Source organism: Novosphingobium sp. BL-A-41-Hi4B-X5A (genome assembly GCF_055521705.1).
Genome location: NZ_CM145500.1, coordinates 2201660 through 2256990 on the forward strand (window position 1 = coordinate 2201660; position 55331 = coordinate 2256990).

The following is a 55331-nucleotide window of genomic DNA, read 5'->3' on the forward strand; positions in this document are numbered from 1 at the left end:
TTCATGCCCTGGAATCTAGGCCTGACCGTGTCTCAGGGCAATGGCACACCTGTGCGAAGTTGCGCGGCGCGACTTTTCGGTCCGGTTGCGCTAGATGCCCTGCCATGTTCACATTCGCACCCACCGACGGCCAGAGCCGCGCCGAACTCCACGCCGATCTCCTCGAGGCCGCCAAGGCCCTCACCCATGGCGAGCCCGACGGCATCGCCAACATGGCCAACCTTGCCGCGCTGATCTGGCAATATCTGCCGGATCTGAACTGGGCAGGCTTCTATCGCATGGTCGGCGGGGAGCTCGTGCTCGGCCCCTTCGTCGGCAAGCCAGCCTGCATCCGTATCGCGCTCGGCTCGGGCGTATGCGGCACGGCGGCGGCGACCGCCACGACCCAGCTCGTGCCCGATGTGCACGCCTTTCCGGGCCATATCGCGTGCGACGCGGCAAGCCGTTCCGAACTGGTCGTGCCGGTGATTCGCGATGGCGCGGTAATCGCGGTGATCGATCTCGACAGCCCCTCGCCCGACCGTTTCGACGAGGACGATGCGCGCGGGATCGAGGCGCTGGCGGCAGCAATCGCGACCCGTATCTGATTCCTGCCCCGATTCGGGACAGACGGGACTCTCGCCCGCCTGAAACCTTGGTTTTATGCGGGTCATGATGGTAAGTTTGCGGTTAACGAACCTTTTCAGGGGCAAACCGCATGCTTCGTCGTCTCTTGATCGCAGCCGTTGCGCTGGGTGCCGTGTCATCTCCGGCCTTGGCTGGTGAACACCGTCGTCCCGGTCCCGTCAGCGGTGGGTGGCAGGGCAGCTACACCGGTGGTTATTATGGCGGTGCGACTGGTCCCATCTATTACCCGCCCATGATCGGCGCGCCCTATCCCACGGTGGTGATGACCCAGCCCTTGGTGGATGCGCCGCCGCCACCTCCGCCGCCGCAGGGCTACTATCCCCAGGCCTATCCGCAGCCAGATCCGCGCTGGGCCGAGATGAACGAGCGTTGCGCCAAGGTCTATGGTGACAAGGGCGTCGGTGGCGCGCTGCTCGGCGGCGTCGTTGGAGGCGTGGCGGGCAACCGCATCGCCGGCAAGGGCAACCGCGTGCTCGGCACGGTCGCCGGTGCTGCCGTCGGTGCAGTGGCTGGCAATGTGATCGACAAGGCCGAGGACAAGGGCATGCGCCGCGAATGCGACGATTATTTCGCCTCGCTCCCGCCGCAGCCCTATCCCGGTGGGCCCTTCCCCGGAGCCTATCCGGGCTATTATCCCGGCTACGCGCCCTATGGCTATGTGATGGTCCCGGTCATGCTGCCCCCGCAGAAGCCCTGCGTTGAAAAGACCGTCGTCACCGAAACCTGGGTCGAGACAAAGCGCGCACGCGTGATCCCGCGGCGTCCGGTCCGCGACAAGCGGGTCAAGGAAAAGCGCGTCTACACCGGCTGAACCGGCAGAATGTCAGAGAAAGGGCCCGCCCTCCGACCTGGAGAGCGGGCCCTTTCGTTTGCATCAGCTTTTTTGATCAGAGCTTGCGCCCGATCAGCTCCTTCATGATCTCGTTGGTGCCGCCGAAGATGCGCGTCACGCGCGCACCGCGCCATGCACGGGCAATCGCATACTCGTTCATGTAGCCTGCGCCGCCATGGAGCTGGAGGCACTTGTCCATCACTTCCCACTGCAGTTCGGTGTGCCACAGCTTGGCCGCGGCGCCTTCCTCGGCGGTCAGTTCCTTCTTCAGGTGCCGAGCCAGCGCCCAGTCGAGGTGCGCCCAGCCCACCTGCAGCTTCGCCTTGATGTCGGCCAGCGTGAAGCGGGTGTTCTGGAAATCGAGGATCGGCTTGCCGAACGCCTTGCGCTCGCGCGTGAATTCGACCGTATCGTCAAACGCCTTCTGCGCCGAAGCCTGCGCGCTGACGGCAATCGACAGGCGCTCCTGCGGCAGCTCGCTCATCAGGTAGATGAAGCCCTTGCCTTCTTCGCCCAAGCAGTTGGTGATCGGCACGCGCACATCTTCGAAGAACAGCTCGGACGTATCGGCTTCGTCCTGGCCGATCTTGTCGAGATTGCGCCCGCGTTTGAAACCTTCGCGGTCGGCTTCGACCAGCACGATCGAGACACCCTTCCAGGCCGGCTGCACTTCGGTGTCGGTCTTGCAGCACACCAGGATCAGGTCGGCGTTCTGGCCATTGGTGATGTAGGTCTTCGACCCGTTGATCACGTAATGGTTGCCGTCCTTCTTGGCCGTGGTCTTCATGCCTTGAAGGTCCGAGCCGGTGCCGGGTTCGGTCATGGCGATGGCGGTGATCACCTCGCCCGAAACCATCTTGGGCAGCCACTTCTTCTTCTGCTCTTCCGAGCCGTAGGAGACGATGTAGTTGACCACGATGTCCGACTGCAGCGAGAAGCCGGTGGCCACGCGCCCGTAATAGGCGCTCTCTTCGTCGACGATGGCGTTGTAGCCGAAGTCGAGGCCGAGCCCGCCGTATTCCTCGGGCACTGTCGGGCACAGCAGGCCGAGCTCGCCAGCCTTTGGCCAGATGCTCTTGGGCACGATGCCCGCCTCGGCCCATTCGTTCGAATGCGGCGCTACCTCGTCCTGCAGGAAGCGGCGGACGGTCTGGCGGAAGGCTTCGTGGTCTTCATTATAGGCTGTGCGCGGGATCAGGTCGAGCGACATGGCCATTCTCTCCGGTTCTGGTTGTTTGCACGCAGCCTATGCGCACAAGCCCGTCCCGGTCAACGAGAATTAATCGACCAATTAATGTCCGATGGTGCAGGCAATGCTGACGCTGTGACGTCAGCATGCATCAGCAATTTCAATTACTTAGAATTCTCCGCCGGTCAGCCGCTGGCAGATCAGGTCCAGCTGGTCGAGGTTCTTGTAGCGAATCGTCACGGCTCCGGTCGTCGGATCGGAGTCAGGCTGGATCACGACCTTGAGCCCGAGGAAGTCCTCGAGGTGCTGCTGGATCGCGGCAAGATCGGCCGCGCCCACCGGATCCTTGCCCGCCCGCGCCTGCCTGCGCTGGCCTTCGGGCCGCGAAGCCTTGCGCGCGAGCTTCTCGACATCGCGCACCGAAAGGTCCTTGGCCACCACTTCGCGCGCCAGACCGACCGGATCGGGCGCGTTGATCAGCGCGCGGGCATGGCCCATCGACAGTTCGCTGCGCACCACCATGTCGAGCACTTCATCGGGCAGCCCGAGCAGGCGCATCATGTTGGCGACATGGCTGCGCGACTTGTCGACGAACTTGGCGATGTCGTTCTGCGTCAGTCCCTCGCTGTCGGCCAGGCGCTGATACGCCCGCGCCTCTTCCACCGGGTTGAGGTCTTCGCGCTGAAGGTTTTCGATCAGCGCCAGCGCGGCAACATCGCGATCGTCCAGCTTGCGGACGATGGCCGGGATTTCGTGAACCTGCGCCTTCTGCGCCGCACGCCAGCGGCGCTCACCGGCCACGAGCTGATAGCGTCCGCCCGACAGCGGCCGCACGACCACCGGCTGGATCACGCCGCGCGCTGCGATCGACTGCGCCAGTTCCTCCAGCGCATCCTCATCGAAGTGACGGCGCGGCTGCTCCGGGTGCGGTTCGATCGAGGCGACGGTCAGCAGCGCCAGCCCGCCGTCGCGGCTCTCGGCAACGTCAGCCGGCGAAACCGAGATGCGCGCGATCGGCTCCTCGCGTCGCACTTCGCCCATCAGTGCGCCAAGGCCACGGCCAAGACCGGTCCTGCGCACTGGTGCCTTGACTGCGTCTTCGCCGCTCATGCCGCTTGTCTCCTCTCGGGCAGGCGACCGATCAGCTCGCGCGCCAGTTTCATGTAGGCCTGCGAACCGGGGCAGGCATGGTCATAGATCAGCGCCGGCAACCCGTGGCTCGGCGCTTCGGACAGGCGTACGTTGCGCGGGATCACGCTCTCGAACACCAGATCGCGCAGGCATGAGCGCACGTCGTCGGCGACCTGATCGGTCAGGCGATTGCGCCGGTCATACATGGTCAGCACGATGCCAAGGATGCCGAGGTCCGGGTTGAACCGCTCCTGCACCCGCTCCACCGTCTGCAACAACTGGCTCAGGCCTTCGAGCGCGAAGAACTCGCACTGCAAGGGCACCAGGATCGTGTCCGCCGCAGTCAGGGCATTCAGCGTCAGCAGGCCGAGCGACGGCGGGCAATCGATCAGGCAGATGTCATGCCCGGTGTCGCCATTGAGCACCTTGCGCAGGCGATGGGTGCGATCTTCGACGCTGACCAGTTCCACTTCCGCACCGGAGAGGTCGACCGTCGCGGGCACGATGTCCAACCCCGGAATGCGGGTCTCCATCAGGCACTCGGCGACCGACGCCTGATCGATCAGCAGGTCATAGGAAGAACGCTCACGCTCACCCGCAGAGATGCCGATTCCGGTCGAGCAGTTGCCCTGTGGATCGAGATCGATCAGCAGCGTCTTCCACCCCGTTGCCGCGAGCGCGGTGGCGATGTTGATCGCCGTGGTGGTCTTGCCTACCCCGCCCTTCTGGTTTGCGACCGCGATCGTGATCATTTGCGTTTGCCCTTGGCGTTCGAGGGTCGCGGTGGACTGCCGCCGAGAAGTCGGCCGCAAATCACACCAGCGTTCGCATCCGTCAGGGATTGTTCCACGTGGAACATGTGATTCCATGATTCGGGGAGCATCTGCAATTCTTGCGCTGCCCCTGCCCCTTTCGGCAACAGCCAGACCGTGTCCGGTGTGGAAAAGCGTGCGGAAAGAGTAACCAGCTTGTCCAAAGGCGCGAAAGCACGAGCAGAGATGACTGCACGCGGACCTGACGGCAGATCCTCCACCCGCGACAGGACCACGCGAACATTGCCAAGCCCCAACGCATCCGCAGCGCGCTGAAGCCATTCAGTGCGAAGACGCCGGGAATCCACCAAGGTGACCGGGCGATCCGGCTGCAGGGTAGCAATCGCGAGACCGGGAAAGCCGGCACCCGTGCCGAGATCGAGCCACTCACCATCGGGAAGTGTTTCACGTGAAACATGCAGCAGCTGTGCGGAGTCGACGATGTGGCGCACCCACACGTGCGGCAGCGTTCCTCGCGCGACGAGGTTCTGCCGCTCGTTCTCCTCAAGCAGCAGCGCCACAAGTTGCTCCAGACGCTCCATGCCCGGCGCGTCAACGCCAAGCACGTCGGGCAGCCACGCCTGCGCCTCGGCCTCGGTAACGATCGTCATGCGGCGATCCTCCGCCGGGCGTGAACCAGGAGGCTGGCAAGAGCCGCTGGCGTGATTCCGGCAATGCGACCGGCCGCGGCAAGCGTATCTGGCTGGGCCTTCTCCAGACGCTCGACCATTTCGCGTGACAGACCCGGCACCTCGGCAAAGGGGAAGCCCTCCCCCAACGGCACATGGTCGGACGCGCGCAAGTCGCGCAGTTCGGCATCCTGCCGCGCAAGGTATGGCGCGTAGGCCGCGTCCTCCTCAACCTCCTCGGCAAGAAGTGGATCGAAGATCGCATCGCCGATCCAGGGTCGCAAAGTTTCGAGCGTCACTTCCGGAAAGCGCAGCCACTCGGCCAGTGAGCGCCGGGCGCCATCCGCGCCTACCGCCATGCCGGCACGGCTGAGTTCTGTCGAAGTTGCTGCCAGCGCCAGCGCCTCTTCCAATCGTCCCCGCTGCGCCTGCCGCGCCTCGAACCACCTGGCCCGCTCATCGCCAATGCACCCGACCGCAAGGCCAATCGGCGTCAGCCGCGAGCTGGCATTGTTGGCGCGCAGGCGGAGGCGATACTCGGCCCGCGCCGTCAGCATCCGGTAGGGCTCGCTCACGCCGTGCAAGGTCAGGTCATCGACCATCACCGCCATGTAGCTGTTGGCACGATCAAGTTCAGGAGCCTCACGCCCCAGCACGGCCGCCGCGGCATGCATTCCAGCGACCAATCCCTGCGCCGCCGCTTCCTCATACCCGGTCGTGCCGTTGATCTGTCCGGCGCAATAAAGTCCCGGGATGGCCTTGACCTCGAGGCTCCGGCGCAGCGCGCGCGGGTCGATGTGGTCATATTCGACGGCGTAGCCCGGCACGGTGATCTCGGCCTGCTCCAGCCCTTCCATTGAACGGATCATCGCCACCTGCACATCGGTCGGCAACGAGGTGGAGACTCCGTTGGGGTAGACGGTGGGGTCATCCAGGCCTTCCGGTTCAAGGAACACCTGGTGCCCATCGCGGTCGCCGAAGCGGTGGATCTTGTCTTCGATCGACGGGCAATAGCGCGGGCCCTGTGCGCCGATGGCACCGGTGAACAGGGGAGAGCGATCCAGCCCTGCCCGGATGATCTCATGCGTCCGTTCATTGGTCCGCGCGATCGCGCAGAACACTTGCGGCAGCGGACGAGTCTTTGTCAGCGGTGACATCGTCCACGGGTCGGCGTCGCTCGGCTGCTCTGGCAGGCGTGCCCAGTCGATCGTCCGACCATCGATGCGCGGCGGCGTCCCCGTCTTCAGTCGCGCCATTGGCAAGTCCGCTGCCCGCAACTGTTGGGCCAGGCGATGCGCCGAACTCTCGCCGATCCGCCCGCCGTCCATGCGCTCCTCGCCGCGGAACAAGCGCCCGCCGAGGAAAGTGCCCGTGCACAGAACCACCGCCCTGCCCTCAAGCCGTGTACCGTCGGCAAGGTCGATCCCGGCAACGCGGCCCTGTTCAAGATGGAGGGCCGCCGCCTCTCCACCAACCAGCGTCAGGTTCGGCTGTGCGGCGATCATCAGCTGGATCGCCGCCTTGAAGCGTTTGCGGTCCGCCTGCACGCGTGGCCCCTGCACTGCGCTACCCTTCGACCGGTTGAGCATGCGGTAGTGAATCGCTCCGGCGTCTGCTGCGCGCGCGATCAGGCCGTCAAAGGCATCGACCTCGCGCACGAGGTGGCCCTTGCCGAGGCCGCCGATCGCCGGGTTGCAGCTCATCGCGCCAACCGTTGCGGGATCGAACGAGACCAGAGCGGTGCGCGCACCCATCCGCGCCGCAACGGCGGCCGCCTCGACGCCGGCGTGTCCGCCGCCGACCACGATGATGTCGAATTGCTGCATGACTGGCGCGATACGCGACTTGTGGATTCGCGTCAAAGTTTCAGGTGCGGTGTTTCACGTGAAACACTACTTGCCGATGCAGAAGCGTCCGAACAGCGCGTCGAGCATGTCCTCGGTCCCGGTCCTGCCGACCAGAGCATCCAGTGCGCGCCGGGCAAGGCGAAGGTTCTCCGCCGCCAGCAATCCGTCACGCTCCACCGCCGCAAAGCGCAGGGCTTCCGCGACCTCGCTCAGCCGGTCGTGCTGCCGCTGATTCAGTGCCGCCTGACCCGGCGCTGGTAGGGAGCGCCGCGCATGGTCGACGAGTGCGGAGCGCAAGGCTGCAAGACCCTCCCCTGTCCGGGCCGACAACGCCAGCGCCTTGTCCGATTTACGTGGCGCGGTCGGATCGTCCGCTCGTGCTGCGATTTCCCACAGCGTCCGCCCCTCCGGCCCCTCTCCTTCAGGTCCAAGCCACAGGATCAGGTCTGCCTTCTCTGCGGCCGCCCTCGCCCGTGCAATGCCGATCCGCTCGATCTCTCCCGCGCCTTCATCACGCAGTCCTGCCGTGTCGGCGAAGGTGAACGGCACGCCATCGAGCGAGGCGGCGAAAGTCAGAACATCGCGGGTCGTGCCGGGCTCCGCCGCCGTGATTGCCGCTTCCTGTTCGACAAGCGCATTGAACAGCGTCGATTTTCCCGCGTTGGGAGGCCCGGCAAGTACGACGCGGAAGCCCTCCTTGAGCGGTTCTGCGCGCGGGCGGGAAAGCCATGCTTCGATCCGCTCGGCCAGCGCAATGCACTCACCGGCAAAGCCTGCGGGAAGCGCGGCTTCCCCCTCACCCACATCGTCCTCGTCCGAAAAGTCGAGCGCGGCCTCGAGCCTCGCCGAGATGCGCAGGAGCTCCGCGCGCCATTCTTCGACGTCGCGCGAAAGCGCACCCTCGGCCATGGCCAGCGCAACGCGCCGCTGCAGTTCAGTCTCCGCCGACAGCAGGTCGGCCAGGCCCTCCGCTTCGGCCAGATCGATGCGGCCATTGGCAAAAGCCCGGCGGGTGAACTCGCCCGCCTGTGCCCGGCGCAATCCCGGCAGCCGCTCAAGTGCTGCTTCGACAGCGGCCACCACAGCGCGGCCACCATGGAGATGCAGTTCGGCACTGTCCTCACCGGTCGCCGTACCTGGACCGGGCAGCCAGAGCACCATCGTCCGGTCAAGATGCGTACCGTCCGCGGGGTCAGCGAGTGTCGCCAAGCTCGCGCGGCGTGGCGCAGGCAGCTTGCCGCAGAGTGCACGCAACGCTGGGCTTGCCTGTGGGCCACTGATGCGGATGACGGCGATGCCCGCAGGTGGCGAGCCGGAGGAAAGGGCGAAGATGGTATCGGTCACCGCCTCGCCCTACACTGTTCCACGTGAAACGTCAGTCCTTCGACTTCTTGGAACTAGCCCCTGTCATTGCGCCAAGACCGCCCTGCTCCATGAAGTTCTGGAACAGCTTCAGTCCGATCTCGCCCATTGGCGCGACTTGCTTGGCAAAGCTCTGCAACTGGTCGAGGCTGCCCGCCCCCTGCATCGCCTTGGCGACGCTTTCGATGTAGACGTCGTTCGCTTTCGAAACATCGGGCAGGCCGAGGAAACGGCGGGCTTCTTCGGGCGTGCAATCGACTTCGACGGTGACTTTCATGTGCGCCCTTTCCGGCATCCGCTGGTCGGCGGAGATTGTCATGCACGCTTGGCAAAGTCCACCGCCGGGGCCAACATGTCTTTCGACCAACTCCTTTGAATCGCAGGATGAACAACCATGGGCGAGAAGATCACGTTTGCAGCACTTGATGGCGAAGGCGATATCCCCGGCTATCTGGCCACGCCCGATGGCCCGATCCGTGCCGCCATCATCGTCATCCCCGAGATCTTCGGCGTGAACCCCGGCATTCGTCACAAGTGCGAAGCCTGGGCAGATCAGGGCTACATGGCGCTGGCGCCTGACATCTTCTGGCGCTTCGCGGCAGGCGTCGAACTCGATGCCGATGTGCCAGAGCAGTTCCAGGAAGCCCTGGGCTATTTCGGCCAGTACGATGCCGACAAGGGCGTGAAGGACATCGAGGCGGCGATTCGCTTCCTGCGCGGCTACGAAGGCATCGACAAGGTTGGCCTCGTCGGGTTCTGCCTGGGCGGTCGCATGGCCTACATGGCCGCGGCGCGCACCGATATCGACGCCTCGGTTGGCTACTACGGCGTGATGATCGACCAGATGCTGAACGAATCGCACGCCATCGCCAATCCGCTGATGCTGCACATCCCCACCGCCGACCACTTCGTCGGCCCGGAAGCGCAGAAGGCGATTCACGATGGCCTTGATCCGCATCCGAAGGTCACGCTGCACGACTATGAGGGCCTCGACCACGGCTTTGCCGCCGAGATGGGCAGCCGCCGTGACGAGGAAGGTGCCGCCCTCGCCGATCGCCGTACCCGCGATTTCTTTGCGCAGCATCTCGGCTAAATTTCTTGCGTTGCGCCGGATCAATGCCGGCGCAGCGCCCCTGCCCTAACCAGAACCAGAACAACGGGAGAAGCACATGAAACTCGGCCTTGCAGCCTGGCACCGGTACATGGTCAGCGGCGATACCGCGCTGCTCGACGAGCTCGTCGCGGACGATGCCGTGTTCCACTCCCCCGTCGTCCACACCCCGCAAGAGGGCCGCGAGAAGGTGCTGATGTATCTCACCGCCGCGGGCCAGGTCTTCGGCAACGGCACCTTCCGCTATGTGCGCGAACTGGTGGACGGACCCGAGGCCTGCCTCGAGTTCGAATGCGAGATGGACGGCATCAAGGTCAACGGCATCGATCTGATCCGCTTCGACCTTGAAGGCCGCATCGTCGATTTCAAGGTCATGGTCCGCCCGCTGAAGGCGATCAACAAGGTCTGGCAGCTCATGGCCGAGCGGCTTGAGAACACCTGATAGGCGTTAACACATGAAAAAAGCCCGCAGCGCGAACTGCGAGCTCTAATCTAAGCCATTGATTTCAAACTGAAATCAACCGTCGTAATCGGCACCCAGCGAGGTGTTGCGCACCGGCGCCGCAGCCGTGATGCGCAGCGCTTCGGCCGACTGCGACAGCGAGCCGATTTCATCGACTTCATCATCGTCGTCAGGCAGCACGCGCTGCAGCGACTGGATCACGTTTTCCTTGAGCACGGCGGGACGCACGGTCTCTTCAGCGATCTCGCGCAGGGCGACGACCGGGTTCTTGTCACGGTCACGATCGACGGTGAGTTCGGCGCCGCCCGAGATGGCGCGTGCGCGCTCGGCAGCCAGAAGGACGAGATCGAAACGGTTGGGGACCTTGTCGACGCAATCTTCGACGGTAACGCGCGCCATCAGGCACTCCAATCAATCAAAGGATACGGAAAGGACGCCAGCTAGGCTGCAGGTGTGGAAAAGTCAAGAAAACTACTCGTCATCGCTCGCATAAGCGGCGCGCAGGTCATCAGGCGCCAGATCGCTGAAGCGGGTGATGCGCGATTCGAAGCGCAGGCGGACCTTGCCAGTCGAACCGTGGCGCTGCTTGGCGACGATCAGTTCGGCCAGGCCATAGACCCGCTCCATTTCCGCCTGCCACGCGGCGTGGGCTTCCTGCACCTTGGCGTCGTCATTGCCCTGCGGCTGCTTCGGCTCCTTGGCAGCGACGTAGTAGTCCTCGCGGAACACGAACCAGACCATGTCGGCGTCCTGCTCGATCGAGCCCGATTCGCGCAGGTCCGAAAGCATCGGGCGCTTGTCGTCGCGCTGTTCCACCGCACGGCTGAGCTGCGAAAGCGCGATCACCGGAACCGAGAGTTCCTTGGCCAGCGTCTTCAAACCTCGCGAAATTTCCGAGATTTCGTTGACGCGGTTGTCGCTGCGGCCCGATCCCTGCAGCAGCTGCAGGTAGTCGACGATGATCAGGCCGATGTCGTGGCGACGCTTCAATCGGCGCGCCCGGGCGCGAAGCGAGCCGATCGTCAGCGCCGGCGTATCGTCGATATAGAGCGGCAGTTCAGCGAGACGCTGGCTGGCGAAGGACAGTTGCTGGAAATCCTCGCGGCTGATGCGGCCCATGCGCAGCGCTTCGGAACTGATGCCCGACTGTTCGGCAAGGATACGCGTGGCCAGCTGATCCGCGCTCATTTCCAGGCTGAAGAAGGCGACCCCTGCCCCCACCGAATCCTTGAGCGAAATGCCGTCAGCCATGTCGCGGCGCAGCCGGTCGGCGGCGTTGAACGCGATGTTGGTGACGAGCGAGGTCTTGCCCATGCCGGGGCGTCCGGCAAGGATGATAAGGTCGGAATCGTGCAGGCCACCGATCTTCTCGTTGACCGAAGTCAGGCCCGTGGTCTTGCCCGAGATATGGCCGCCCGAAAGCAGCGCCTTCTCGATCATTTCCAGCGATGCGCGCGTAGCCTGGGCAAAGCTCTGCGCCTCGCTGCCGGTCTGCGCGCCTTCGGCCACGGCATAGAGCGCGGCTTCGGCCTTCTCCACTTGCTCCAGCGGGGCGACCGAATCGCTGGTGTCCAATGCGCCTTCGACGAGATTGCGCCCGACCGAGATCAGCTCGCGCAACAGGGCGAGGTCATAGATCTGCTCGGCCAGCTCGCGAGGGTTGAGCAGGCCCTGGCCGTCAGACGTCAGCCGTGCCAGATAGGCGACGCCGCCCAGTTCCTTCAGCCCCTCGTCGCTTTCGAAATAGGGCTTGAGCGTCACCGGGGTGACCACTGCCTTGCGATCGATCAGCGCCTGGATGCGCTCGAACACGCGGCCATGGACGGCCGCAAAGAAATGCTCGGATTTCAGCGGGGTCTGCAGTTCTTCCAGAATGCGATTGTCGATCAGCACCGCCCCCAGAAAGGCCGCTTCCGCCTCGACGTTGGAGGGGAGCGCGCGGATTTCCGAAGGTTCGCGGGTGAGGATGGCTTCGCTGGCGGACATCGGCGCATAGTGCCCGAACCGGCCCGATCCGGCAATGGACAGACCCTGTGGATAGCGGGGAGCACGCGGTCAAAACCCTTGCCCGCGGCCTAAGCGTCTGCAACACATGAAGCCCTGATGGCAGACCCGCGCATCTCGCATATCGAGCTGGACGAAGCGACGATCATCTGGCGCAACGCCGATATCGAGCAGGAGCGGCGCATCGCGATCTTCGATCTGATCGAGGAAAACACCTTCAAGCCGCTGCGCGCGTTCGAGGCGGGGCACACCGGGCCCTACCGGCTCAAGCTTTCGGTCGACGACGGGCGGCTGGTGCTTGCCATTGCCGACGATGCCGGCACCCCGCTCGAGACGATCATTCTCGGCCTCGGCCGTTTTCGCCGCCCGATCCGCGAATATTTCGCGATCTGCGACAGTTACTATCAGGCGATTCGCAAGGCCACCGCGTCCGAGATCGAGACGATCGACATGGCCCGGCGCGGCATTCACAACGATGCTGCCGATACCCTGCTCGAACGCCTCGAAGGCAAGATCGATACGGATTTTCCCACGGCCCGTCGGCTCTTTACCCTGATCTGCGTGCTGCATATCAGGGGCTGATCTGAGACTCGGGGCGCGCAACTCTCGATATGCCGAAAAAACGGAAAACTGGCCGCCCTGGTGCGGCACGAAGACGCATTCTTGGCGTCCTGCTGCTGGTGGCCATGATCGCCGGTGGCTTTGCCTGGTGGAAGGCCCGCAACTGGATGCCGGACCGCCGCGACTATGCCGTGCAAGGCGTCTGGCTGAGCGACGATGACGGCCCGATCGACTGGCGCCTGCTGCGCGCTGCAGGTGCGGATTTCGCCTACCTCACCGCAAGCGAGGGAACCTCGACCCGAGACACTGCCTTTGCCGATGGCGTGATCGCCGCGCGCCAGCGGGGCATGCAGGTCGGCGCGCTCCACGTCTATGACCTGTGCGCTCCGGCCGATGCGCAGGCCGCCAATTTCGTCACCATCGTCCCGCGCGACAAGGACCTGCTGCCGCCCGCCATCCGGCTCGACATCGATTCGCGCACCTGCCCGCAGGTCCCCGGCGAAGCGCAGATGCAAAGCGAGCTGACCACGTTCCTCAACCAGGTGGAAAAGCACGCCGAAAAGCCGGTGATCCTGATGGTTTCGCGCAGTCTCGAGAAGGAGTACCACCTCGCCGCGCGGATCGATCGCAATATCTGGGTGGCGCAGGATTTCCTCGCACCGACTTATGCGGGCCGGCCATGGGTGATGTGGACGGCAAGCGATCGCCTGCGTCTGGATGCCAGCACAAAGCCCGTGCATTGGGTGGTGGTGCAACCGTGAGGACCTTTGCGTGACTGACCTTTTGACCGCTTCCCGCGAGGACCTGATCGCCGCCGCCCGGCGCGCGATGGACACAGCTTACGCCCCCTACTCCGGCTTTCACGTCGGCGCGGCGCTGCTGTTCGATGACGGCGCGATCGTCACCGGCGCGAACTTCGAGAATGCCAGCTACGGCCTCTCGCTCTGCGCAGAAACGGTGGCCGCCTCCGTCGCTTCGCACGCCGGACGCCGCGGCGGCCTGCTGGCCGTGGCAGTGCTTGGCGGCATGGGTGGCGCGGTCGAGGCGGCCATCAGCCCGTGTGGCCGCTGCCGCCAGATTCTCAACGAGCTGGCGGCACTGGGCGGCACCGATCCGCTGGTGATCTGCGTCGGCGCGCAGGAAACCGTGGAAATGCGCCTGTCGGTGCTCTTGCCCAACGCCTTCGGCCCCGCCAATCTCGCCTAGACATTCTGGGGCCTTTCCCCCCTCCCGCAAGCGGGAGGGGTCGGGGGTGGGCATTCCCGCACAAGCTTCACATGGGAGAGCCAATTGGCCATTCTTTCCGACAAGTGGATCCGCGACAAGGCGCTGAACGAGGGCATGATCGAGCCTTTCGTCGAGAACCAGCGCCGTGATGGCTGCATCAGCTATGGCCTCTCGTCCTACGGCTATGACGCCCGCGTCGCGCCCGAGTTCAAGATCTTCACCAATGTCGATTCCGCTGTGGTGGACCCCAAGAACTTCGACGGCGCCAGCCTTGTCGACCGCGAGACCGATGTCTGCGTGATCCCGCCCAACTCCTTCGCCTTGGCGCGTACCGTCGAATACTTCCGCGTGCCGCGCGACGTGCTGGTGATCTGCCTCGGCAAGAGCACGTATGCACGCTGCGGCATCATCGTGAACGTCACGCCGCTGGAGCCGGGCTGGGAGGGGCACGTCACGCTCGAATTTTCGAACACTACGCCGCTGCCGGCCAAGATCTACGCCAACGAAGGCGCCTGCCAGTTCCTGTTCCTGCAGGGCAACGAACCGTGCGAAGTCAGCTACGCCGACCGCGCGGGCAAATACATGGGCCAGCGCGGCGTAACGCTGCCACGCCTGTAGCAGCGCCTTAACCTTCCGCTTAAATCCGGTTGCAATCGTCACCGAACTCGCCAAGCTGCCGTGCATAAGCACAACAGGCGGAGAGGCTGATGGAGAAGTCGGAAAGGCCCTATGACATCGTCGTCTACGGGGCGACGGGGTTCACCGGGCGATTGGTCGCGGAATATCTGGCGCGCCATTACGGGCAGGAAGGCCCGCGCTGGGCCATGGCCGGGCGCTCGGCGGCAAAGCTCGCCGAAGTGCGCGCGCTGATCGAGGCGCCCAAGAACACCCCGCTGATCGTCGCCGATGCCGCCGATCCCGCAAGTCTCAAGGCCATGGTCGAGCAGGCCAAGGTCGTCGTAACCACGGTCGGCCCCTACCAGCTCTATGGCGAACCGCTGCTTGCCGCCTGCATCGCCGCCGGCACCGACTATGCCGACTTGTGCGGCGAACCGGTTTGGATGCGCCAGATGATCGACAAGTACGGCGAAGCGGCCCAGCGCACCGGCGCGCGCATCTGTTTTTCGAGCGGCTTCGATTCGATCCCGTTCGATCTGGGCGTGCTGATGCTGCAGAAGGAAGCGGTGGCGCGGTTTGGCCGCCCCGCCCCCCGCGTCAAAGGGCGCGTGCGCGGCATGAAGGGTGGCGCCTCGGGCGGGACCGCCGCCAGTCTCAAGGCCACGCTCGCCGCCTTGGGCAAGGACCCCTCGCTGATCCCGCTGATGCAAAGCAGCTTCTGCCTTACCCCCGGTTTCGAAGGCCCAGCCCAGCCTGCGGGCGACAAGGTGCAGCACGACGATGCGCTGGATTCATGGGAAACGCCGTTCATCATGGCGGCGATCAACACCAAGAACGTCCACCGCACCAACGCGCTGCTCGGCCACGCCTGGGGCACGGACTTCGTCTACGACGAGATGGTCCTCACTGGCCCCGGCGATCAGGGCAAGGCCATAGCCGAGCACATGGCGAAGACGCCGATGATCGGCCGCCCCGACGATCCGCAACCGGGCGAAGGCCCCTCGAAGGAAGAGCGGGAGACCGGTTTCTACGATGTCCTGTTCCTCGGTGAAATGCCCGATGGCCAGACCATCCGCTATGGCGTGAAGGGGCGGTATGATCCCGGTTATGGCTCGACCAGCCGGATGATCGCGGAAACCGGCATCGCACTGCTCTCGGCCAAGGCCCCCGGCATGGTGGCCACCCCCGGCGCAATCCTCGGCGAATCCTTGGTCGAGCGCCTGCGCGCCCACGCCGAAATCAGCTTCGCCGCGGAGTAGCCCACACACAACAAAGCCCGCCTGCCGCTTCTGAGGGGATCCACGGCAGGCGGGCGCGTTGCAGCAACGGCCCTCGATCTGGGGGGTCAGGCTGCTGCGGCGTAAGCGTCGGCTTCGGCGGCAATCAAGATGTCGGCGAGCATCCAGTAAGCCTCGCCCCAAGCCGCCAGCACTTCGTCGGTGGCAACTTCGGCACCCAGCACGTCGCGAATCGCCGACAGCAGCGCCTCGGCAACATAGGGGTAGTGCTCGGCTTTCACGCCGGTTTCGACGTGGCGCTGCACCATCCGCGTCACCGCCGGGCCGAGGTTCTCCAGCTTGTCGATGTTCTTCGAATAGGCAAGGATCGCTGCGGCAAGACGACGCGGCTGCTCGCCACTTTCCTGCGCGGCTGCATCGAACATGTTCTTCACATCTTCGTTCTGGAACAGGCGCTTGTACATGGCGGTGGTGATGTCCACTCCGTGCTTTTCGATCACCGGAGCGGTGGCCTTGACGATGGTCTTTGCATGTTCGGAAGCGGTGCGCATCAGGGATCTCCAATCAGGTATTGGAAATACCGGTATTTAATTTGCTTGATTCACGCAAGCGGAAAAATCATCTCTGCGCCATGCAACTTACCCAGCACACCGACTTTGGCCTGCGCCTGCTGATCGTGCTCGCGCGCAAGGGCTCGGCGGTCAGCCTGCCCGCCTTCTCGGCCGAGCAGGGCCTCAGCTACCACCACGTTGCCAAGGTGGCGCAAGGGCTGGTGCAGGCGGGCCTCGCGCAATCGCAGCGCGGCCGCAGCGGCGGCATCACGCTGGCCCGCCCGGCAGCGGAAATCACCGTCGGCGAAGCGGTGCGCCAGCTCGAAAAGGGCATGCGCCTGGCCGACTGCGCCGCTTGCGCCCTGCGCAACAACTGCGCGCTCAGCAGTGTCCTGGCCGAAGCGCTGGAAGCCTTCCTCGCCGTGCTCGATCGCTACACGCTGGCCGATGTCTCCCGCGAAGGCGTCTCAGCCTTTGCGCCTTGGGCGACGCTTCCCGCAGCCCCGTCCTGCGCGGTTACGGCGCCTTCCTGAGCGCGGCCACACAAGCTGCGCGGTCAACGTCACGACCGTCCCCGCGTCGCGCATCGACGTAAGTCGCAGCAGGCTTGCCGCCGTTCGCAGGTGGATAGAGATAGACGTCGAGAATGCAGGCCGTGCCCGACCACTGCATCTTGCGGGCATCGTCCTCGATGACATCAAGCCGCGGCGTGCCGAACACGCGACCCAATTGCACTGCGTCCGCTCCGATCACGCCTTCAAGGCCCGGGATCATCTGCACTTGCGCGACGGGCTTGCCCACCGGAGCCGGACGCGGCACCGTGGTCCGCACCGGAGCTGACGAAGCGGACCGCACAACCGGAGTCTTTCCACCCGAAGGCACCGCTCCCCCACCGCAGGATGCGAGCAGAAGAGCCAGAGCGGGCACGGCAAGGATCTTGGGATGCGTCACAGGTGCGGGATGCCGCGCTGTCGGCGCATCGTCAACCGTTGCTCTGGGCTGACTGGCGCGCGAGCCGTCCCGCCCGGCGCGTTCGCGCGCTTGCTGCCCCCCGCTATTGCTGCCCCCTCGCCCTTGCTGCAATCCAGCCTTGCCGCTAGGCCAGCGCCATTCCCGAAATCACGGAGCCTGCCTGAATGTCCGAACCGCTTTACGACGTCATCGCCATCGGCAACGCCATCGTCGATGTCATGGCCCCTTGCGAGGATGCGGACATCGAACGGCTGGGCCTCGCCAAGGGCGGCATGACGCTGGTCGACACCGCCCGCGCCCAGGAGCTCTATGACGCGATGGGCCCGGCGCGCGAAATCTCCGGCGGTTCTGCTGCCAACACGCTCGCCGGTCTTGCCGCGCTCGGTGCCAAGTGCGCCTTCATCGGGCAGGTTGCCAATGACCAGCTGGGCGAGGTCTTTGCCCACGATATTCGCGCCGGCGGCATCGATTTCCAGACCCCCGCCCGCGCTGAAGAGCCGCCGACGGCGCGCTGCCTGATCTTCGTCTCGCCCTGCGGCCAGCGCACGATGAACACCTTCCTCGGTGCCTCGCAGTTCCTGCCCGCCGAAGCGCTGGACGACGCCCAGATCGCCTCGGCCAGCGTGCTCTACCTCGAAGGCTACCTGTGGGACCCGGAAGAGCCGCGCAAGGCCATGCGCCGCGCCATCGCCGCCGCGCGCAATGCCGGTCGCAAGGTCGCCTTTACCCTCTCCGATGCCTTCGTTATCTCGCGCCACGGCGACGATTTCCGCGCCCTGATCGCTGACGGCCAGATCGACATCCTGTTTGCCAACGAACACGAACTCGCCGCACTCACCGGTATCGAGGACTTCCACGCCGGTATCGAACAGCTCGCCGCCAAGGTGCCGACCGTCGTCGTCACCCGCAGCGAAAACGGCGCCCACGCCATCAGCAACGGCGAACACGCCCACGTGCCCGCAGAGCCGATCGCCAAGGTCATCGACACCACCGGCGCCGGCGACCTCTTCGCCGCCGGCTTCCTCTATGGCTACGTCCGGAACAAGCCGCTTGCCGAAAGCCTTACGCTGGGCGCCGTCTGCGCCGCCGAAGTGATCTCGCATTACGGCGCAAGGCCCGAAGCCAACCTGCAGGACTTGGTCGCCAAGCGGCTCGGTTGATCCTAAAGATCCTCCCCGTTTTCACGAAGTGCAAATGGGCCGACACCATCCAGCTCCTCCCCGTTTTCACGAAGTGCAAATGGGCCGACACCATCCAGCTCCTCCCCATTTTCACGAAGTGCAAATGGGGAGGTGGCAGTCCGCAGGACTGACGGAGGGGCAATCAGTATCACCCCTCCACCCCCAGCAGCGCTGGCGGTCCCACTCCCCGATTGTCCTTCGGAAAATCAGGGAGGATTCTCAAATCTCCGGTTCCTCGCTGGCCCCAGCCGCTGGCGCTTCGGCGATCACCGGCGCGGCCTTGACCAGCCCCTCCAGCGAACCGCCATCAAGCCCGAGTTCCTTCATCAAGCCATCGATGATCGGTGCCTGCGCGCGATAGCTGAGTGCAGCCGTCAGTGCATCGCTGGCAAGGTTGCCATTGGCCGGAGCCACCCCGCCCCCTTCCCCACTGGAACCCGCCCCGCCCGATGACCGCGTCAGCCCATCGACCTGCACGATCTTGATCGAATCGATCGCTTCCAGCGGCTTGGCGGATTCGCGCACCAGTTCGGGCAGGACTTTCAGCAGCGCCAGCTTGGTCTGCAGCGAAATCTGGTCGGACGAGAGCAGGTTCGCCGCCTCGTTGATCGCGCGCTGGCCTGCCGCTTCCACTTCGAAGCGCACCCGTGCTGCCTCGGCGCGCAGCTTCTCGGCTTCGGCCTCGCCCTCGGCTTCAAGCCGGGCGGCTTCGGCGCGGTTGGCGGCTGCGGCCTTCTCGGCCTCGGCTTCCACCTTCACGCGGATGGCGTCGCGCTCGGCCGCCTTGGCCGCTTCGATCAGCTCGATGCGCTTGCCGCGCTCGGCTACTTCGGTCTCGCGCGAGGTGACGACCTGTTCCTCGGCGGCAACCGCCTTGGCGCGGGCCTCGTCGGCCTCGGCCTTGGCCTGGCTTTCCTGGCGGCTCTTGTTCTGGATCGCGATCTGTTGCTCCTGGCGGGCGATCTCGATCGCCTGCTGCTGCGCAATCCGCGCCTGCTGCACCGCGCGGTCAGCCTCGATCTGCTGGCTGTCGACCAGCTTCTTGGCCTCGATCCGCGCGGCTTCCGCTTCCTGATTGCGCAAGGACTGTTCGCGCGCCACTTCGGCGGCCTGTTCGGCGCGGCGCATCTCGATCTCGCGCTCCTGCTCCAGCCGGGCAAATTCGTTGTCGCGCTTGATCTTCAGCGACTGCTGCTCGGCCTCGAGGTTCTTCATCTCGATCTGCACGCGCGTGTCCTGCTCGATGTCGTTGCGCGCCTTCTTGCGCAGTTCGATCTGCTCGGTCAGCTTGGTCAGACCCTCGGCGTCGAAGGCATTGTTGGCATTGAAGTGCTCGATGCTGGTCTGGTCGAGCCCGGTCAGCGAGACCGATTCCAGCTCCAGCCCGTTCATGGCCAGGTCGTTCGAGGACACCTGCTGCACCTTCTGCACGAAGTCGGCGCGCTGTTCGTGCAACTGGTTCATCGTCATGCCCGCCGCGACCGAGCGCAGCGCGTCGACGAACTTGCCTTCGACCAGATCCTTCAGCGCTTCGGGCTGCATCGTGCGCATGCCCAGCGTCTGCGCGGCCATGGCGATGGCACCGGCATCGGGGCGCACGCGCACGTAGAACTCGGCCTTCACGTCGATCCGCAACCGGTCGAGCGTGATCAGCGCATCGGTGTTCTTGCGCTCCACGGCAAGGCGCACGGTGTTCATGTTCACCGGCATCGTCTCGTGCAGCACCGGCAGCACCAGCGCGCCGCCGTTGATCACCACCTTTTCCCCGCCAAAGCCGGTTCGCACGAAGCCCACTTCCTTGGTCGCGCGGCGGTAAAGCCGGGTCAAGGTGAAGGCGATCACCAGCAGAAGCGCAAGGCCGGTGCCTGCATAGATGCCGATGGGAACAAGCTGGTTCATGTCAGTCTCCGAAGAGGAAGAAACTTTGGAAGGGATCAGTCGGCAAGGCGCAGCGGGCCGTCGACCGGCACGGCGTAGAACGTCTCGCCTTCGCGGTGGACGAGCAGCACCTCGCAGCCCTCGCCCAGAACGGCGCTGTCCTCGTGTGGTTCGACCATCACGAGGTGGACCTGCCCGTGCATGTCGCGCACTTGCGCGCGCGCCGCGCTGCCACGCGTGGCGCGCCCGATCTGGATCGTGCCCTTGCGTCCAACCAGGGCTTCGACGGGCACGGCCGTCGTCTCGTCATGCGGCCAGATTCGCCCGACCAGGCGGGTGATTGCGGTGTTGACCGGCCACGCCGCGATCAGCCCCATTGCCGTTGCCGCGCCAGGGCCGAACGGCGCGCCGAAGAACGAGGTCACCAGTTCCTGCATCGACAGGCCGACAAGGCCGAACGTTGCAAGGAAGAACGAGAGCCATACGACGAAAGGGAGCGCGCCAAGGCCAGTCACGCTGGCCAGCGCCGACCCAGCGTCAAGGTCCGCGTCATGCCCGTCGGCATCGCCCAGAAAATCCGATATTCCCGTAACTTGCACGATCACCAGCAGCGCCAGCAACGCCAGCGCAACGGCGAACGGCAGATTCTCGGGGGCCAGCAGCCCACCCATCCCAGGAACTCCCCTATTGGTTGCAGATCATGGCAAGCGGGGCAGGGGGCGCAAGCGGAATCGGACACGGGAGTGTCCAATTTCTTGCGCCGGGTCGGTGGCATTACCGCGCCATGAAGGCCTCGATCTCGGCCACGGTGCGCGGAATGCCGGTGCTCAGGCGTTCGCAGCCGGTGGGGGTAACGAGGTAAAGGTCCTCGATGCGGATGCCTTGGTTCATCTGCTGGTTATAGAGCCCCGGTTCGATGGTGATGACTGCGCCCGCCGGGATCGGCTTGGCATAATCGCCGGCGTCGTGGACATCGAGGCCGACGAAATGGCCGAGGCCATGGGTGAACTCGTCGATGCGTCCGGCCTTGCGGAACAGGGCATAGACCGCCTCGGTCATGTCCTCGTGAATCACCCCCGGTTTCAGCAACTTCGCTGCAGCATCCTGCGCCGCCATGACTAGTTCGTAGTCCGCGCGCTGCTGCGCGGTGAACCTGCCCGAGGCGGGGAAGGTGCGCGTGATGTCGCAGGCATATGTGCCGACTGAGGCAGCGGCATCGATCAGCACCAGATCCTGCGCCCCGATCACCGCACTGCCGTGGGCATAATGCAGCGAGGCGGCATTGCGGCCGGTCGCCACGATCGAATCGTACGATAGCCCCTCACCCCCGCCCTGCCGGAAGCCGTCTTCTAGCACGGCAGTCAGCTGGCGCTCGGTCATGCCGGGGCGCACTGCCTTCATCGCCGCCAAGTGCCCCGCTTGCGTCGCGGCGAGCGCCTTGCGCATCAGCTCCAGCTCGCGCGGTTCCTTGACCGTCCGCAGGGCCGGTAGCAGCGCGCTCTGGTCCTTCATCGTGCAGCCGGGCACATGGCTCATTACCCGGCCATAAAGCTCCATCGCCGGTGGCACCGGGGCCGAAGCGCTGGTGATCGGCCCCATGAAATGCAGCGTCCGGCTGCGTGCCGCGAGCTGCGTCACGAGGCCGTCCAGCCCCGAAGTGCGCCTTACCCGCTGAATTCCCGTGCGCTGTTCGATCAGCGAACCCAGCGGCAGGCGCTCGACATCCCAGCGCTCGGTCTCGACATCGCGCGACGGGAGCAGCAGGAATTCGCGGTAGGTCCGCTCGGCAGGCGCGAGCACCAGCACCGCGCCGGGTTCGTCGACGATCCCGGTCAGCCAGGCGAAATCGCCGGACTGATGGAACGGCGGGCTCACCGGCCCGCTGGTCCGGTCCCGCTCGGCCCCATGGATCACCGCCACGCCGTCCTTGAGCGTCGCCATCAGCCTCGCCCGGCGCTCGCGATAGACCTCCGGACCGAAGGGGAACGTGCCCGAGGGGGTGGCGAAGCCTTGCGGTGGCAGGACTTGCGCCCGGATCGAGATCGACAGCGAGGCAGTCGCGGCGGCGGCTCCGGCGAGGAGCGAACGGCGGGTCAGGTGCATGATGGATTTCCTCAAGTGTGAGGGAAGCCTAGAGTGTTTCACGTGAAATACGAGATCGCCGTTTGCAGCGCGAAAGTGCCCGGGGGATGCGGGGAGTTGGGGGAGAGTTCGGGGGGAGTTGCCCTTCTGCCCCCGAGAGTTGGAAACGCTGAATCGTGGCTTCAGGCCTGCTGGATATAGACCCGCATCGCGTCCGCTTCGGCCTCGATCTTGTCGAGCCGGTGCTTCACCAGGTCTCCGATCGAGACGAAGGCGACCATGCGATTTCCTTCCACTACAGGGAGATGGCGGAAGCGGCGCTGGGTCATCAGGGCCAGCGCCTCCATCACCGAAGTCTTGGGCGAAACGGTGACGACCGGCGCCGTCATCATGTCTCGCACCTTCATGTGCAGCGCCGCCTCGCCATGCTTGTGCAGGCAGCGGATCATGTCGCGTTCGGAGAAAATCCCGGCCACGCCGCTGTCCCCATCGCTGACCGGCAGGGCGCCGATGCGGTGGTGGGCGAGCATGTCGATCGCGTCGGATACCTGCGCGTCGGCCGACACGCTCCAGACTTCCCCTCTTCCCTGAATGACTTGCGCAATCGTCATGGCATCCTCCTGCGTGATGCGGCCGACTTGCGCCTTCGGGCGTCTTTTCGGGCCGCCTGATCTCCCATAGGGATCATGACATCTTGGTGGCCATTGTCAAAGCCGTTGCGCGCACCATCTTCGATCGCCAAAGGACTTTGCCATGGCCGGACATTCCCCGCTCGATGATCCTGAAAACGCACGATTTGCCTGGGCGCGATACCGGCAGATCATGAACTGGATGGCGCTGTTCAGCACTGCGGTCGTCGGCGTGGTGCTTACCGTGCTCTACATGCAGATCGGCTTCGTCTCGATCCACCTCTACATCGCCTCGGCGCTGGGCGTTTGGCTGACGATCATGCTGATGGCGGCGCTGATGGGGCTGGTGTTCCTTTCCAGCGGAACCGGCCACGATGAATCGATCGAGGACCGGCTTGAGGACGAGCGGAATCGCTAGCTTCGGGCGTTGAGGTTTCGCTGCCGCGCTCCTATCTTGCATCGCATGAGCGATACCCAGGTCACCCTCGCCCCCAGCGCTGCCGCCCGCGTTGCCACCATCGCGCAAAAGCAGGGCAAGCCCGCAATCCTGCGGCTTTCGGTGGAAGGCGGCGGCTGTTCGGGCTTCCAGTACAAGTTCGGCCTCGCCGATGCGCCGGAGGACGGTGACCTCATCGCCGAAACCGATGGCGTGCGGCTGGTGGTCGACGAGGTCAGCCTTGGCCTGCTGGAAGGCAGCGTGGTGGAGTATGTCGAATCGCTTGGGGGGGCGGCGTTCCGGGTGAGCAATCCCCAGGCGGCATCGGGTTGCGGTTGCGGCGCAAGCTTCGCGATATGATCAAGGTTTCATCGTTCAATATCAACGGGATCAAGGCCCGCCTTCCCCGCCTGCTCGAATGGCTTGAGGAGACGCGGCCCTCGGTTGCCTGCCTGCAGGAGATCAAGACGCAAGACGAGGGCTTCCCGGCCGCCGAGTTCGAGAAGATCGGCTACCACGCGATCTGGCATGGCCAGAAGGGCTTCAACGGCGTGGCGATTCTTGCCGATGGGCAAGTGCCGGTCGAAGTGCAGCGCGGGCTGGCGGGCGAGCCCGAGGACGAGCATTCGCGCTATCTCGAAGCCGATGTATTCGGCATTCGCGTGGTGTGCATCTACCTGCCCAACGGCAATCCGCAGCCCGGTCCGAAGTTCGATTACAAGCTGCGCTGGATGGAGCGCTTGCGCAAGCGCATGGCCGAGATCACGGCAGAGGATGTGCCCGCGGTGGTGATCGGCGATTACAACGTGATCCCCGAAGACAAGGACACCTTCTCGGTCAAGGCCATGGCCAGTGACGCGCTGATGCAGCCCGAATCGCGCGACGCCTATCGCCGTCTGCTCAACGATGGCTGGACCGACGCGATCGACACCTTCAATCCGCAGGGCGGCGTCTGGACGTTCTGGGATTATCAGGCCGGAGCCTGGCAGCGCGACCACGGCTTTCGCATCGATCACGCCCTGCTCTCGCCCGAACTGGCGGACCGTTTGGTCGCGGCTGGCGTCGACAAGGAATATCGTGGCCGGGAGAAGGCCAGTGACCATGCGCCGGTGTGGGTACAGCTTCGAGCCTAACGCTTCGTCGCACGTTGTGAACGGTTCGCAGATTGTCACATCACCTGAATGAATCCCTGTGCAGGGCGTCACCGAAGATTCAGGCGACTCGGGCCATGGGCAGCGAGACGCAAAGACGACTTGTGAAAGCTGACGACAATGGGCCTGTTCAAGCCTGACTTCTTCCGCGCTCTGGCTTTTGGGTTCCTGATGGGGGCCGCTGTCATGGGCATTTCTGCCGGGACCACCGCACTGGCGACGCCGGATCTTGAACACGCCAGCGAACAGGCTTCGCGCTAAGATGCGCCGACCGATCCTTTCCGCAGCACTGGCGGTGGGGATCTTCACCGCTTCCTGCCAGCAACCGGCGCAGGCCGAGGGCGCCGTGGCGACGCCGGCCGCAGCGGTTCAGGCAAACGAGCCTGCAGGCAAGAAGACTGCGGTTTTCGCGGGCGGCTGCTTCTGGGGCATTGAGGCGGTGTTCAGCCACCTGAACGGTGTGAGCAGCGTCGTCTCCGGCTATCACGGCGGGGCGAAGAACACCGCGATCTATGACGTTGTCGGCACTGGACGGACCGGCCATGCCGAAGCGGTGCGGGTGACCTATGACCCTGCGAAGATCCGCTACGACCAGTTGCTGCGCGTGTTCTTCGCCGTCGGCGCGGACCCGACGCAGTTGAACTACCAGGGCCCCGACCACGGCACGCAGTATCGCAATGCGCTGGTGCCGATGAATCCGGAACAAGCCAAGGTTGCTGCGGCCTATCTTGCTCAATTGAAGAAGTCCGGTCTGTGGAAGCAGCCGATCGTCACCACGATCGAGCCGTACAAGGCATTCTACCCAGCCGAAGGCTATCATCAGGACTTTGCCGCCAACAATCCCGACCACGGCTATATCAAGCGGTGGGACGCGCCCAAGGTGGCCAACCTCAAGCGGCTATTCCCGGACCTCTACAAGGCCGGCTTCACGCGGAACTGATACCAACCTGCGCTGATCCTGACCTATGAGGATTGCCATCTCCCGTCTGCTGGCGAGGAGCGGGCGAAGCTGCGATGTAGTTCATCGTAGCGAGGTCGCGACGAAGTCCAGTGGGCGGGATATGGCAACCCAAGGCGATTTCTGGCGGCCCTCGGACAGCGTCACCTCCTCGTGACGATGAACCACATCGCCACTTCGGAGGCTCCTTGCCGAGAACCGCCAGAAACCGTCCTCATGGGTCAGGATCAGCGCAGGTTGGTAAGATTTGCGCAGGCGCGCGGTCGTGCCTATCTAGGTCCGATGTCCGGGCACCATCATCACGATTTCGCAGGCGACAAGCTGATCGAGGCCGCGCGTGAAGCGCTGACGGCTTCTGGAGAGCAGTGGACCGAAATGCGCGCCGACGTGTTCGAGGCGCTTGCAGCGCGCGAGAAGCCGGGCTCGGCCTATGACATTGCCGAAAGCGTCGGCACGCGGCGGGGCAAGCGGGTGGCGGCCAATTCGGTCTATCGCATCCTTGACCTGTTCGTGCGCACCAATCTGGCGCGGCGGGTGGAAAGCGCCAATGCCTATGTTGCCAACAGCCATCCCGGCTGCCGGCATGACTGCATCTTCCTGATCTGCGACCTGTGCGGCAAGGCCGTGCACAACGACGACGACAAGCTGACTGGCGCGCTGCGGCTGGCGGCACAGGCGGCGGGCTTTGCCGAGGTGCGACCGGTAGTGGAAATCCGCGGCCATTGTGCGGAGTGCGCTGCCGAGGATTGAATTTGCCTGACGGGGGGAGAGGGCAGCATGAACGATCAGGCACACGAGCCACGGCACTTGCCGACGCGGAAGCAGTTCGTGGCAGTCATTTCCGGCAATGCGCTGGAATTCTACGATTTCCTCAGTTTCAGCTTTTTCGCGGTGAACGTCTCGCGGGTGATGTTCCCCGCAGGTGCGCCGGGGAGTGCGCTGCTGCTGACGCTGATGACGGCGGGGGCCGGCTTTGGCGCACGGCCGCTGGGCGCGATCCTGTTCGGACTGCTCGGGGACAAGGTTGGCCGTCGTCCGACGATGCTGGCGACCTTCGCGCTGATGGGCGTGAGTGCAATCGGGCTGGCGTTGACGCCGAGCTATTCTGTCATCGGCATATGGTCGCCGGTGCTGGTGGTTATCTTCCGCCTGTTGCAGGGCCTTGCGGCGGGCGGCGATGTGGGGCCTACGACGGCGTTCCTGGCCGAGAGTTCACCGCCGGAGCGGCGCGGGATGCTGGTGGCGCTGCAACTGGTGGCGATGCGCATCGGCGTGCTGGGCAGCGGCCTTGTCGGGCTGGTGCTGGCGAGCGTGCTGACCCCGGCGCAGCTTGATGCCTATGGCTGGCGCGTCGCCTTTGCGATCGGGGCGGGAATCGTGCCGCTGGCGTTCATCCTGCGACGGCGGCTGGACGAGACGCTGCACTTGCCCGAGACGGGGCCGAACGTGGTGACGGAGCTTGATGTTGCGGCCTATGCGGCGGCGCTGCTTGGCGTGTTCGGATTCCTGCTGGCGGGCGCGACCGGGGATTTTCTGTTCGTCTACGCGGTGACCTTCCTGAAAATCCCGGTGACGAATGGGTATGTCCTGCAGATGGCGGCGGCGGGTACGCAGATCGTCGGGCTGTTGTTCGGCGGCTGGTTGGGTGACCGGGTCGGGCGGCAGAAGGTGAACTTCGCCACCGCCGTTCTTGCCGCTGCGGTTTCGCTGCCACTGTTCCGCTGGGGCATTGCTGGCGGAACGCTGGGACAACTGGCCCTTGCCGCAGCCCTTCTCCTGTTGATGGCGACGGTTTCGGCGGCCGTTGCCTATGCCGCGTTCGTCGAGATCACACCGAAGCGGCACCGTGCCGGGCTGGTCGGCATCGGCTATGGCGCGGTGGTGGCGCTGACCTTCGGGCTGACGCCGGTGCTGCTGACGCGCTACATCGGGCAGAGCGGCGATCTGGCCGCGCCGGGCTATGCCTTCGTGCTGGCGGCGGCAGCGCTGATCGCTTCGTCGCTTCTGCTGGGATTGCGCGCGCCACGAACCTTGGGGAAGGCTGCGGCAACATGATCCTGTTCGACAGCGCCAAAGCATCGGTGTAAGGGCGGAGGGATGAATTCAGAACCGGCAACGCCGCTGCTCGACACGGTCAAGACACCAGACGATCTCCGCAAGCTTGCACCTTCGCAGCTTCGCCAGCTTTCGGACGAATTGCGGACCGAGATGATTTCTGCCGTGGGCACCACTGGCGGGCACCTCGGCTCGGGCCTCGGCGTGGTCGAACTGACCGTGGCGATCCATTATGTGTTCAACACGCCGCAGGACAAGCTGGTGTGGGACGTGGGCCACCAGGCCTATCCGCACAAGATCATCACGGGCCGTCGTGACCGTATCCGTACGCTGCGGCAGGGTGGCGGGCTTTCGGGCTTCACCAAGCGCAGCGAAAGCGAATACGATCCGTTCGGCACCGCGCATTCGAGCACCTCGATCTCGGCGGCGCTGGGCTTTGCCATTGCCAACAAGCTGAGCGATCGTCCCGGCAAGGGCATTGCCGTGATCGGCGACGGCGCGATGAGCGCCGGCATGGCCTACGAGGCGATGAACAACGCCGGCGAGGCGGGCAACCGGCTCGTCGTCATCCTCAACGACAACGACATGTCGATCGCGCCGCCGGTGGGCGGGCTGTCGGCCTATCTCGCGCGGCTGGTGTCCTCGCGCCAGTTCCTGGGTTTGCGTGAAATCGCGCGCAAGCTTTCGCGCAAGCTGCCGCGGCCGCTGCACACCGCCGCCCGCAAGACCGACGAGTTCGCCCGGGGCATGGCCATGGGCGGTACGCTGTTCGAGGAACTGGGCTTCTACTACGTCGGCCCGCTTGACGGGCACAACATCGACCAGCTGATCCCGGTGCTGGAGAACGTGCGCGATGCGGCCGAAGGGCCATGCCTCGTCCATGTCGTGACCCAGAAGGGCAAGGGCTATGCCCCGGCCGAAGCTGCGGCGGACAAGTATCACGGGGTGCAGAAGTTCGACGTGGTCACCGGTGAGCAGGTCAAGGCCAAGCCCGGCGCACCTGCATACCAGAACGTGTTTGGCGAAACGCTGGCCAAGCTTGCCGAAACCGATCCGACGATCTGCGCGATCACGGCGGCGATGCCGAGCGGCACCGGCGTGGACAAGTTCGCCAAGGCGCATCCTGCGCGGACGTTTGACGTCGGCATTGCCGAGCAGCACGCGGTGACCTTTGCGGCGGGCCTCGCGGCAGAGGGCATGCGGCCGTTCTGCGCGATCTATTCGACCTTCCTGCAGCGCGCGTTCGACCAGGTGGTGCATGACGTGGCGATCCAGAATCTGCCCGTGCGCTTTGCCATCGACCGCGCGGGGCTGGTCGGTGCCGATGGTGCGACGCACGCCGGATCGTTCGACATCACTTATCTGGCCACCCTGCCCAACATGGTGGTGATGGCCGCCGCGGACGAGGCGGAGCTGGTCCACATGACCTATACCGCCGTAAAGCACGACAGCGGGCCGATCGCGTTCCGCTATCCGCGCGGCAATGGCACTGGCGTGGCGCTTCCGGATGAGCCGGAACTGCTGGAAATCGGCAAGGGCCGCATCGTGCGGTCTGGCAGCAAGGTTGCGCTGCTCTCGCTGGGCACTCGTCTGGCCGAGGCGCTGAAGGCGGCGGACCAGTTGGAGGCCAAGGGGCTTTCGACGACAGTGGCCGACCTGCGCTTTGCCAAGCCGCTCGACACCGACCTGATCCGCCAGCTGATGGCCACGCACGAGGTTGTCGTGACGATCGAGGAAGGCGCGATCGGCGGCCTTGGCGCGCACGTGCTGACGATGGCGAGCGACGAGGGGCTGACCGATGGCGGCCTCAAGATCCGCACCATGCGCCTGCCTGACGTGTTCCAGGACCATGATGCGCCGGACAAGCAGTACGACACGGCGGGCCTCAACGCGCCGCAAATCGTCGATACCGTGCTCAAGGCCTTGCGGCACAACTCTGCGGGTGTGAACGAAGTGCGGGCCTGAAAGCCCGCGCCTGAAAGCCTGCGCTAACGTCTCCGCCAGGCTCTGGTCAGCCGATCCACATCCACAGTCCGGCCGGGATGCCGAAAAAGTGGTAGTGCAGCCACGTGGCGATGAACCAGACGAGGAAGGCAATCGCCCAGGCAAGGCGCAGCGCGCCCAGTTCCTGCAGCCGTGGCCAGAAACTGGTGCGGCGCTGCCAGGGGTGGAATTCTCGCTTGTTCTGGGCGACCTTGCGCTTGTCCTGAAAGTGCGAGCCGAGCAACGCCAGCACGATCAGACCTGACATGACGACCAGGACACGAGGTGTCGGCGAAGCGACGATGTGACCGAGCGCCCACAGCGCAATGCCCCACATCATCGGGTGCCGGGTGATCCTGAACACGCCGGCCGGAATCCACGTGCCGACGCCAGCAGCATTCGCGCCAGCCAGCGCGGGATTGCGCGTGAACGATGGCAGCAGAAACGCCGTGCCGGTTATCGTGAGCAGGCTGGCAACCACCCATGGACCAGCGGCCATGCCATCCCAAAGCGGCGTTCCCGTCTCCACACGGTCAAAGGTGACGATCGCCCAGGCCAGTACGGACAGGGATACCAGCGAATAGAACAGCAGAAAGCCCTGCCCGCCCAGCATGGACTGCAGGCGGGAGCGAATGGGCCCTGACATCACGAAATGCGAAATAGCGAAGGCTGCTGTCGCCGCAATAAGCTGGATCAACGCATGATCCATGAACCGTCCCCCATTCCGCGATGCCCGTTGCCGTTTTCGACCAACGCCCGCGTTACCCTGATGATACTCTCAAGTTGGCCAAAGCCTAGCCCTTCAGAAACAATCTCACGATCGGCTGGTTCCCGCCATAAGGGCAATTATCACGCTACGCCGTGCATCAGCTTCCTCAGCGGCACCGCGATGACGAGAAGCACGGCGCCGATGCCGATCGAAATCCAGCCGATCGTCGTGAAGACCCCGACGTAAGTATCGAGGCTGACCTTGAGATTGGTGACCTGGCCGCCAACCGTTTCGACGCTGGCAACCTGCGCGACCATGCCGGCAACGTACTGCGCCACTGCGATCGACAGGAACCACACACCCATCATCATGCCGACAATGCGGGCCATGGACAGCTTGGTGATCATCGAAAGGCCCACCGGCGAAATGCACAGTTCGGCCATCGAGTGGACGAGGTACAGGCCGGCCAGCCAGACCAGTCCGACCTTGAACTGGGCGTCGGCAAATTGCGCGCCCCACACCAGCAGCAGGAAGCCTGCGCCCACGCCCATCAGGGCGATGGAGAACTTCACCGGGATCGAAGGTTCGACGCCGTGCCGGGCCATCGCATTCCACATCGCGCCGAACACCGGCGCCAGCGCAACGATGAATAGGGCATTGAAGATCTGCGTCTGGCCTGCGGGCATGACGTAGACCTCATCGGTGGCAAAGCCCTTGGCCCGGGCATAAATCATGCCGATGAAGCCGGCCGTCATCACCAGAGCGAAGCCCGCGCCCATCTTCCGCTTCGTTGCCGCAGGTTCGCCATTGCCGAAGAACCAGGTGAGCAGCCATCCGAGCCCGCCCAGCAGGAGCGCGAAGAACAGGTAGTAGGTGAACGGATAGGCGTTGAAGACCGCGAAAAGACCGCGGGTCCAGCCCACTTCAAGCACGGTGTTGCGCTCGGCAAACAGCGTGAGGGAGGAGCCGGCCTGTTCGAACAGGGTCCAGAACACGGTGTTGAACACGATCAGCACCATGGCCGCGACCATCATCTGGAATTCGACGCGGCTGCCCGAGGCCAGCGCCCAGATCAGGATGCCGGGAACGGCAAGAAGGAAGGTGCCGAACATCAGCTTGCCCATGATCGGCAGGCCAAGGAGGTAGCCGGTCAGTCCCTCGCCCGCTTCCGGCGCGACATAGGCCATGAGGTTGGTGAACAGGAAGAAGAACAGCGGCACGCAGACCAGCGCCGCGCCGTAGATCAGCCAGTCCTTGCGCGGATCGGCCCCGGCGGGACGTTCACCATAGCCATCGAGCCTGCCGCCATCGAACTGGAACAGGACCCACGACAAGGTCATGCCGACGGCAGCCAGACCAAACCCAGCCCACCAGCCCACGGATTCGGCCAGAATCGGGCAGAAGAACTGCGAGATCAGCGAACCGAGGTTGATGCCCATGTAGAAGATCGTGAACCCGGCATCGCGGCGGCGGTCGCCATCGGCATAGAGCGAGCCGACGATCGTGGAGATGTTGGGCTTGAAGAAACCGTTGCCGACCGTGACCAGCGAAAGGCCGACAAGCAGGATGGCGATGTGGAACTGCGAGCGTTCGCCGTCGGACTGGAACCCGCCCGGCGCAATGCGCCTGACCTCGGCCCCGTCAGCCGACTTGAGCGACACGGACTTGTCGTCGTTACCGACGATCTCGAGGCGCTGACCACCCATTTCGACCGAACGGACTTCGCTGCCGGCGGTCTCGGTGACGGTCACGTCATAGCGCTGGCCTTCGATCGTGGCGTAGGGCTTGGCCGCCTCGCCGCCGAAGCAGAGCATGAAATAGCCGACCGCCATCAGGATCGCGCCGAACTTCACCGAGCGCTTGGAGCCGAGATAACGATCTGCAATCAGTCCGCCGATGAGCGGGGTGAGATAGACGAGCGCGGTGAAGCCGCCGTAAATGCCGGTACTGGTGGTATCGTTGAAGAGGAAATGCTTGGCGAGATAGAGCGTAAGGATCGCTCTCATGCCGTAATAGCCGAAGCGTTCCCACATTTCGGTCGTGAACAGGCGCTTCAATTGCTGGGGATGGCCGAACCACTCGCCAGTTGCCGTGGTTCGTGCGAAGTTCGTGTCGTCTTGGGCCATGCCGGCGAGCGATCCCGTCGTTGCTGTGTGAGCTTTTTGCACTGCCGCGCCTCTCCTGCACGGCAAGTTTCCGCCTTAGTGCCACGTGTGGCGATGGCAAGAAACTATTTTCAATCGCAACCAGTGTGGCGAAGCGGTGGGTGCGCGGCAGAAGTGCGCCCGAAGCGCGGCGGCAACGAGCCGTTGTGTGATGCGCTGTATTATGGCACTACGTCACCATGGGCATGAACATCAGCCAGGCAAGCCGTCCGGTCTATCTCCGCCTGCGTGACGAAATCTGTGTGGCAATCCTTGACGGTCGCTATGCCGAGGGTGCCATGCTGCCGTCGGTTCGGGCCTATGCGGCGGAACAGGGCGCCAACCCGCTTACCGTGGCCAAGGCCTATCAGCAGTTTCAGGAGGAAGGGCTGGTGATTGTCCAGCGCGGCGTTGGCATGTTCGTCGCACCCGGCGCGGTTGATGCCTTGCGCCGACGGGAGCGTGAATCTTTCCTGCAAGATGAATGGCCTGCAGTGGCGGCACGGATGCGCCTGCTTGGCATCAGCTTGGCCGACGTAGCGGAAATCGCCTGAAACGGTCCATTTTTGGCCACTCCCAGCAATATGAAACGATTGTCATGACCGGTCGGTCGTGGCAGGATGTCCGAATGCGCGCATACGGGGGTTTGGGCGCAGGGATCGTAGATAACTGTGGGGGGCGCCCGCATGGTCGCCTGGCGGAGGGAAAGAATGATAAGATCGGAGCTGCTGCAGGCTCTCGCCAAGGAAAGCCCTGGCATGCGCAGCGAAGAAATCGAGCGGGTTGTCGACGTTTTCTTCGATGAGATTGCCAAGCGTCTGGCTGATGGCGGGCGTGTCGAACTTCGTGGTTTTGGTGCGTTTTCCACGCGCGAACGCGATGCCCGGAAGGGCCGCAACCCGCGAACCGGCGAAACCGTTGAAGTACCGGGCAAGCGCGTGCCCTATTTCAAGGCAGGCAAGGAAATGCGGCAACGGCTGAACGCCGACTGAGCTTCCGGCCGAAAATTCAACAAAGGGCGCGGCAACAGACGTTGCCGCGCCCTTTGTGCTGTGGCAGGCGCGACTTGCACAAGTTGCGGCTTTCAGGGTTCACCTTGAACCTGTCCTGCCAACTATTGCGGACGTGGCGGAATGGTAGACGCCGGGGACTTAAAATCCCTTGATCCTTGATCGTGCGGGTTCGAGTCCCGCCGTCCGCACCAAAAATCGGCGCTATTGTAATTATCTGCCGCGATTTGATGACAAGTCAGACTACACATTGAAAGCGGTTGTTTACATGGCAGTAAAAATCCAAGTCATTCCGTAATTTGCTTGGTAACTCCGCGGTAGGAATTACGTGCTAATACTGATTCTTACCGGGGTTTGCGTGCGCTCCGGTGCGGCTTCACGCGCGCGGGGGATCGGGCTTGGCCCAGGCAGACGACGATCAAGTGCCTAAGGACGCGGAAGCCGGAGCGGACCAACGCGCCGCGCCGCGTTTCACCTTGCTGATTCGTGCCGCCAAGCTGATCCTCGATGGCGAGCGCGAATTCCTCTGCGTCATTCGTGATGCGTCGACGAGCGGCCTCAAGATCCGCCTGTTCAACCCGCTGCCCCCTTGCGGATCGCTGGCCATCGAAATGAGCAATGGCGATCGCTATCCGATCGAGCAGATCTGGAGCGAGGGCGAATACGCCGGCTTTCGCTTTCTGGGTGACATCGAGATCGAGCGCCTGCTTGACGAGAGCCACGGAACTTTCCCGAAGCGCCAGGTCCGGCTGCGCATCCATCTCGATGCCATCCTCCATTCGGGAGGCGATGCGGTCCACGTTGCGTTCCAGGACATCTCGCAGCAGGGGGCGTGCATCGAGAGCGACAAGTGGCTCCTGATGAACGAGCTCGTCCGGCTGGAAACGGAAGTTCTCCCCCCGATCTACGCCAAAGTGCGCTGGCGCAGCCATCCGCGTTACGGGCTGCTCTTCGAGCAGACCTTCAAGATGGACGAACTCGCGCGGATTGCCGCACCCCTGCAGGGCAGCGATCTGCCGATGCCCAGCCCCGGCGGACGGTTGCGCAAGATCTGACAGCTCAGTTTGACAGCGGGGCTGGCCGGAAACGGCAATTCTTTGCCGCAGGCCTTGCCGCCATTAACCATCCCTTATCCATTTTCCTTCACGTCTGGCTCAAGCGAAGTGCGCTGAGACGGGGGTTTTGATGGTTAACGGGACGATAGCGGCCGATGGCCTCGCAAACGGTTCTGGCAGCCGCAGGGTGGATGTTGCGATCATCGGCGCAGGGCCGGCCGGACTGACGGCGGGCTACCTCCTGACCAAGCGCGGTTTCAGCGTCGCCATCATCGAAAAGGACCAGACCTATGTCGGCGGCATAAGCCGGACGGTCGAGCACAAAGGCTACCGTTTCGACATTGGCGGGCACCGCTTCTTTTCGAAAAGCCAGCAGGTCGTCGATCTGTGGAACGAGATTCTGCCCGACGATTTCATCCAGCGCCCACGGATGAGCCGGATCTATTACGAGGGCAAGTTCTACTCCTACCCGCTGCGCGCGTTCGAGGCGCTGTGGAACCTCGGCCTCGTGCGATCGACGCTGTGCATGGCGAGCTTCGCAAAAGCCAAGGCCTTTCCAAACCGCAAGGTGAAGAGCTTCGAGGACTGGACCGTGAACCAGTTCGGGCAGAAGCTCTATTCGATCTTCTTCAAGACCTACACCGAAAAGGTCTGGGGCATGCCCTGCGACGAGATGAGCGCGGACTGGGCGGCCCAGCGAATCAAGGGACTGTCGCTGTGGGGGGCGGTTGTCGACGGGCTGAAGCGCAGCCTTGGCCTGAACAAGCGTCCGAACGACGGCATGCAGACCAAGACCCTGCTCGAAACCTTCCGCTATCCGCGTCTTGGCCCCGGCATGATGTGGGATGCTGCGCGCGACAGGATCGTGGCGAGCGGCAAGGGTGAAGTGCTGATGGGCCATGCCTTCAAGCAGCTTGCAGCCGATGGCGCGGGCGGGTGGCGCCTCTCTGCGACGGGACCGGATGGCGATGTGGTGATCGAGGCAGCCCATGCCATAAGTTCGGCGCCGATGCGCGAGCTGGCCGCGCGCCTGCGTCCGCTGCCCGCCACAACACTCGAAGCCAGCCGCCTCAAGTATCGTGACTTCCTGACGGTGGCGCTCAAGATCCAGTCCGAGGAACTGTTCCCCGACAACTGGATCTACATCCACGACAGCAAGGTGAAGGTCGGCCGCATCCAGAACTTCCGTTCGTGGTCGCCCGAAATGGTGCCGGACGAAAGCGTGGCCTGCGTCGGTCTGGAATACTTCTGTTTCGAGGGCGACGCGCTGTGGGATTCGTCGGATGCTGAGCTGATCGAACTGGCCAAGCAGGAAATGGCGATCCTCGGCCTTGTCAGCCCCGAAAAGGTGATCGGCGGCGTGGTCGTGCGTCAGGAAAAGGCCTATCCGGTCTATGACGACGGATATGCCGCAAACGTCGCCGCCATGCGCACTGAACTCGAAGCAGCCCATCCGACGCTGCACATGGTCGGCCGCAACGGCATGCACCGCTACAACAACCAGGACCACGCGATGATGACAGCGATGCTGACCGTGGAAAATATCGCAGCAGGTGCGCGGGTATACGACACCTGGTGCGTGAACGAGGATGCCGAGTACCACGAAGCGGGCAATGAGGGTGCGCAAGGAGCCCTTCCGGCGCGCGTCGCGCCCAGCGAAGACCAGGCAGCTGCATTGGCGTCGCTGCGCGATGTTCCAGCGCGGATCGTGCCCGAGAAGGTTGCGGCCAAGGCCGCCTGAACCAGACAGTGCCACCACAAATGACCGGGACGATCCTGCCGATGATCGATCGCCTGCGCCGCGTGATGCTTCTGCGTTACTTGCTCGCCAGTGTCGGCGCGCTGGCCGTGGACATCGGCTCGTTCCTTGCCCTGCTGGCGATGGGGACCGCGCCGGTGATTGCTTCGGCGAGCGGCTATTCGCTTGGCATTGTCGCGCACTGGCTGCTTTCGAGCCGTACGGTCTTTACCGATACGGTGGCGGCAGAGCGCGGCGCGCGCACGCGGCAGAAGGCATTGTTCGTTGGCTCGGCTCTGGTCGGGCTGGCGCTGACGACACTGATCGTCGGAGCCGGAACCGCTATCGGCCTGGATTCGCGCGTTTCGAAGCTGATCGCCGTGGGGGCAAGCTTCACGACGACGTGGCTGCTCAGAAAGCGGGTCGTCTTCCAGTGAACAGTGGCCGTTCCGGCCCATTGCCGGGAGAGTGCAGCAATGCGTTCCCGTGGCGGGGCGTGTTGCTGGCTTGGGTTGCGATTAGCCTCGTGACGCTGATCGGCAGCGGTGGAAGGCTGTCGATAGCGGCTTTCGTCGACGGCGATGACGCGCTGCGCTTGCAGCAGGTGCGCGACCTGCTGGGTGGGCAAGGCTGGTTCGACCTTCACCAGTACCGCGTTGCGCCGCCCGAAGGGGTGGCGATGCACTGGACCCGCGTGGTCGACATCCCGATCGCGGCGATGATCCTGCTGTTGCGTCCGTTGATGGGGCAGGGGCTGGCAGAGAGCGTCGCCATCGTGGTGGTGCCGCTGCTGCACCTTCTGGCGGCAATGGCGCTGGCGGCGCGGCTGGCAGCGCGGCAATTCGGCCCCCGCATCGGTATCGTCGCCGCCCTTCTGGTGGCAGCGGCGGTGCCGGCATCGTTCCGCATGATGCCGCTGCGGATTGATCACCATGCCATGCAGTTCGTGCTTGCGCTGGTGGCATTGAACGGCCTGTTTGCCTGCGCGCCCCGGATGGGCGGGGCACTGGCCGGTGCGGCGCTGGCACTCGCACTGGCAATCTCGCTGGAATCGCTGCCTCTGGCCGTAATCATCGGCGGACTTTGCACCTTGCGTCTGTGGCGCGGCCAGAGCGCGTGGCTGATCGGCTATCTGCTGAGCCTGTCCCTGGCGAGCCTGGCCCTGTTCCTGGCGACGCGTGGCCTTGGCGATCTGGCGCAGCATTGCGATGCAGTGTCGCCTGTCCATGTCGTGGCGCTGTTGTGGATGGGTGGGGGCACGGCGATCATCCTGCCGCGGCTTCGCGACCGTCCGCCGTTGGTGAGCCTGCTTGCCGTGGGCCTGATCGGCGCAGGGGCTGTCGGCCTTGCTGCGGCGTGGGCGCCACAGTGCCTTGCGGGAGACGCCTTCGCTTCGGTTGATCCGCTGGTCCGCAAGGTCTGGCTTGATTCCGTGCTTGAGGGGCTACCGGTGTGGCGGCAGGAGCCGGGCTTTGCTGCGACTATCATCCTGTTGCCGCTGTTCGGCCTGATTGCGTGCCTGCGACTGGGCAAGCGCGCGGCAGACCGTGGCGCGCGGCTGTTCTGGCTCGACTATGCCCTGTTGCTGCTTGGCGCGACGCTGGTCGGCCAGCTGGTGGCGCGCGCATCGGGAGCTTCCTGCCTCTTCGCGACCGTGCCTGCAGCGTGGCAGTTTGCGGAGCAGTTTGCCCGCTGGCGGCAGGATTCCCTGCTGGTCCGACGCATGGGCAGGGTGGTTGTCATGATTACGCTGCTCCTGCCGGGCGTACTGGTGGATCAGGGGTTGCGTCTGCTCGCACCGGCAGGCCAAGCGTCAGATGGTCGCGCACAGGGCGAAGTGGCCCTTGGCTGCGACTTCTCCCGGGCCGTGCCCGCTCTTGCGGCTCTCCCGAAAGGCACGTTGCTCACCGGTCTGGACATCGGTCCGACCGTGCTGGTCACGTCCGGGCATTCGGTCGTCGCCACCGCCCACCACCGGGCGAGCGCCGCCATTCGCGACGTGATCGATGCCTTCCTTGGACCGGACGAGGCCGCGCGGCAGATCATGGCACGGCGCGGGGCTAAGATGGTGGTGATTTGCCCTGGTGGCAGTGAGGCTCGCTTCTACGCGGAGAAGGCACCGGCCGGGTTCATTGCCCACCTCATGTCCGGCAAGGTTCCGGGCTGGCTTGAACCGGTGACCATGCCCGACGCCAGCGGTGTAAAGGCATGGCGCTTCAGGCAGCGCTGAGCTGCCCTCGGTCCAGTACCGATTGCAGACATTCAAGCGGTCGAGACGGTAGCCATTCCGGGGCATTGCAAGGATTTGGCCAACTCGGCCTGTCACAAATGGGATGGGCTTGAAAGCAGACCGTATTCTTATGCTCGGAGTCCAGCTCTAAACCAGCCGGGCGCTGGGCAATTTTGCCTCGAGCTGAGCACGCGCGCGCAATGTCCTGGGTCTGCGGACCGGAACGAAGCGATCCTCAGCGCAAAAAAAAGGGGCGGTTCCGAAGAACCGCCCCCGATTTTTGATCGATGCCTTGCGGCGAAGGATCAGAAGTTGGCCGAGACGCCGAAACGCACGTAGCGCGGGGTCTGGTAGCCGAGCGGCTGACCGTAGAACCATTCGCGGATCGATGCGTCGTTGCGGTCGCCCAGTTCCTGGAAGTCCAGCTTGCTCTTGAAGTTGAACACGTTGAACACGTCGGCACGCAGGGTGATGCCGCCACCGATCGATTCCATCGGAATGGTGTAGGCAACGCCAAGGTCAAGACGCTTGTTCCAGTCGCTCGAGAACGCGCGGCCACGGCCGATCGGCTGGTCGATCGTGCCGTCAAGCACGCCGGCAGCGATCTGTGCGTTGCAGTACCACGAAGCCGAGGTCGAGTCGGCGCCACGACCGTCATCCTTCGGGTACGTGCCGATGCAGCCGAACTTGCGCGGCGACTGCAGCAGGGCGTTGAACGAGAACAGCCAGCGGTCGGTCGGCTTGTACGAACCGAACACCTTGAAGGTGTGGGCACGATGGTTCGGCAGGAAGCCGGTTGCACCGTCGGTGTAGCCCGGTTCGTCGAAGTCCGAAGTGATGCCGGTATCGTCCTGGCCGGTGTCCGACTTCACGCCGCCTTCGTAGTTGCCGTAAGAACGCGACCACACGTACGAGGCGTTGAGGCCCCAGGTGCCGTCAAACGGACGTTCCCAGTTCAGCTCGACAGCCCAGTAGTTGCGCTTGGCCTTGGGGATGCCGATGAACGATGCCGGGATGGTGATCGGCTGCAGGTTGCCGTTCTGGTCGGTAACCTGGAAGACCGCATCGCGACCCGGGTTCATCAGGATGTAGCCGCCACCGTTGACGATGGGTTCAAATCCGGCGTTGCAGTAAGCCAGCGTTTGCGTGGCGCAGTACTTGCCGATGATCGAGTCATAGGCAGCACCGTCACCGTCGAGATCGACGTCTTCAAGGACCGTGCCGAGCTTGCGGTGGATGACGTTGACGCCGATGCGCATCTTGTTGTCGAAGCGGTATTCGCCACCGACGATGAACTCATCCATGTACTGCGGCTTGAGGTTCTGCGAAACCAGCGTTTCCGGCGGAGACACAGTGCCGTCCGAGAAGACGACGCCATCGACCTTGGTGCCAAGGGTCGGGTTGGTCAGGCTGCCCGAGTAGACGCCACCGGCACCAGTCGGCAGGGTGTAGAAGTCACGCAGGAAGAGTTCTGCGCCACCCAGACGGATGTTGGTGTTGGCTGCGACCGGCAGGTAGTAACGGCCGTAGAACGCCGAGAGACGTGCCTTCTTCTCGCCCGTGGGGTCGAAGTTGATGCCGACGCGCGGTGCCCACTGGTTGTCGATCGACACGAAGTTGGTGCCGAGCGAGGTCTTGTTCACGAACTTGTCGTTGCGAAGGCCCAGCGACAGGTTGAGGCGATCGGTGAGATCCCATTCGTCCTGGATGTAGTAGGCGGTGTTGTTTGACTTGAAGTTGCCGCCTGCGTTGTAGGTCTGGACACGGGCATAGTCGGTGTTCGGGGCGATCAGGCCGTTGCGGGCACCCGATGCGCCAGCACGCTCGAAGATGTAGGCAATGCCGCCCGAGTATTCGCTGATGCTGGCTGCGAACAGCTTCTCGTAGTCCCAGCCGAAGCGGAGCTTGTGCTCACCCAGCAGCGAGAAGTTCAGGTCGACGTCAACGCGGAAGTTCTCACGATCGTCGCGGCCCGAGGCGACCAGCGCGTTGGGGTTGCCCGAGATCAGGCGAGCGACGCCGGTACGACGATCGACGACATAGGGATCCGCATCCTGCGGGCCGGCGTCGGTCTGGTTGAACTTCGAGCGACCGTAGAGGCCCGAGATCGTCAGCCAGTCGGTGAACGAACCGGTGTACTTGAAGATGTAGTTCTCACCGCCGCGCGATTCGTTGACCTGGCTAAGCGCGCCGCTCGACAGGTTGCGAACGAAGACCTTGTTGGTGTCGCTGTCGTTGAAATAGGTCGCTTCGACGCGGTGACCGTCAAACAGGTTGAGGTCGAGCTTACCACCGTAGAACGGGGTGTTCGACTTCTGCGTCACGCGCTGCGTGTCGGTATAGACGCCATTGGGCGAACCGTTGGTATTGGTGCCTTGGGTGCGAGCCGTGTCGCCCGCAGTCGAGTAGCGCGGGTTGAAGAAGCCGAAGAAGAACAGGCGGTCCTTGATGATCGGACCCGAAGCCCAGATGTTGCCTTCAACGCGCTCCAGATAGTCCTGGTCGTTGCGGGCAGCATAGGTGTTCGGACGGTCGTTACGCAGCGCGTTCGGCTCGTAATAGACGTTGAAGCCACCGTGGAAGGTGTTCGAACCCGAACGGGTCAGCGCGATGACCGCGCCGCCGGTGTTGCGGCCGAATTCCGCCGAATAGCCGCCGGTCTTGACCTGGACCTGGTCATAGAACTCGAACGGAATGGTGGTGCCGCCGACGAACGTGCGGAAGTTCGTCACGTTCATGCCGTTGATGTAGAAGATGTTTTCCGCAACCGACGAACCGGCAAGCGAGATGCCGCCGAACGCGGTATCGCCCGAGGTGGCCTGCGGGGTGAGCAGCTGGATCGCTTCGATGCTACGCGGAACCGGCAGGTTCTGGGCAACTTCCTGGACCGAGAAGACCTGACCGGTGGCGGTGCCCGAGGAATCGACACGGCGGATCGGAGCGCCACGCACGACGATTTCGCCAGTGGTCGGTGCTTCGTTGCTGACGGTGAAGTCGTAGTTGTTGCCGCCCAGCGTAACAGAGACGTTTTCGCTGCGGGTGGTGGTGAAGCCGTTAGCCGTCACGGTGACGTTGTAGGTGCCGACCGGAAGAGCGACGACCGAGAAGGTGCCGTTCGATGCCGAGGTGGTCGTACGGGTAAAGCCGGTGCCAGCCGATTCAACGGTGACAGATGCCCCCGGAACCGGATTGCCGGCATCGTCGACGACGGTGCCCGAGAGCGTGGCGGCAGTGACGTTCTGCGCCATGGCAGGCGCGACGATGGCGGCCGAGCCGGCGAAACCGGCGACGACCAGCGCCAGCGGCGCGGCGCTCGCACGGAGCGCAGAGAAGGTTTTGATGTTCACGTGTCCAGTCCCTTTTGTCCTGAATCCTGCACAGCCAGCAAGAGGTGTGCAGGCCCTTTCCCGTATCGCCAAAACCCTAACATCGCGCTTCAGAGCGAAGCTTGGGCCCCCTTGGCAAACGGGCAAGATGTGTCTGTTTGGCTGAAATGATCGGGTCCATCAAAACACGATTGCCAGTTACGAAATGAATCCGAAACATGTGTAGCGAAACTGCCACACCGCCTTTGGGTCAGGTAAGGTAAGGCCGGATTTCCGTAACTTACGGGTGATGCACAGAAATTACACTCCGACCCGGTTCACTTGTCATTAATTTCAAAGGTGACGGTTTCGGGTGAAACAACGCTGCGAAGTTAGGGAAAAAGGCGTTGCAGCTGATACCAGAATCCCCATGGCCGCTTCGTTCCATCGGCAACCGGGCGCCAAAGGAAAACGAACCGCCGGTGATGAGGGCTACCTGCGCAAGGGGCCGTGAATGCGGCTTACGTCTGGTCAGGAAGAAAAAGCAGCGGGTCGATCCGGCTGGCCTGCCATTTCATTGACCAATGCAGGTGCGGTCCAGTCGCTCGACCGGTGGCGCCGATTCGGCCCAGCGGCGTGCCTTGGGCAACCTTGTCGCCTTCGCGCACCAGAAGTTCGGAGGCATGGAGAAAGGCACTGTTGAGGCCCATGCCATGGTCGAGCATCAGGAGCCGGCCTTCAAGGCTGAACGGGCTCTGCGCGGCAAGCGTCACCACGCCATCGGCCGGAGCGACGTAGGTCGTGCCCGCGCCACCGGCTATGTCGAGCCCGGAGTGATAGGCCGCCGGTTCGCCCTTGTAGATGCGCTGGGAGCCGAAGCGGCCGGAAAACCGGCCTGGTGCGGGACGGATGAAAGGCTGCCGCCAGCCTTGTGCGCCGGTGTCAAGCGCGCGGGCAGCAGCGATGCGGGCAAGTTCGGCACGGCGCAGGCGGAGGTAGTCCTCGTTCGTCACGCCACCGGGCTTGCGGGCTACGTTGATATGCTCGATCTGCCAGGCGCGGGGCGCGATGGCGAGTTCGCGAACGGATGTCTGACCACTTTCCAGCGTCAGTTCGATGCGGGCGAGAGGGCCGGCATCGCGATCGAAGGCAAGCAGGAATGTCCGATCGCTGGCGAACGGGATCGGCTTGCCATCAAGCTTGAGTGAATTCGACTGATGCGGGACGCGACCCCGCAGCCAACCGCCCTGCATGATGCGACTTTCGGGTTCGATCGTCAGCGGGCTGATCGGGGCGACGGCCCGTGCGCCACCCGCCGCCACTGCGGCAAATCCGGCAAGGAATGCGCGCCGTGGCAGGAGCATGGCGTGCCTGTCAGCCTTCGAGATGGCGGCGCGTCGAGATTTCGGCGGTGGCATAGGCCTCCTGCCGCTTCGCGCACCAATAGCGCAGGGCATCGAGCGGGATCTGCTCACCCGAAACGGCGCAGACGACATGATCACCGCCGGAAAGCTGGCGGAACGAGCCGGGAAGGTAGTGAAGGCGCGCGAGGCGGCCGGATTGGGACATCAGCATGAGGGCAATGTAGTCCCAATGCCGCCTCAGAACAATTCCTGCTGTCCCTCGGGCCGTGCGGCCGGGCGCGGTTTGGGAGCTGGCCGGGCGGGCGGGGGCGCAGCGGAACCGGTGCTGACGTCCAGCGTGCCGTCGGCGAATTCCAGCCGCAGCGCCGGACGCGCCTGTGCATCCTCGCGCGTCCTGACGACGTGGCCATCGGGTGCAGTAACGAGCACGTAGCCGCGCTGGAGCGGGGCTTTGGGATCGAGCGAGCGGCGCAGCCGGTCGAGCGCGTCGATCTTGCCGCGCGCGTGTTCGATGCGCTGGAGCAGGACTTCGGGGCGCAGGCGGCGGGCGTCGAGCCGCTCGCGCTCGCGCGTAACCCGTGCGCTCAGTAGAGCAGGGCGCAGGGCTCCGGCGTGGCGGGCGAGGACCGATCCGGCGATTTCGGTGCGGTGGACCAAGGCGCGGCGCAGGCGCTCGCCCAGATCGTCGACGCGCTGGGCTTGGCCCTGCAGGAGTGCCTGCGGCTGGGGCAGGCGCTGGCTGCGGGCTTCGAGGCGTTCCTTGGCCTGCGCAAGCTGGCGGGCAAGGGCGCGGCGCTGGCGGGCGTTGAGATCGGCGACGAAGGCGGCTAGCTCCGCCTGTACCGGCACCGCAAGTTCGGCTGCTGCGGTTGGTGTCGGTGCGCGCAAGTCGGCGGCGAAATCGCATAGCGTGGTGTCGGTCTCGTGGCCGACCGCGCTGATGATCGGGATGGTACAGTCCGCCACGGCGCGGACGACCTCTTCCTCGTTGAACGACCACAGGTCTTCGATCGAGCCGCCGCCGCGCGCGACGATGACGAGATCCGGGCGCGGGATTGGTCCGCCGGGCTCCATCGCGGAGAAGCCGCGCACGGCATTTGCGACCTGCGCCGCCGCGCCCTGGCCCTGGACCAGCACCGGCCAGACGATGACGCGACTGGGGAAGCGGTCGGACAGGCGGTGGAGGATGTCGCGGATCACGGCGCCGGTGGGCGAGGTGACAACGCCGATGGTGCGCGGCAGGAAGGGCAGGGGCTTCTTGCGCGCGGGATCGAACAGCCCTTCGCCCTCGAGCCGCGCCTTGAGCTTGGCGAGCAGGGCAAGCAGCGCGCCTTCGCCCGCGATCTCCATGCGCTCGATCACGATCTGGTAGTTCGAGCGGCCCGGGTAGGTCGTCAACTTCCCGGTGGCGACGACCTCGACGCCGTCTTCGGGCCGGAAATTCAGGCGCTGCACGCCGCCGCGCCACATCACGCCATCCAGTCGCGCGTTTTCGTCCTTGAGGCAGAGGTAGAGGTGACCCGAGGCGGCGCGCTTCACGCCGGAAAGCTCGCCACGGACCCTCACGAAGCCGAAGCGATCTTCTACCGTGCGCTTGAGCAGCGCCGAAATCTCGGAGATCGAGAGAGCCGGGGCGTTGTCGCCTGCCGATTCCCTCGCTAGGAGCCCGCCCGAGCCGTTGTTATCGTCGTCAAAAGGCGCGGAAGGGAAAGCCATGAATATCCTGCTGCTGGGATCGGGTGGGCGCGAACATGCCCTCAGCTGGAAACTGGCCCAATCGCCGCTCCTCGACAAGCTCTATGCGGCACCCGGCAATCCCGGCATTGCGGAAAACGCCGAACTGGTGGCGCTGGATCTGACCGACCATGCCAGCGTGGTGACCTTCTGCGAGACGAATCGCATCGGCCTTGTCGTGGTGGGACCGGAGGCGCCGCTGGTCGATGGCCTGACGGATTCGCTGCGCGGGGCGGGGTTCTCGGTGTTCGGACCCAGTCGCGCCGCAGCGCAGCTTGAAGGGTCCAAGGGTTTTACCAAGGATCTGTGCGCCCGCGCGAACATTCCCACCGCAGGCTACGTCCGCGCGAAGTCGCTGGAAGAAGCCCGCGCCGCGCTCAAGGACTTTGGCGCGCCGGTGGTGATCAAGGCCGATGGCCTGGCTGCGGGCAAGGGCGTCGTCGTGGCGATGACGATGGCCGAGGCCGAGGCCGCGGTTGACGACATGTTCGACGGCGCCTTCGGCTCTGCCGGTGCCGAAGTCGTCGTCGAGGAGTTCCTCACCGGGGAAGAGGCGAGCTTCTTCGCCCTGACCGATGGAGCGACGATCGTGCCGTTCGGATCGGCACAGGACCACAAGCGCGTCGGCGATGGCGACACCGGCCCCAATACCGGTGGGATGGGCGCTTACAGCCCGGCGCGCGTGCTGACGCCCGAACTCGAGGCGCAGGCGCTCTCGCAGATCATCGCGCCGACGGTGAAGGCCATGGCCGACGAGGGCATGCCCTATTCCGGCGTGCTCTATGCAGGACTCATGCTGACCGAGCAGGGGCCGAAGCTGATCGAATACAATGCCCGTTTTGGCGATCCCGAATGCCAGGTGCTGATGCTGCGGCTGGAAAGCGACCTCGTGGAACTGCTGCTGGCCTGTGCCGACAACAAGCTGTCGAGCATCCAGCCGCCGCGGTTCTCCAGCGAGGTGGCGATGACCGTGGTCATGGCGGCGGAAGGCTATCCGGGCACACCGAAGAAGGGTGGCCGGATCGACCACATCCCTGCCGCCGAGGCGACCGGGGCGAAAGTGTTCCACGCCGGCACCGCGCTTTCGGCAGAGGGTGTGCTTTCGGCCAACGGCGGGCGCGTGCTGAATGTGACGGCAAAGGGGCCAAGCGTGAAGGCCGCGCGTGATGCGGCCTATGCCGCAGTCGATGCGATCGTCTTCCCGGAAGGTTTCTGCCGTCGCGACATCGGCTGGCGCGAGATCGAGCGAGAAGAGGCGGGCGCCTGACGACAACCGTCTTTGCCGAACAGGTCTTGACCGCATCGGCAAAGCGGGCGCAAAGTCTTGTGACAGCGCGAGACAAGGTGCGCTGAACCGGGAGCCGATGCATGAACCGCCGCACTTTCCTCACCACCGCCGGGACTGCCACGATGGCGGGGCTGGCACTGGCCAATGCCCCCTTGCGGGCGCTCGACAGCAAGCGCCGCTTCGGCATCCAGTTGTGGTCCGTGGCCAAGATGTTGAGCGAGGACTTTACCGGAACCATCGCCCTGCTGGCCAAGCTGGGCTACCGCGAGCTCGAGACCTACGGCCCATATACCTTCAGCGACCAGCGCCAGATCGATGGCTGGAAGAACACGGCCAAGATGCTGGGTTTTTCAGGGAGCGGGTTCTTCGGTCTTGGCACGGCGCAGATCAAGGCCGTGTTCGATTCCCACGGGATGACCGTGCCCTCGATGCACACCGATCTGTTCACGCTGCAGACCCGGATGGGTGAGCTGGCCGACGCGGCGCGCGCTCTTGGCGCGACTTACGTCACGCTCCCGGCAATTCCGGCCGAAGAGCGCAAGACTCTCGACGATTACAAGCGCATGGCCGACGTCTTCAATGACATCGGCCAGAGCGCCACGCGCAACGGCGTTCGTTTTGCCTATCACAACCACGGTTATGGCTTTGCGCCGATGGACGGCAAGGTGCCGATCGACACGCTGCTGGACGCGACCGATCCCGAACACGTGTTCCTCGAGATGGATACCTACTGGACCACGGCCGGTGGCGCCGATCCGAAGGCCTATCTGGCGCGGTACAAGGGCCGCTACCGGATGATGCACCTCAAGGACATGAAGGGCCAGCAGCGCTTCGCCGGAGATGGTGGCGCCCCGGCCGACTGGATCGCGCTGTTCCCTTACCTGACCTGGCTCGGGGACGGCTCGCTCGACATCGCGGGCATTATCGAGGCCGCGAAGAATTCTGGCGTAGAGCACTTCTTCGTCGAGCAGGACCGGGCCGACGACCTCAAGGTCGCCATTGCCGGCAGCGCTGCCTACATGAAGAAGATCGGTTTCGAGTAAGCCGAAAGGCAGGGCGTCAGATGACGCCCTGCTCTGCCATCTGCGCAAGCTCAACTTCGCCAAGGCCAAGCAGTTCGCCGTAGACTTCGGCATTGTGCTGCCCGACCTTTGACGGCGCGGGACGGCGCACAGATCCGGGCGTGGCCGAAAGCTTGGGGAAGCTTGACTGCATCTTGAGCGGGCCAAAGCGCTCGGTCTCGACCTCGATGATCGCCTCGCGCGCCTGGAAGTGCGGGTCGGCCAGCATGTCGGGCGCGCGATAGACGCGGCCGGCCGGGATCGAATGCTCGATCATCAGCGCGTCGACCTCGTCGATGGTCAGCGTTCGGGTCCAGTCATTGATCAGCTCGTCCAATTCGTCCTGGTTCTCGCCGCGGGCAAGGTGGGTGGCATAGCGCGGATCGTCGCCCAGTTCGGGCCGGCCCATGGCATTGGCGAGGCGTTTCCACAGCGAATCCTTGTTCGCGCCGATCATGAACTCGCCGTCCTTGCACTTGTAGACGTTGGACGGGGCGATGCCCTTCAGGACCGAGCCCGAGCGCTCGCGGATGTAGCCGGTGCGGTCATATTCGGGGACTAGGCCCTCCATGACCTGCAACACGGATTCGTAGAGCGCGGCGTCGATCACTTGCCCGCGCCCGGTGCGTTCGCGCTCGTGCAATGCAGCCAACACGCCCATGCAGCCATAGGTGGCCGTGAGGGTGTCGCCAATGGAAACACCCATGCGGCTGGGCGCGCGGTCGGGCTCGCCGACGATGTAGCGCCAGCCACCCATAGCTTCGCCAATGCCGCCGAAACCGGCGCGGTTGGAATAGGGGCCGGTCTGGCCGTATCCCGACATACGGGCGATGATCAGGTTGGGCTTTGCGGCAAGGAGTACGTCCGGACCAAGGCCCCACTTCTCCATTGTGCCCGGCTTGAAATTCTCGATGAGTACGTCGGCGTGGGCGATCAGGCGCTTGACCAGAGCCTGGCCTTCGGGAACGCGAAGGTTTGCGCTGACCGAGCGCTTGTTCCGCGCGATCACTTCCCATTGGACCTTTTCCGTGCCCAAGCCCCAGTCACGCATCGGATCGCCAGTAACGGGCGGTTCGACCTTGATGACGTCGGCGCCCATGTCGCCCAGCAACTGGCCGCAGAATGGGCCGGCGAGCAACTGACCGAGTTCGAGCACGCGAATGTCGCGCAAGGGGCCGGGATTGGCGGGCGCAGGATTGCTAGTTGTCATGGTCATTCTGCCGCCTCCAGTAGCGGCCATTCGGGTTGGATCGGTGCGGGTAGCCCAGTTTCCGCTTCGCAATTGGCGCGCAGAATCTCGATGCCGGGACCGTAGTTGAACAGCGGAAGATCGCCCCGCTCCTCGCGCAGGCGCGCGCGCAAGGCTTCGGTTTCGGCAAGATTGACCGCTCCTCGGTGATCGGCGACCACGCCATAAGCCCGCGCACCTTCAGGCGTGACCAGTCCCTGCACGATTTCCTTGCCGACCAGTTCTGCATCGCGGGCAAGGGGGTCGCCCCAGCCACCGCCGCCCCATGTGATGAAGTGGAGCACGTCACCGGCCTCCACTTCGAGATCCTCGACCTTGTTGCCGACGATGGTCTGCGTGCCGTCGGGCTTTTCGAGGATCTTGCGTGCCCGCGCGCCCGGTTCGCCACCGTTGACGCCCCAGGGAGGCACGAACCAGCGGTCGTCGTGGATCGCGATTGTGCCCTTGGACAGGAAACGGTAGGTCATGCGGATGCCGTTGCCGCCGCGATGGAGGCCCGCGCCGCCTGAATCCGGCTCGCATTCGTAGCGCTCGATCACCATCGGGAAGTAGCGCTCGAGGAATTCGTTGGGCACGTTGGTAAAGCCCGGCCAGAGCGAGTGGCCATCGGGGCCATCGCCCATCGGGCGGCCGGGGATGCCGCCGAAGCCGATCTGGAACAGCTGGAACCAGTCTCCGTTCTTGCCAGGGCGCTCGTCATTGCCCGCGTAGAACAGGTGCGGGCTCGAAGAAAAGCCGGCGGCGTTGAGGAACTCCGGGGTCTTCTGGCCGAGAAGACCGCCGAGAATGTCGAAGATGCGGCCCAGCGCATGGGTGCGGCCTGAAAGCGCGGCCGGGAACTTCGGCTTGAGCAGCGAGCCTTCCGGAATGCGCACGTCGATCAGGTCGTAGAACCCGTCGTTGAACAGGATCTGAGGGTCGAAGACCATGATCATGTAGATGCCGAAGAACATCTTGAACATGTTTTCGTTGAGGAAGAAGTTGATCGAGGCGACTGACTGCGGGTCGGTGCCTGCGAAATCGAGCACGACCTTCTCGCCCTCGCGCCACATCGTGCATTTGATCTTGTAGGGCCCGAAGCCCATGCCGTCGTCGCAGATGTAGTCCTCGAAGCTGACCGGCTCCTCGGCTATGGCCATGCCGACCAGCGCCTTCATCGCGCGGTGGTTGCGTGCCAGTAGCTCCTGCGTGGCTGAGACATAGACGTCGTCGCCGAAACGCTCGGCCATCTCGATCACGCGGCGCGCGGCGACGCGGCACGACGCGATCAGCGCGTTGAGGTCCGCCGCGCACCAGTCGGGCTTGCGCGTCTGGTGCATGACGAGGCGGATCAGGTCGGCGTTGTATTCACCCTTCTTCCAGATCTTCACCGGCGGGATGCGCACGCCTTCCTCGAAGATCGAGCGGGCGTTGATCGGCATCGAGCCGACGACCTTGCCGCCGATGTCGGACTGGTGGCCGAACATCGAGGTATAGGCGATCAGGCGGCCGTCCTTGAACACGGGGAGCAGCACCAGCCAGTCGTTCGAGTGGCTGATGGCGCCCTGCACCGAGTAGGGGTCGGACAGGAAGATCAGGTCGCCGTCCTCGACGGTGCCGTCATAGCCATCTAGGAACGGGCCGATGTACGATCCGAACTGGCCGACGATCATCTTGCCGGTGTGATCGGCGATGAGCGGGAAGGCGTCGCCCTGCTCGCGGATGCCGGGCGACATCGCGGTACGCACGAGCGTCGCGTCCATCTCGATGCGCGCGTTGCGCAGGGCGTTTTCGATGATGTCGAGCGTCACCGGGTCGATGGCGACGCGCTCGAAGGGCTTGTCGTTGGTCTGGACGATGGTTGCAGGCATGTCTCGCGCTCCCTCTCTCAGGCCAGGTTGATCAGGATGTTGCCGACATGATCGACAGTGCCGACGCAGCCGCTTTCGATCAGCGTCGTCGAATCCATTTCGCAGACGATGGCGGGGCCGGGGATCACATCACCGGCGCGCAGTTTGCTGCGGTCATAGATCACCGCTGCCTGTTCACACCCGTCCATCCACAAGGTGTGGTCGCGCATCTTGGCAGCGATCGGGTTGCCATCGCCCCTTTCGAGTTCCGCTGCGGGCAGGTCCAATGCGCGGCCCATGGCCACGGCGCGCAGGTTCACGATCTCGTGGGGGGTGTCCATGTTGAAGGTGAACAGGCGCTTGTGCTCGGCATCGAAGCGGGCGAGGATTCCGGCGATGCCATCGGCGTTCAGGACGTCAGGCGTGATCGTCAGCGGCACTTCGAAGGCTTGCCCGGCATAGCGCACGTCGACTTCGAAGGCGGTGCTGATCTCGTCCTCGGGCACGCCATCGGCCAGCAGTTCGGCGCGGGTCTGCGCGGCCATTTCGTCGAGGATGGCGATGAGGTCTGCCGCCTCGGTCTGGCTGGCGAGGCGGCTGAACGAGCGCGCGGTTTCGGTGCGCATCCGCGTGGTCGCATCGCCCAGTGCGCAGAGCACGCCGGGGCTGACGGGCGAGATTGCCGGCCAGGAACCCATCAGGCGGGCCACGGCATTGACGTGGAGCGGCCCTGCGCCGCCGAAGCCCATCAGCGCGAAGTCGCGCGGGTCGTAGCCCTGCTGCACCGAGATCATGCGCAGCGCGCCGAACATGTTCTCGTTGACGATGTCGATGATGCCGCGCGCGGCGGCCATCAGGTCGATGCCTAGCGCGTCGGCGATGGTCTGCACCGCCTTCTTGGCGCCCTCGCGATCAAGATTGAACGTGCCGCCGAGCAGGTTCTCGGGCAAGTAACCTAGCACGACATTGGCATCGGTCACCGTGGGCAAGGTGCCGCCTTTTCCATAGGCGACCGGCCCCGGCACGGCTCCTGCGCTCTGCGGCCCGACCCGAAGGGCTCTTGTCAGCTCAGGAACATAGGCGATCGATCCGCCGCCTGCGCCCACCGTCTTCACGTCGAGCGCCGAAGCGCGGACGGAGAGGTGGCCGACTTCAGTGGTGCGCTGGCGGCGGGCTTCGAGATTCTCGATCAGGGCAACGTCGGTGCTGGTGCCGCCGACGTCGAGAGTAAGGATGTTCCTGATCCCGGCATTCCGGCCGACCCAGATCGCGCCGGTAACGCCGCCGGCAGGGCCGGACATCAGGATGTTGACCGGATGCTCCTCGGCCTTCTGCGCGCTCATCAACCCGCCGTCCGAGCGCAGCAGCGAAAGCTTGCCGTTCATCCCCGCCTCGGCGAGGCGCGAGCGCAGGTTGGAGACGTATTTGCCCACGACAGGGCGCACCGCAGCATTGGCCACGGTGGTCAGCGTACGCTCGTACTCCTGCATTTCGGGCAGGACTTCGTGGCTCAGCGACACCGGCACGCCCGGCATGATTTCGGCGGCGAGTTCGCCGACGCGCTTCTCGTGGGTGCCGTTGGTATAGGCGTTGATCAGGCTGACTGTGATCGCCTCGACACCATTGTCCTTGAGCACGCCCAGTTGCGCGCGAATGTCGGCATCGTCGATCGGGCGGATTTCCAAGCCTTCGGCGCTCATCCGGCCCTTGATCGTGACGGTATCCTCAAGTGCTGCCAGCGGTTGCGGCTTCGGCCAGACGATCCAGCCAGCAAGCCCGCCCGGCACGAAGCTGCGCGCGATCTGCATGATGTGGCGATAGCCCTCGGTCGTCACCAGGCCGACGCGTGAACCCTTGCCTTCAAGCACGGCGTTGGTCGCAACCGTGGTGCCGTGAAGGAAGTATTCGACGTCGCCCGGCGTGATCCCGGCCTTCTGACAGATTGCGGTCACCCCGTTCAGAATGCCCTCGGAACTGTCGTGCGGGGTCGACGGCGTCTTGTGCCGCCAGAATGCGCTCGACGAGGTGTCAAACAGCAGGAGGTCGGTGAAAGTGCCGCCAACGTCCACGCCAAGGCGATAGCCCATTGCTCGATTACTCCTGAACGATCTTGGGGAAGGGCGGGGCCTTGGCCACCATCGAGGGAAGTTCGCGGGCCATCACGCCGGACAGCCAGCGATTGGCCTCGATCAGCAGGGCGAGGTCCATGCCGGTCTCCACGCCTGCACGGTGGAGCATGTAGACGACATCCTCGCTCGACACGTTGCCTGCGGCGCCCGGCGCGAAGGGGCAGCCACCCAGACCACCAATCGCGGCATCGACCACCGATGCGCCGGCTTCGACAGCGGCCCAGACATTGGCGATGCCAGTGCCGCGGGTGTTGTGGAAGTGCACCCGCACCGGCAGCGGCGAAACCGCCTCGACCACGCGCCGGACCAGCCGCGAGACGTGGGCCGGGTCGGCCACGCCAATGGTGTCGGCCAGCGCCACCTCGATGGGTTCGGCCCCCGCCAACGCGGCCGCCATGGCGACGACGCGGTCTTCGGAAACCTCGCCCTCGAACGGGCAGCCGAACGATGCGCCGATGGTGGCCTGGCCCTTGAGCCCGGCGTCCTTCGCCATGGCAACGATGGCCTTTGCTGCCACGACCGATTCGTCACTGGTCTGGCCCTGGTTGGCGATAGCGAAACCGTCGGTCGAAACGCAGACGGCGCCAAGTTCGTGCAGACGGCCTGTGGCAATGGCGCGCTCGGCACCCTTGGCGTTGAGGACGAGGCCGATGAAGCTGACGTCGCCCGTTTGCGGGAGGCCAGCGCAGACCTCTTCGGCGTCGGCCATCTGAGGCACGCGCTGGGGATTGACGAAGCTCGTCACCTCGATGCGGCGCGCGCCTGCGGCAATGCTGCGCCGGATCAGCTCGAGCTTGTCCGCCGTGGACACGATCGCCTTCTCGTTCTGCAGCCCGTCACGCGGGCCGACCTCGACGAACGAAATTGCAGGCGCGCTCACGCTGCTTCTCCAGGTCGGCTGGTAGGCATGCCGGAAGTCATCAAAACGGCCTCTCTTCGTATGCAATATTACTGTGCGGGCATTCCAGTCACTGCCGAAACCTGCCCGTAGGTGCAGGTTCCTATGCACCTTGACCGATCAAGTTTGTATACAATAAGCTGCCTATCCGAGAAGCGAGCGTCAAGAGGGGGGCGAAAGCCCGTGCGCTCGCAAAAGCGAATGCCGCAAGAACACGGCAACGTGATCGAGCCAGACGTGATCGAACCAACAGGGAGGTTTGAGAATGCGTGCCACCCGTCTTCTATTGAACACTGCAGCGCTCGGCCTGATCGCCAGCGCCGCCCCGTCCTTTGCCCAGGAAGCGCCACAGGATGCCGCGCAGGCGGCTGACGATGGCGATAGCATCATCGTTACGGCGCGCCGCCAGAACGAGCGCCTGCAGGATGTGCCTGCCTCGGTCTCGGTCCTCACCGCTACTGCGTTGCAGAACACCGGCGCGGTCAAGGCGGAGGACTTTACCCAGCTTACGCCTGGCGTCACGATCGTGACCGGCACGGCCGAAGCGGGCGACACGCAAATCAACATCCGCGGTATAAACGGCGCGCGCGACGCTGAAAGCTCGGTTGCGCTGGTGGTCGACGGCATACTCAAGACCAACACTGCGCAATTGAACCAACCGCAGGGCACGCTGTCGCAGGTCGAAGTTCTCAAGGGGCCGCAGGGCGCGCTCTATGGGCGCAACGCCGCGGCCGGCGCGATCGTGCTGCAGACTCTGAAGCCCACCGACACGCTTACCGGCGGCCTGCGCGCCTCCTACGCCAACGAAGCGACGTACGAAGCCACTGCGCATATTGCCGGGCCGCTGGGCGAGAACGTCGGCTTCGTCGCCTCGGGTTATTACTTCACCACCGACGGCTGGTGGCGCAACAAGTTCCTGAACAACTCCAAGACCGTCGACGACAAGGAGAACTGGGCTCTCGATGGCCGGGTGATGATCGGCAAGGGCACTGCGACCCAGCTTGATGTCAAGGCGCGTTATGCCGAGTTCCACGGCGCATCGCTTCCTTTCAACGCCTCGTTCCACCTGCCGCAGTTCGGTGCGGTAAACCCTGCGTTCTACGAGGATGTGAACAAGCACCCGTTCAACTTCTACAACAACATTCGCGCCACCAACGACCAGAAGAGCTTCGATGCCTCGGTCAAGCTGGATCAGGAGTTCGGCAACGGCATGAAGCTGGTCGCCTGGGCGCTCTACTCGGACGTCAAGCAGGACCTCGTCGCTGACGGAACATCGGCTGACTTCGCACGCTACATCTCGAACACCGATCCGCGCGTGGCAAGCACGGTCAACCAGTGCTTTGCGAGCACGCAGGCCCTTACCGGCTATCCGGTCAACCAGCCCGGCGGGATCGGCGCGCTTCCCGTGCCGTTCCTGTTTGCCCCTGCCAACGGATCGACCTTCGGGCCGTATAGCCCAACGACCTGCGATGGCATCCAGTACCAGCTGCGCAACCAGAAGGATTTCAGCACCGAGATCCGCCTGCTGTCGAACGCCGATGGGCCGCTGACGTGGCAGCTCGGCGCCTACTACCTGCACATCGACCGCAAGACTGGCGTCAGCCTTGGTGGCGACACGGGGCAGGGCGTGATCAAGCAGCTTTACAATGCGCCGGACACCAAGAACCCGACCTCACTGCTGCTGGCCGACAAGTTCCGCACCAACGTCTATGCGGCGTTCGGTTCGGCCGAGTGGAAGCCTTCGGACGTATTCACCGGCGGCATCGCCCTGCGCTATGACATCGAGGATCGCGCCGCCAACTCGCTCGTGCCCAACGCGACCGATCCGTTCACCGGTGGCCCGATCAATCCCGGCCTCGCCTTCGGAGCATTCACGCCGCAGAACGCCACGTTCAAGCAGCTCCAGCCCAAGGTGACCCTAAGCTTCCACCCGACCAACCAGCTGAATCTCTACGCTAACTGGGGCATCGGCTTCAAATCGGGTGGCTTCAACAACCAGGGCTCGTCGGCCGTGGTCAACACACGCTTCAACAACGGTGTCACGCCGGGCACGATCAATGC

The 55331-nt window shown here is 64.4% G+C and carries 54 protein-coding genes and 1 tRNA gene (2 of these 55 running past the window's edge); 29 read left to right on the top strand and 26 right to left on the bottom strand.

All coding sequences use genetic code 11. From position 1 onward, the window contains the following. Positions 1 to 5, bottom strand: partial view of a PQQ-dependent sugar dehydrogenase gene (locus ACZ1JY_RS10675; protein ID WP_118072799.1) — the 5' end (the start) only. The gene continues 1456 nt to the left of window position 1, outside the view; the window shows 5 of its 1461 coding nt (coding positions 1-5); it begins with the start codon at positions 3 to 5; its stop codon lies off the left edge, out of view. Between the two features lie 99 nt (positions 6 to 104). On the opposite strand from ACZ1JY_RS10675, the gene ACZ1JY_RS10680 reads away from it, so the two are divergent. Beyond that, positions 105 to 587, top strand: coding sequence for a GAF domain-containing protein (locus ACZ1JY_RS10680; protein ID WP_168904059.1), 483 nt, complete (start codon positions 105 to 107; stop codon positions 585 to 587). A 110-nt stretch (positions 588 to 697) separates the two neighbouring features. Continuing rightward, on the top strand, positions 698 to 1438 hold the full coding sequence (locus tag ACZ1JY_RS10685; RefSeq protein WP_465129251.1) for a glycine zipper 2TM domain-containing protein: 741 nt from the start codon (positions 698 to 700) through the stop codon (positions 1436 to 1438). Between the two features lie 76 nt (positions 1439 to 1514). Here the strand turns inward: ACZ1JY_RS10685 and ACZ1JY_RS10690 are convergent, their stop codons facing one another. The 7 genes from ACZ1JY_RS10690 to ACZ1JY_RS10720 form a co-directional block, all read right to left on the bottom strand. Further along, the gene (locus tag ACZ1JY_RS10690; protein ID WP_118074592.1) at positions 1515 to 2669 is read right to left on the bottom strand and encodes an acyl-CoA dehydrogenase family protein; all 1155 of its coding nucleotides are present in this window, start codon (positions 2667 to 2669) and stop codon (positions 1515 to 1517) included. Positions 2670 to 2816: 147 nt separating this feature from the next. Further along, on the bottom strand, positions 2817 to 3758 hold the full coding sequence (locus ACZ1JY_RS10695; protein WP_168904057.1) for a ParB/RepB/Spo0J family partition protein: 942 nt from the start codon (positions 3756 to 3758) through the stop codon (positions 2817 to 2819). Further along, positions 3755 to 4531, bottom strand: a complete 777-nt coding sequence (locus ACZ1JY_RS10700) for a ParA family protein (protein ID WP_168904056.1) — start codon at positions 4529 to 4531, stop codon at positions 3755 to 3757. Before ACZ1JY_RS10700 ends, ACZ1JY_RS10695 begins: the two co-directional genes overlap by 4 nt. Next, a complete protein-coding gene (gene rsmG, locus ACZ1JY_RS10705; protein WP_465129252.1) occupies positions 4528 to 5202 on the bottom strand; it encodes a 16S rRNA (guanine(527)-N(7))-methyltransferase RsmG in 675 nt (224 codons plus the stop codon). The genes ACZ1JY_RS10700 and rsmG overlap by 4 nt, the downstream gene beginning before the upstream one ends. Further along, on the bottom strand, positions 5199 to 7046 hold the full coding sequence (gene mnmG / locus ACZ1JY_RS10710; protein WP_465129253.1) for a tRNA uridine-5-carboxymethylaminomethyl(34) synthesis enzyme MnmG: 1848 nt from the start codon (positions 7044 to 7046) through the stop codon (positions 5199 to 5201). Before mnmG ends, rsmG begins: the two co-directional genes overlap by 4 nt. A 66-nt stretch (positions 7047 to 7112) precedes the next feature. Then, the gene (gene mnmE, locus ACZ1JY_RS10715) at positions 7113 to 8411 is read right to left on the bottom strand and encodes a tRNA uridine-5-carboxymethylaminomethyl(34) synthesis GTPase MnmE (RefSeq protein ID WP_465129254.1); all 1299 of its coding nucleotides are present in this window, start codon (positions 8409 to 8411) and stop codon (positions 7113 to 7115) included. A 31-nt stretch (positions 8412 to 8442) separates the two neighbouring features. Then, positions 8443 to 8706, bottom strand: a complete 264-nt coding sequence (locus ACZ1JY_RS10720; RefSeq protein WP_118074591.1) for a DUF6489 family protein — start codon at positions 8704 to 8706, stop codon at positions 8443 to 8445. Positions 8707 to 8823: 117 nt separating this feature from the next. Between ACZ1JY_RS10720 and ACZ1JY_RS10725 the strand changes: the two genes are divergently transcribed. Together ACZ1JY_RS10725 and ACZ1JY_RS10730 are read left to right on the top strand one after the other, a co-directional pair. Beyond that, positions 8824 to 9522 carry a dienelactone hydrolase family protein gene (locus ACZ1JY_RS10725; RefSeq protein WP_168904052.1) on the top strand — a complete coding sequence of 233 codons (699 nt, stop codon included), beginning with the start codon at positions 8824 to 8826 and terminating at the stop codon, positions 9520 to 9522. 76 nt (positions 9523 to 9598) lie between these two features. After that, the gene (locus tag ACZ1JY_RS10730) at positions 9599 to 9982 is read left to right on the top strand and encodes a nuclear transport factor 2 family protein (protein ID WP_168904051.1); all 384 of its coding nucleotides are present in this window, start codon (positions 9599 to 9601) and stop codon (positions 9980 to 9982) included. Positions 9983 to 10057: 75 nt separating this feature from the next. Here ACZ1JY_RS10730 and rpoZ read toward each other — a convergent pair whose 3' ends face one another. Further along, positions 10058 to 10402, bottom strand: a complete 345-nt coding sequence (gene rpoZ, locus ACZ1JY_RS10735) for a DNA-directed RNA polymerase subunit omega (RefSeq protein ID WP_039333165.1) — start codon at positions 10400 to 10402, stop codon at positions 10058 to 10060. 72 nt (positions 10403 to 10474) lie between these two features. Beyond that, positions 10475 to 11989, bottom strand: coding sequence for a replicative DNA helicase (locus tag ACZ1JY_RS10740; RefSeq protein WP_118074590.1), 1515 nt, complete (start codon positions 11987 to 11989; stop codon positions 10475 to 10477). Positions 11990 to 12106: 117 nt separating this feature from the next. Between ACZ1JY_RS10740 and ACZ1JY_RS10745 the strand changes: the two genes are divergently transcribed. From ACZ1JY_RS10745 to ACZ1JY_RS10765, 5 genes are all read left to right on the top strand, one after another. Then, positions 12107 to 12589 (top strand): UPF0262 family protein, encoded by a 483-nt coding sequence (locus ACZ1JY_RS10745; protein WP_118072789.1) that lies wholly within the window; start codon positions 12107 to 12109, stop codon positions 12587 to 12589. 104 nt (positions 12590 to 12693) lie between these two features. Then, on the top strand, positions 12694 to 13329 hold the full coding sequence (locus ACZ1JY_RS10750; protein WP_240344908.1) for a glycoside hydrolase family 25 protein: 636 nt from the start codon (positions 12694 to 12696) through the stop codon (positions 13327 to 13329). Positions 13330 to 13339: 10 nt separating this feature from the next. Further along, positions 13340 to 13774, top strand: a complete 435-nt coding sequence (locus ACZ1JY_RS10755; RefSeq protein ID WP_255418796.1) for a cytidine deaminase — start codon at positions 13340 to 13342, stop codon at positions 13772 to 13774. A gap of 84 nt (positions 13775 to 13858) precedes the next feature. Beyond that, positions 13859 to 14413, top strand: a complete 555-nt coding sequence (dcd, locus tag ACZ1JY_RS10760) for a dCTP deaminase (RefSeq protein WP_039333155.1) — start codon at positions 13859 to 13861, stop codon at positions 14411 to 14413. Positions 14414 to 14502: 89 nt separating this feature from the next. Continuing rightward, positions 14503 to 15672: a saccharopine dehydrogenase family protein gene (locus tag ACZ1JY_RS10765; protein WP_465129255.1), complete on the top strand. Its 1170-nt coding sequence runs from the start codon at positions 14503 to 14505 to the stop codon at positions 15670 to 15672. A gap of 86 nt (positions 15673 to 15758) precedes the next feature. On the opposite strand, the gene ACZ1JY_RS10770 is transcribed toward ACZ1JY_RS10765, so the two are convergent. Next, positions 15759 to 16202, bottom strand: a complete 444-nt coding sequence (locus ACZ1JY_RS10770) for a globin domain-containing protein (protein WP_465129256.1) — start codon at positions 16200 to 16202, stop codon at positions 15759 to 15761. 80 nt (positions 16203 to 16282) lie between these two features. Here ACZ1JY_RS10770 and ACZ1JY_RS10775 point away from each other — a divergent pair, with 80 nt between their 5' ends. Then, positions 16283 to 16735 carry an RrF2 family transcriptional regulator gene (locus tag ACZ1JY_RS10775; protein ID WP_118072785.1) on the top strand — a complete coding sequence of 151 codons (453 nt, stop codon included), beginning with the start codon at positions 16283 to 16285 and terminating at the stop codon, positions 16733 to 16735. Here ACZ1JY_RS10775 and ACZ1JY_RS10780 read toward each other — a convergent pair. After that, complete coding sequence (locus ACZ1JY_RS10780; protein WP_465129257.1) at positions 16719 to 17153, bottom strand: hypothetical protein; 435 nt, start codon at positions 17151 to 17153, stop codon at positions 16719 to 16721. The genes ACZ1JY_RS10775 and ACZ1JY_RS10780 overlap by 17 nt on opposite strands. 185 nt (positions 17154 to 17338) lie before the next feature. Here ACZ1JY_RS10780 and ACZ1JY_RS10785 point away from each other — a divergent pair, with 185 nt between their 5' ends. Then, positions 17339 to 18334, top strand: coding sequence for an adenosine kinase (locus tag ACZ1JY_RS10785; RefSeq protein ID WP_118072784.1), 996 nt, complete (start codon positions 17339 to 17341; stop codon positions 18332 to 18334). A gap of 240 nt (positions 18335 to 18574) precedes the next feature. Here the strand turns inward: ACZ1JY_RS10785 and ACZ1JY_RS10790 are convergent, their stop codons facing one another. The 4 genes from ACZ1JY_RS10790 to ACZ1JY_RS10805 form a co-directional block, all read right to left on the bottom strand. Beyond that, complete coding sequence (locus ACZ1JY_RS10790; RefSeq protein ID WP_465129258.1) at positions 18575 to 20254, bottom strand: flotillin family protein; 1680 nt, start codon at positions 20252 to 20254, stop codon at positions 18575 to 18577. Positions 20255 to 20289: 35 nt separating this feature from the next. After that, a complete protein-coding gene (locus ACZ1JY_RS10795) occupies positions 20290 to 20904 on the bottom strand; it encodes an OB-fold-containig protein (protein ID WP_465129259.1) in 615 nt (204 codons plus the stop codon). Positions 20905 to 21007: 103 nt separating this feature from the next. Further along, positions 21008 to 22336: an aminopeptidase P family protein gene (locus ACZ1JY_RS10800; RefSeq protein WP_465129260.1), complete on the bottom strand. Its 1329-nt coding sequence runs from the start codon at positions 22334 to 22336 to the stop codon at positions 21008 to 21010. 161 nt (positions 22337 to 22497) lie between these two features. Continuing rightward, on the bottom strand, positions 22498 to 22926 hold the full coding sequence (locus ACZ1JY_RS10805) for a CBS domain-containing protein (protein WP_118072780.1): 429 nt from the start codon (positions 22924 to 22926) through the stop codon (positions 22498 to 22500). Positions 22927 to 23068: 142 nt separating this feature from the next. Here ACZ1JY_RS10805 and ACZ1JY_RS10810 point away from each other — a divergent pair, with 142 nt between their 5' ends. From ACZ1JY_RS10810 to dxs, 8 genes are all read left to right on the top strand, one after another. Then, positions 23069 to 23362: a hypothetical protein gene (locus ACZ1JY_RS10810; protein ID WP_118072779.1), complete on the top strand. Its 294-nt coding sequence runs from the start codon at positions 23069 to 23071 to the stop codon at positions 23360 to 23362. 45 nt (positions 23363 to 23407) lie between these two features. Beyond that, the gene (locus tag ACZ1JY_RS10815) at positions 23408 to 23740 is read left to right on the top strand and encodes a HesB/IscA family protein (RefSeq protein WP_118072778.1); all 333 of its coding nucleotides are present in this window, start codon (positions 23408 to 23410) and stop codon (positions 23738 to 23740) included. After that, positions 23737 to 24513 (top strand): exodeoxyribonuclease III, encoded by a 777-nt coding sequence (xth, locus tag ACZ1JY_RS10820; RefSeq protein WP_118074588.1) that lies wholly within the window; start codon positions 23737 to 23739, stop codon positions 24511 to 24513. The genes ACZ1JY_RS10815 and xth overlap by 4 nt, the downstream gene beginning before the upstream one ends. 138 nt (positions 24514 to 24651) lie before the next feature. Next, on the top strand, positions 24652 to 24792 hold the full coding sequence (locus ACZ1JY_RS10825) for a hypothetical protein (protein ID WP_162895923.1): 141 nt from the start codon (positions 24652 to 24654) through the stop codon (positions 24790 to 24792). Position 24793: 1 nt separating this feature from the next. Beyond that, on the top strand, positions 24794 to 25471 hold the full coding sequence (gene msrA / locus ACZ1JY_RS10830; RefSeq protein WP_465129261.1) for a peptide-methionine (S)-S-oxide reductase MsrA: 678 nt from the start codon (positions 24794 to 24796) through the stop codon (positions 25469 to 25471). A 300-nt stretch (positions 25472 to 25771) separates the two neighbouring features. Next, positions 25772 to 26239 carry a Fur family transcriptional regulator gene (locus ACZ1JY_RS10835; protein ID WP_465129262.1) on the top strand — a complete coding sequence of 156 codons (468 nt, stop codon included), beginning with the start codon at positions 25772 to 25774 and terminating at the stop codon, positions 26237 to 26239. 27 nt (positions 26240 to 26266) lie between these two features. Further along, complete coding sequence (locus ACZ1JY_RS10840; RefSeq protein WP_465129263.1) at positions 26267 to 27544, top strand: MFS transporter; 1278 nt, start codon at positions 26267 to 26269, stop codon at positions 27542 to 27544. Between the two features lie 42 nt (positions 27545 to 27586). Then, positions 27587 to 29509, top strand: coding sequence for a 1-deoxy-D-xylulose-5-phosphate synthase (gene dxs, locus ACZ1JY_RS10845; RefSeq protein WP_465129264.1), 1923 nt, complete (start codon positions 27587 to 27589; stop codon positions 29507 to 29509). A gap of 46 nt (positions 29510 to 29555) precedes the next feature. Here dxs and ACZ1JY_RS10850 read toward each other — a convergent pair whose 3' ends face one another. Together ACZ1JY_RS10850 and ACZ1JY_RS10855 are read right to left on the bottom strand one after the other, a co-directional pair. Continuing rightward, on the bottom strand, positions 29556 to 30236 hold the full coding sequence (locus ACZ1JY_RS10850) for an NnrU family protein (RefSeq protein ID WP_465129265.1): 681 nt from the start codon (positions 30234 to 30236) through the stop codon (positions 29556 to 29558). 140 nt (positions 30237 to 30376) lie between these two features. Then, a complete protein-coding gene (locus ACZ1JY_RS10855) occupies positions 30377 to 32362 on the bottom strand; it encodes a peptide MFS transporter (protein ID WP_465129266.1) in 1986 nt (661 codons plus the stop codon). 218 nt (positions 32363 to 32580) lie between these two features. Here ACZ1JY_RS10855 and ACZ1JY_RS10860 point away from each other — a divergent pair, with 218 nt between their 5' ends. The 7 genes from ACZ1JY_RS10860 to ACZ1JY_RS10890 all read left to right on the top strand — a co-directional run bounded on the left by ACZ1JY_RS10860 (position 32581) and on the right by ACZ1JY_RS10890 (position 38413). After that, positions 32581 to 32934, top strand: coding sequence for a GntR family transcriptional regulator (locus ACZ1JY_RS10860; protein WP_240344841.1), 354 nt, complete (start codon positions 32581 to 32583; stop codon positions 32932 to 32934). A 156-nt stretch (positions 32935 to 33090) separates the two neighbouring features. Further along, positions 33091 to 33372: an integration host factor subunit beta gene (locus ACZ1JY_RS10865; protein WP_039333122.1), complete on the top strand. Its 282-nt coding sequence runs from the start codon at positions 33091 to 33093 to the stop codon at positions 33370 to 33372. A 127-nt stretch (positions 33373 to 33499) separates the two neighbouring features. After that, a tRNA-Leu gene (locus tag ACZ1JY_RS10870) sits at positions 33500 to 33584 on the top strand. A gap of 204 nt (positions 33585 to 33788) precedes the next feature. After that, positions 33789 to 34445: a PilZ domain-containing protein gene (locus ACZ1JY_RS10875; protein ID WP_465129267.1), complete on the top strand. Its 657-nt coding sequence runs from the start codon at positions 33789 to 33791 to the stop codon at positions 34443 to 34445. 130 nt (positions 34446 to 34575) lie between these two features. Next, positions 34576 to 36186: an NAD(P)/FAD-dependent oxidoreductase gene (locus ACZ1JY_RS10880; RefSeq protein ID WP_465129268.1), complete on the top strand. Its 1611-nt coding sequence runs from the start codon at positions 34576 to 34578 to the stop codon at positions 36184 to 36186. A 20-nt stretch (positions 36187 to 36206) separates the two neighbouring features. Then, positions 36207 to 36620, top strand: a complete 414-nt coding sequence (locus ACZ1JY_RS10885; protein ID WP_118072769.1) for a GtrA family protein — start codon at positions 36207 to 36209, stop codon at positions 36618 to 36620. A gap of 59 nt (positions 36621 to 36679) precedes the next feature. Continuing rightward, positions 36680 to 38413: a hypothetical protein gene (locus ACZ1JY_RS10890; protein ID WP_465129269.1), complete on the top strand. Its 1734-nt coding sequence runs from the start codon at positions 36680 to 36682 to the stop codon at positions 38411 to 38413. A 305-nt stretch (positions 38414 to 38718) separates the two neighbouring features. Here ACZ1JY_RS10890 and ACZ1JY_RS10895 read toward each other — a convergent pair whose 3' ends face one another. From ACZ1JY_RS10895 to xseA, 4 genes are all read right to left on the bottom strand, one after another. Further along, on the bottom strand, positions 38719 to 41760 hold the full coding sequence (locus ACZ1JY_RS10895; RefSeq protein ID WP_465129270.1) for a TonB-dependent receptor: 3042 nt from the start codon (positions 41758 to 41760) through the stop codon (positions 38719 to 38721). Positions 41761 to 42239: 479 nt separating this feature from the next. Further along, positions 42240 to 43082: a M23 family metallopeptidase gene (locus ACZ1JY_RS10900; protein ID WP_168904035.1), complete on the bottom strand. Its 843-nt coding sequence runs from the start codon at positions 43080 to 43082 to the stop codon at positions 42240 to 42242. Positions 43083 to 43092: 10 nt separating this feature from the next. Then, positions 43093 to 43293, bottom strand: coding sequence for a DUF2093 domain-containing protein (locus ACZ1JY_RS10905; RefSeq protein ID WP_118072765.1), 201 nt, complete (start codon positions 43291 to 43293; stop codon positions 43093 to 43095). Positions 43294 to 43319: 26 nt separating this feature from the next. Next, entirely contained in the window at positions 43320 to 44798 is a 1479-nt protein-coding gene (xseA, locus tag ACZ1JY_RS10910) for an exodeoxyribonuclease VII large subunit (RefSeq protein ID WP_465129271.1), read from the bottom strand. Between xseA and purD the strand changes: the two genes are divergently transcribed. Together purD and ACZ1JY_RS10920 are read left to right on the top strand one after the other, a co-directional pair. Next, complete coding sequence (gene purD, locus ACZ1JY_RS10915; protein WP_118072763.1) at positions 44797 to 46083, top strand: phosphoribosylamine--glycine ligase; 1287 nt, start codon at positions 44797 to 44799, stop codon at positions 46081 to 46083. The genes xseA and purD overlap by 2 nt on opposite strands. A 101-nt stretch (positions 46084 to 46184) precedes the next feature. Continuing rightward, a complete protein-coding gene (locus tag ACZ1JY_RS10920; RefSeq protein ID WP_465129272.1) occupies positions 46185 to 47147 on the top strand; it encodes a sugar phosphate isomerase/epimerase family protein in 963 nt (320 codons plus the stop codon). Between the two features lie 16 nt (positions 47148 to 47163). Here the strand turns inward: ACZ1JY_RS10920 and ACZ1JY_RS10925 are convergent, their stop codons facing one another. The 4 genes from ACZ1JY_RS10925 to ACZ1JY_RS10940 are packed head-to-tail and all read right to left on the bottom strand — an operon-like array spanning position 47164 to position 53252. Continuing rightward, positions 47164 to 48381 carry a CaiB/BaiF CoA transferase family protein gene (locus ACZ1JY_RS10925; protein WP_465129273.1) on the bottom strand — a complete coding sequence of 406 codons (1218 nt, stop codon included), beginning with the start codon at positions 48379 to 48381 and terminating at the stop codon, positions 47164 to 47166. Further along, positions 48378 to 50264 carry a hydantoinase B/oxoprolinase family protein gene (locus ACZ1JY_RS10930; protein WP_465129274.1) on the bottom strand — a complete coding sequence of 629 codons (1887 nt, stop codon included), beginning with the start codon at positions 50262 to 50264 and terminating at the stop codon, positions 48378 to 48380. Before ACZ1JY_RS10930 ends, ACZ1JY_RS10925 begins: the two co-directional genes overlap by 4 nt. Positions 50265 to 50281: 17 nt before the next feature. Continuing rightward, complete coding sequence (locus ACZ1JY_RS10935; RefSeq protein WP_465129275.1) at positions 50282 to 52330, bottom strand: hydantoinase/oxoprolinase family protein; 2049 nt, start codon at positions 52328 to 52330, stop codon at positions 50282 to 50284. Between the two features lie 7 nt (positions 52331 to 52337). Continuing rightward, the gene (locus tag ACZ1JY_RS10940; RefSeq protein ID WP_465129276.1) at positions 52338 to 53252 is read right to left on the bottom strand and encodes a hydroxymethylglutaryl-CoA lyase; all 915 of its coding nucleotides are present in this window, start codon (positions 53250 to 53252) and stop codon (positions 52338 to 52340) included. Positions 53253 to 53535: 283 nt separating this feature from the next. Between ACZ1JY_RS10940 and ACZ1JY_RS10945 the strand changes: the two genes are divergently transcribed. Further along, positions 53536 to 55331, top strand: partial view of a TonB-dependent receptor gene (locus ACZ1JY_RS10945; protein WP_465129277.1) — the 5' portion only. Its footprint extends 745 nt past the window's final position; only the first 1796 of its 2541 coding nucleotides appear in the window; it begins with the start codon at positions 53536 to 53538; the stop codon falls past the right edge of the window.

Bases quoted from the DNA above. Each gene is read 5' to 3' on its own strand.
- ACZ1JY_RS10680 (WP_168904059.1), top strand. From the start codon at position 105: ATGTTCACATTCGCACCCACCGACGGCCAGAGCCGCGCCGAACTCCAC.
- ACZ1JY_RS10685 (WP_465129251.1), top strand. From the start codon at position 698: ATGCTTCGTCGTCTCTTGATCGCAGCCGTTGCGCTGGGTGCCGTGTCA.
- ACZ1JY_RS10690 (WP_118074592.1), bottom strand. From the start codon at position 2,669: ATGTCGCTCGACCTGATCCCGCGCACAGCCTATAATGAAGACCACGAA.
- ACZ1JY_RS10695 (WP_168904057.1), bottom strand. From the start codon at position 3,758: ATGAGCGGCGAAGACGCAGTCAAGGCACCAGTGCGCAGGACCGGTCTT.
- ACZ1JY_RS10700 (WP_168904056.1), bottom strand. From the start codon at position 4,531: ATGATCACGATCGCGGTCGCAAACCAGAAGGGCGGGGTAGGCAAGACC.
- rsmG (WP_465129252.1), bottom strand. From the start codon at position 5,202: ATGACGATCGTTACCGAGGCCGAGGCGCAGGCGTGGCTGCCCGACGTG.
- mnmG (WP_465129253.1), bottom strand. From the start codon at position 7,046: ATGCAGCAATTCGACATCATCGTGGTCGGCGGCGGACACGCCGGCGTC.
- ACZ1JY_RS10720 (WP_118074591.1), bottom strand. From the start codon at position 8,706: ATGAAAGTCACCGTCGAAGTCGATTGCACGCCCGAAGAAGCCCGCCGT.
- ACZ1JY_RS10725 (WP_168904052.1), top strand. From the start codon at position 8,824: ATGGGCGAGAAGATCACGTTTGCAGCACTTGATGGCGAAGGCGATATC.
- ACZ1JY_RS10730 (WP_168904051.1), top strand. From the start codon at position 9,599: ATGAAACTCGGCCTTGCAGCCTGGCACCGGTACATGGTCAGCGGCGAT.
- rpoZ (WP_039333165.1), bottom strand. From the start codon at position 10,402: ATGGCGCGCGTTACCGTCGAAGATTGCGTCGACAAGGTCCCCAACCGT.
- ACZ1JY_RS10740 (WP_118074590.1), bottom strand. From the start codon at position 11,989: ATGTCCGCCAGCGAAGCCATCCTCACCCGCGAACCTTCGGAAATCCGC.
- ACZ1JY_RS10745 (WP_118072789.1), top strand. From the start codon at position 12,107: ATGGCAGACCCGCGCATCTCGCATATCGAGCTGGACGAAGCGACGATC.
- ACZ1JY_RS10750 (WP_240344908.1), top strand. From the start codon at position 12,694: ATGATCGCCGGTGGCTTTGCCTGGTGGAAGGCCCGCAACTGGATGCCG.
- ACZ1JY_RS10765 (WP_465129255.1), top strand. From the start codon at position 14,503: ATGGAGAAGTCGGAAAGGCCCTATGACATCGTCGTCTACGGGGCGACG.
- ACZ1JY_RS10770 (WP_465129256.1), bottom strand. From the start codon at position 16,202: ATGCGCACCGCTTCCGAACATGCAAAGACCATCGTCAAGGCCACCGCT.
- ACZ1JY_RS10775 (WP_118072785.1), top strand. From the start codon at position 16,283: ATGCAACTTACCCAGCACACCGACTTTGGCCTGCGCCTGCTGATCGTG.
- ACZ1JY_RS10785 (WP_118072784.1), top strand. From the start codon at position 17,339: ATGTCCGAACCGCTTTACGACGTCATCGCCATCGGCAACGCCATCGTC.
- ACZ1JY_RS10790 (WP_465129258.1), bottom strand. From the start codon at position 20,254: ATGAACCAGCTTGTTCCCATCGGCATCTATGCAGGCACCGGCCTTGCG.
- ACZ1JY_RS10795 (WP_465129259.1), bottom strand. From the start codon at position 20,904: ATGGGTGGGCTGCTGGCCCCCGAGAATCTGCCGTTCGCCGTTGCGCTG.
- ACZ1JY_RS10800 (WP_465129260.1), bottom strand. From the start codon at position 22,336: ATGCACCTGACCCGCCGTTCGCTCCTCGCCGGAGCCGCCGCCGCGACT.
- ACZ1JY_RS10805 (WP_118072780.1), bottom strand. From the start codon at position 22,926: ATGACGATTGCGCAAGTCATTCAGGGAAGAGGGGAAGTCTGGAGCGTG.
- ACZ1JY_RS10810 (WP_118072779.1), top strand. From the start codon at position 23,069: ATGGCCGGACATTCCCCGCTCGATGATCCTGAAAACGCACGATTTGCC.
- ACZ1JY_RS10815 (WP_118072778.1), top strand. From the start codon at position 23,408: ATGAGCGATACCCAGGTCACCCTCGCCCCCAGCGCTGCCGCCCGCGTT.
- xth (WP_118074588.1), top strand. From the start codon at position 23,737: ATGATCAAGGTTTCATCGTTCAATATCAACGGGATCAAGGCCCGCCTT.
- ACZ1JY_RS10825 (WP_162895923.1), top strand. From the start codon at position 24,652: ATGGGCCTGTTCAAGCCTGACTTCTTCCGCGCTCTGGCTTTTGGGTTC.
- msrA (WP_465129261.1), top strand. From the start codon at position 24,794: ATGCGCCGACCGATCCTTTCCGCAGCACTGGCGGTGGGGATCTTCACC.
- ACZ1JY_RS10835 (WP_465129262.1), top strand. From the start codon at position 25,772: ATGTCCGGGCACCATCATCACGATTTCGCAGGCGACAAGCTGATCGAG.
- ACZ1JY_RS10840 (WP_465129263.1), top strand. From the start codon at position 26,267: ATGAACGATCAGGCACACGAGCCACGGCACTTGCCGACGCGGAAGCAG.
- dxs (WP_465129264.1), top strand. From the start codon at position 27,587: ATGAATTCAGAACCGGCAACGCCGCTGCTCGACACGGTCAAGACACCA.
- ACZ1JY_RS10850 (WP_465129265.1), bottom strand. From the start codon at position 30,236: ATGGATCATGCGTTGATCCAGCTTATTGCGGCGACAGCAGCCTTCGCT.
- ACZ1JY_RS10855 (WP_465129266.1), bottom strand. From the start codon at position 32,362: ATGGCCCAAGACGACACGAACTTCGCACGAACCACGGCAACTGGCGAG.
- ACZ1JY_RS10860 (WP_240344841.1), top strand. From the start codon at position 32,581: ATGGGCATGAACATCAGCCAGGCAAGCCGTCCGGTCTATCTCCGCCTG.
- ACZ1JY_RS10865 (WP_039333122.1), top strand. From the start codon at position 33,091: ATGATAAGATCGGAGCTGCTGCAGGCTCTCGCCAAGGAAAGCCCTGGC.
- ACZ1JY_RS10880 (WP_465129268.1), top strand. From the start codon at position 34,576: ATGGTTAACGGGACGATAGCGGCCGATGGCCTCGCAAACGGTTCTGGC.
- ACZ1JY_RS10885 (WP_118072769.1), top strand. From the start codon at position 36,207: ATGACCGGGACGATCCTGCCGATGATCGATCGCCTGCGCCGCGTGATG.
- ACZ1JY_RS10900 (WP_168904035.1), bottom strand. From the start codon at position 43,082: ATGCTCCTGCCACGGCGCGCATTCCTTGCCGGATTTGCCGCAGTGGCG.
- ACZ1JY_RS10905 (WP_118072765.1), bottom strand. From the start codon at position 43,293: ATGCTGATGTCCCAATCCGGCCGCCTCGCGCGCCTTCACTACCTTCCC.
- purD (WP_118072763.1), top strand. From the start codon at position 44,797: ATGAATATCCTGCTGCTGGGATCGGGTGGGCGCGAACATGCCCTCAGC.
- xseA (WP_465129271.1), bottom strand. From the start codon at position 44,798: ATGGCTTTCCCTTCCGCGCCTTTTGACGACGATAACAACGGCTCGGGC.
- ACZ1JY_RS10920 (WP_465129272.1), top strand. From the start codon at position 46,185: ATGAACCGCCGCACTTTCCTCACCACCGCCGGGACTGCCACGATGGCG.
- ACZ1JY_RS10925 (WP_465129273.1), bottom strand. From the start codon at position 48,381: ATGACCATGACAACTAGCAATCCTGCGCCCGCCAATCCCGGCCCCTTG.
- ACZ1JY_RS10930 (WP_465129274.1), bottom strand. From the start codon at position 50,264: ATGCCTGCAACCATCGTCCAGACCAACGACAAGCCCTTCGAGCGCGTC.
- ACZ1JY_RS10935 (WP_465129275.1), bottom strand. From the start codon at position 52,330: ATGGGCTATCGCCTTGGCGTGGACGTTGGCGGCACTTTCACCGACCTC.